Genomic DNA, 55139 nt, shown 5'->3' on the forward strand with positions numbered 1-55139 from the left:
CAAAGACCTTCCTCTCCGCCATAGCCCTCGCCGCAACCGTCATCTTCTGGCTTTGACGATCAATGAGTCTGGAGCCTACGCACGAGCGGAATCCCTTTTGTCAACACGACCTAGTGACATCGCAAAGTCTGATTTTTTTGGGGATTGGTGCAAGCGCGAAGCTAATGACTGCACCCGGAAGGAACTTTCGGAGTATCAGCAAGCCCTGTTTGAGAGAGAGTTTCGACGGAGGAGAGAGGCCGCGATTTCGGAACTACGCAAACCTCAGTGGCACCAACCCGGTCATCAGAAACCGGATTTCAGAGGAGCGCAGTTGACTGACACGTTTTTGGCAGGGGCGAACCTCATCGGTGCACAGATGGAGGGGGCGGACCTCAGCTGGGTCCAGATGGAGGGGGCGGACCTCAGTATGAGTTTCTTGACAGGTGTGCGGTTCGAACCCTTAATAATCCAATCGGCGAACCTGAGAGCGGTCACAAATGGTGGCGGCGCTCTCAGGTTCGCCGATTTGAGGAGCGTCAACTTCAATGAAGAGACTGATTTCAGAAACGCCTTTCTTGACGGAAGTGTGCAGATAACCGACGGCTTCCGAAAGCAAATGGGCGATCCCTGCCAGTGGCACGCGGATGTGTTGAGCGACGAAGAGTTTTTCGGTCGTTGGCGGGGCTGGCTTGAGGCTTCCGGCATGGATTCTCGTAATTGGTCGAACATCTCGCCGGAGGGCTGGTCGGACGTTGCTGCTATCCCGCCTCCGGATGGTTGCACTTGGAAAACAGGCTCCATTTCCGACACATCTCAGTAACGCGTTGACGTTTGAGCTTCGCGCTTTCCGAAAGCCGGGCCCCTCGTCAGCAGGGCAAAAATCTCTGAATTTCATCGCCAGGGCGTCATCGGGGGCATATCCCCGGTGACGCGGATCCGCGCGAGATCGGCGGACCCGAGCGCCGCCTGCAGCTCCAGCAGATAGCCCCACCAGTCGAGATAGGCTCGACGTGCCGCCGCGATCTGGGCGAGGGTCGGCACCCAGACGCAAGGGGTGTAGCGGGCGCGGTCGTGGACGATCACGCCCTTGCGGTTGCGGCGGGGGATGCCCGTTCTTGGTCATCGGCAGCCGTGCGGCTCGCGCCTCAAGGTCGATCCTTGACCATTCCAGCCCGATGATTTCCCCGGCCCGCATTGCAGTCTCGCATCCGAACCGAAACGCGTGAAAGGCCCGGGCCTGTGCCGTTGACAGATCGTCGCCAGCCACATGCGCCAGCCGATCCAGTTCATCCTGCGTCGGGAGCCTGTCACGCGGCGGAGGCGCCTTCGGCTTGCGCACGTCGGCCATGGGGTTTCCGGAGAGCAGCCCCCATTCCTTGCGCGCCTGCGTCAGCACGGACCCGAGAAGGTTCATCTCCCTTCGCACGCTGGCCGGGGCCACCTCGCTCAACCGCCGGTCTGCGAAATCCGCCGCCGAGAGATCGCGCATTTTGACGGCACCGATCTTGTCCTCCGCAAACTTCCGCAGCCGCATCCCCTCCCATCTTTCGCCGCGGTGGGTAGGGCTGACCTCGCGGGCGTGGCGCAGAAGCACCTCTGAAAAGGGGACCGTGCTGACCGCGCGATCGGCCTCCATGATCAGGTATTCCTGCCTGGCCGCCCAGTCTTGCGCCTCGCGTTTGGTCGGGAAAACCTTGGTCTTGCGAGTGCCCCGCCTGACCACGTGCGCCCGCCATCCCGTCTTGTGCTTCGTGAAGCTTGCCATACACCCGCATCCATTTACGCACGTGCGTAATTCGTGCGTAAATGGATGCGCGATTCAGGGGGGCAGAGGCAAGCGCAGGCGCGCATCGAAGTTCCATACGCCCTTATTTTGCGGGGCTTTGCGCTGCCTTGATTCCGTGTGCGTCTGTGTCTGGTGCCCCCGCACGGATTCGAACCGCGGACCTTCGCTTTACAAGAGCGCTGCTCTGGCCAACTGAGCTACGAGGGCAATGCCCGTGCAGGTTTAGACGAACGGCATCTGGCTGGCAATCGGCGATGCGGGGCCTGCTGCTTGCGGCCGGGATCGGTCGCAGCCGCCAGAGTCAGGTCTCACACCCGATAGATGGCGGTCGCGGCCAGAGCGCAGGCCGAGAGGAAAAGGATCGGCCAGCGGTCGCAGCGGGTGGCGATGCGCCGCCAGTCCTTCAGGCGGGCGAACATGGTCTCGATCCCGTGGCGCAGGCGGCAGAGGCTTGCGTCGTGCGGGATCGGAACCTTGCGACCGATGCGGGAGGCGATACACAGCAAAATGCCCATGTCGGTCAGAGCGTTGCGGACCCAGTCGGCATCGTAGCCCGGGTCACCGAGCAGCGCCCCGGCCTGCGGGATGGAAGACGGCAGCGCCCGCGCCCCGATGTCGTCCGAGGTCCGGCCCGCCGAGAGGAACAGGATCGGGCGACCCTTCGCATCGGCCAGGGCGTGCAGTGTGGAGTTCAGCCCGCCCGTTCTCGGGAAAACGATCCCCCGGATCGTTTTCTGACCTTCAACCTCCGCCCGATCAGCCGTCCGCGCCGCCCTTTTGAACCGCGAGGCTCGACGCCGTCCGACGGGCCGTCGCATGCGGCGCATCGATCATCACGATCCCGGTGTCCTGTGCCTGGGCGGCCGGTCCGGTCATGATCGTGGCGAACACGCCCATCCGGCTCCACCGCTTCCAGCGGTTGGAGAGCGTCTTCGGCGGGCCGTAGGCCGCAGGGGCATGCTTTCACATCAACCCATTGCGCTGTATGAAGATTATCCCGCTCAACACCCGTCGGTCATCGATCCGGGGCCTCCCGCGGGAGTTCGGGAGTTTGGAGGATCAGAAAACAGCCCGGGGGACTGTTTTCCCGGCAAACGGACGCAGCCGCGCCATCTGCGCTTTTCGTCAGCCGGAAAAGCTCGCTCATGATCCCTCCCCAGATCGGAAGATGGAATCACGCGGCGAGCCCGCGCTCAAGCGGATTAATGTGTCCTCACTCTAGGACAGGCCGATCCGGGTCAGGCCCCAGACAAGTGCGATCAACAGCGGCTGATGGATCAGATAGATCGCAAGGCTGTTCCGTCCGGGCCAGGCAAGCCAGCGGGTCAGGCGGCCGGGCGACCCCGAGAGCCGGTCCCAGAGCCCGTGGCGGCGGCCCAGCCCGCCCAGCGCCATCCCGGCAAGGAAGGCGGCCGCCCAGGGAAAGAGGGGCTCGAAATCGACGCTCGGGCGCGGGGTCGCGGTCAGCCCGGTCCAGTCGAGCCAGCCCAGGTCGGGGATCGGGGCCGGGCGGGGAGCCAGCAGGACCGCAAGCGCCAGCAGGGCAGGGACGAAAGGCGGCAGGCGCAGCAGCAAAAGGCCCAGAAGGCTGGCGGCCGCAATGGCATGCAGGATGCCGAAATAGACGAAGGCGGCCGGAAACACGGCCCAGGTCCCGAGGCTGACCGCCCCGGCCGCGGCCGCGATCCGCAGCAGGCGGCGCAGGACGGCGCGGGGGCGGACGTGCGCGCCATGGGCCAGCTGCAGGCTGACCCCGGCCAGGGCCAGAAAGGCCGCCGCGACCGTGACCGACAGCACCCGGAAGCCGCCCGAGACGACCGTGCCCGGGGGCAGATGGCCGAACATCTCGAGATCGTAGCTGAAATGAAAGACCACCATCCCGGCCAGAGCCGCGCTGCGGGCGAGGTCGATGGCGGCAATGCGGGGCAGGGGGCGGGCCGGTCCGGTCAATCGGGCTGGAACCCCGCGATCAGCCGGCGCAGCCCGAAGACCGCCCCCGCCGAAATCGCCGCCAGCGTCACCGGCGCCGACCAGGCCAGGGTCGCGAAGGCGGTGATCCCCTGGCCCACCGAACAGCCCAGCGCCACCACGCCGCCGACCCCCATCAGCGCCGCGCCGCCGACCTGACGGCCCAGCTCGCGCGGGTCTTCGCAGGCCTCCCAGCGGAACGAGCGTTTGCGGCGCGACCCGAGCCAGGCGCCCGCCAGAACCCCCAGAACCGAGCCGACGGAAAACGACAGCCCGCCCGCCGAGGAGGTCATCATCCACAAAAGCGTGCGGCCCAGCGGGGCGGTGAAGGTATGGCCCTCGACCGCGACCGCGCCGAGCGTCGCGTGGCTGATCGCCGAGGTCCCCCACAGCGCCGCCGTCACCGCCAGCCCGACCGCGACCGCCCAGCCGATCCGGTGCGGCTCGGCCCGCATCGGGCGGTGCAGGATGCCCCAGCCGAAGGCCGCGGCGGCCAGCGTCAGCGCCACGGCCAGCGCGGGCAGGCCTGTCAGTTCGGCGGCCGAGACCGCCAGGCTTTGCAGCCCGTCCGAGGGCTCTTGCGGGAAGGCCAGATCGCGCAAGGGCGCCAGCGGGCCCGACAGGGTGACGAAGCCGCAGATCGAGATCACCACCACGATCACCAGCGATCTGAGGTCGCCGCCGCCGAACCGCGCCAGCGCGCCAAAGCCGCAATTGCCCGCCAGCGCCATGCCATAGCCGAAGGCCAGCCCGCCCAGCACGCTGGCAGCCGGGTTCCAGCGGATCGCGTGATAGATGGTGGCGCCGGTGTCGATCTGGCCCGCGGCGGCCAGCAGCGAGGTCGCGGCGATGGCGGTGCCGAGGATCACGCCCCACATCCGCAGCCGCCGCTGGTCGCCGCCCCAGATCGCGGTCTCGAGCGCGCCGAGCGTGCAGAAATCGCCCAGCCGGGCGGCAAGCCCCAGCACCGAGCCGGTGACAAGGCCGATCAGCGCGGCCCAGGCGCCCGGCGGTATCGTCTCCATCGCGTCTTCCCCCCTCGGCGGGACCGCCTCCGCGGGCGCCCGCCCCTTCGTCAGTCGCGCGCCTCCGCCGCCCGGGGCGGCGCCTTGGCAGTGCAGAACATGTCATGCATCAGCTCGAGCAGCCGGCGCGCCTTTTCGTCGGCCAGCGAATAGTAGATCGCCTTGCCCTCGCGCCGGTAGGACACGAGCCCTTCCAGCCGCAGCCGCGCCAGTTGCTGGCTGACCGCCGCCTGGCGCGAGGACAACAGCGTTTCCAGCTCGGTCACCGATTTCTCGCCGGTCGACAGGTGGCACAGGATCATCAGCCGGCCCTCATGCGACAGCGCTTTCAGAAAGCTCGACGCGGTTTCGGCATGCTGGACCATATCCTCGGCCTGCACCTCATCCATCGACGGCACGGGGCCGTCGCGGCCATCGTCCTCTGGCGGGGCAGCCTCTGTCGTCATCGCATCACGGGGCATCAGCACCACCCCGTCTTCTCCCCGGTTGCGGCCGCGCCCGCCGCGCGTCGGGGTCCGGCCTGCCTGTTGCACATCCTCACTCACCCTCGTCCGTCTGTGCCCATTCGGGCTGTCCCTGCACCATGGCTCCGATCAGGCCCCAGAAGAAATCCTCGCCCGGATAGCCTTCGAGACGACCGATTTCCACCCCGTCGCGCAACAGCACGAAGGTCGGCGTGAATTGGGGTCTGGAGACAAGCCGCACGTCCTCTGGCAGCTTGGCGTCCAGATCGATCCGGCGCAAGGGGGCGGTGCGGCCTTCGCGGGTCTTCGGCCAGATCGGCGCGATTTCGCGGTTCCACATCACGCAATAGGCGCAGCCCGTGCGCTCGACCATGCCCAGCACCAGATCGGCGCGCGCCGACGCTCCGGCGATCAGCGCCAGCCCCGCCGCGCAGATCCATGCCGCAAGGTCAGGTTTCATTTTGGGCTATCCTATCACATAGACAAATCGTAATATGTTTTCGCGTCATCGGCAAGGGAGGGCTGGGATGCTGGAGATTTCCTACGGGGGTGCGGCGCTGGCGGGGCTTTTGTCCTTTCTGTCGCCCTGCATCCTGCCGATCGTTCCGTTCTACCTGTGTTACATGGCGGGCATCTCGATGACCGAGCTGCGCGGGTCCGACCGGATCCCGCCCGGCGCGGTCCGCCGCCTGGTGGTGTCGGCCATCGCCTTCGCGCTGGGGGTGACCTCGATCTTCGTGCTTCTGGGCATGGGGGCGACGGCGCTGGGGCAGGGCTTCCGCGAATGGAAGGACGAACTCAGCTATGTCGCCGCTGCGATGCTGTTCCTGTTCGGGCTGCATTTCCTGGGTGTGCTGCGCATTCCGCTGCTCTATCGCGAGGCGCGGATCGAAAGCCGGGCCGAGCCGACGACGGTTCTGGGCGCCTATCTGATGGGGCTGGCCTTCGGCTTTGGCTGGACGCCCTGCGTGGGCCCGGCGCTGGCGGCGATCCTGATGGTGGCCAGCGGCATGGGCGACATTGCCCGGGGGGCGCTTCTCTTGCTGGTCTACGGGCTGGCGATGACGCTGCCCTTCGTGCTGGCCGCGGCCTTCGCCCGGCCGTTCCTGGCCTGGATGCAGCGCAACCGCCGGCATCTGGGCCATGTCGAAAAGGCGATGGGGGTGATGCTGGTCGTCTTCGCCGTGCTCATCGCCACCAATTCGGTCGGCTACCTCGCGCAGGTGCTGATCGACACCGTGCCGTGGTTCACCACGCTCGGCTGACCGTTCTGCAGGGAGGACAACCATGAAACTGACGACGCTTCTGGCCGCAGGCTTTGCGGCCCTTGCAGCCCCGGTGCTGGCCTCGCCGATGGGCGATGACGGGCTGCACAAGCCCGACTGGCTGCGCGAGACCTTCCGCGACATGCGCGAGGATCTGGGCGAGGCGCAGGCCGAGAGCCGGCGGATGCTGGTGATCTGGGAACAGCGCGGCTGCATCTACTGCACGAAGATGCACGAAGAGGTGTTTCCCGATCCCGAGATCGAGGCGCTGATCCGGAAGAACTATTTCGTCGTCCAGATGAACCTGTTCGGCGATGTCGAGGTCACCGATTTCGACGGCACCGTGCTGCCCGAGAAAGAGATGGCGGCGCGCTGGGGGGTGATGTTCACGCCCACGCTGATGTTCATGCCCGAGACCGCGCCCGAGGGCGGCACCGCGGCCCAGGCGGCGGTGGCAACCATGCCCGGCGCCTTCGGCAAGGGCACGACGCGGGCGCTGCTGCAATGGGTGCTCGACCGCGGCTATGAGGGCGACGAGCATTTCCAGAAATACGTGGCCCGGACCATGGCCGACCCGTCCAACTGACCGGGGCAGGGGGTGCCGGAAAGTCGTATGCAAAAAACTATATTTGTTGTTGCGTCGCGTCGGGCCGCTCCGTTACAGTCGGGTCAAGGGAGAGAAAAGGGAGGAGTCTCAGCAATGAGAAAGGTGGGTCTGACCGCCTTCTGCCTTGCCGTCTGGGCGGGCGCAGGGCTGGCATCCGAGGTGGCGCCGGGCGACGTCGCGATCGACGGGCAGGGCCATGTGGCCGCGCCCCTGACCGATGCGCCGGGCGATCCGGCGGCCGGGCGCAGCCTGATGACGAACCGGGCTGTGGCCAATTGCATCGCCTGTCACCAGGTCACCGAAATGTCCGACGCGCCGTTCCCCGGCACGGTCGGCCCGTCGCTCGACGGGGTCGCCGCGCGCTATTCCGAGGCGATGATCCGGGGCATCCTGGTCAATTCCAAGAACGTGTTCCCCGATACCGTGATGCCCGCCTATTACCGGGTCGAGGGCTTCAACCGCCCGGGCATCGAGTTCACCTCGAAACCCATAGAGGGCGAGATCCAGCCGCTGATGACGGCCGCGCAGATCGAGGATGTCGTCGCCTATCTGATGACGCTGACGCAATGAGCGCCCCGGCCGCCGGGCGCGCCTGAGCAAGGAGGAAGAGATGGAGTTCACCAGACGAGGCGCGATGGCGCTGGGCGCGGGGCTCGCCGCGGCGCTGATGCTGCCGGCGCAGGCGCTGCGCGCGGCTGCCGATGACAAGATCGCCGAATTCACCGGCGGCGCCGCGATGGGCGAGGGCGGGATCACCCTGACCACGCCCGAGATCGCCGAGAACGGCAACACCGTCCCGATCGAGGTCAACGCTCCCGGCGCGGTCGAGATCCTGGTTCTGGCCTCGGCCAACCCGACGCCCGACGTGGCGCGGGTCAGCTTCGGCCCGCTCGCGGGCGCGCAGCGCCTGTCGACCCGCATCCGGCTGGGCGGCACGCAGGACGTGATCGCCATCGCGAAGATGGCCGATGGCAGCTTCCAGCGCGCGGCGAATACCGTGAAGGTCACCATCGGCGGCTGCGGCGGCTGAGACGAGAGGAGAAAGACACATGGCAGAAGGCGTCAAACCCCGCGTCAAGGCCCCGAAGACGGCCGCTGCGGGCGAAACCGTGGTCATCAAGACCCTGATCAGCCACCAGATGGAATCCGGCCAGCGCAAGGACAGCGACGGCACCCCCATTCCGCGCTCGATCATCAACCGCTTCAGCGTGGCCTTCAACGGCCAGAACGTGATCGATGTGGCGCTGGCCCCGGCGATCTCGACCAATCCCTATTTCGAGTTCGAGGCGGTGATCCCGGAGGCGGGCGACATGGTCTTCACCTGGTACGACGACGACGGGTCGGTCTACGAGGACGTGAAGTCGATCGCCATCGGCTGAGCCGCCCGCGCCTGAGGCGCGCTGTTTCGAGGGAGGGGAGCAGATGAAGACCAACAGACTGACAGGCATGGCTGCGGCACTGGCCTGCGGCGCCCTGCTGGGCGGCGGGGTCGCCTCGGCCGGGCCGGACGATCCGCTGATCATCAACGGCGATCTCGAGATCGTCACCCGGACCGCCGCGCCGCCGCATCTCGAAGGCCATCTCGACGAGATCCGGTCCGGCTGGACCTTCCGCAGCGACGATACCCAGGCGCTGGAGCTGGACGATTTCGACAATCCGGGCATGATCTTCGTCGAGGCCGCGCGCGAGGTCTGGGACACGCCCGAGGGCAGCGCCGGCAAGGCCTGCGCCGACTGCCATGGCGTGGTCGACGAGGGCATGCTGGGGGTCCGCGCGCATTACCCGAAATGGGTCGAAAGCGCGGGCGAGGTCCGCACGATCGAGCAGATGATCAATGCCTGCCGCACCTCGCGCATGGGTGCCGACGAGTGGAAATACATCGGCAGCGACATGACCCAGATGGTCGCGCTGATCGCCTCGGTCTCGCGCGGGATACCGGTCGATGTGGCCATCGACGGCCCGGCCCGGTCGACCTGGGAGAAGGGCAAGGAAATCTACTATACCCGCTACGGCCAGCTCGACCTGTCCTGCGCCAACTGCCACGAGCAGTATTTCGACCATTACATCCGCGCCGACCATCTGAGCCAGGGCCAGATCAACGGCTTTCCCAGCTACCGGCTGAAGAACACCAAGCTCAATGCCGTGCAGGACCGGTTCAAGGGCTGCATCCGCGACACCCGCGGCGTGCCCTTCGCGGTCGGCTCGCCCGAATTCGTGGCGCTGGAGCTTTACGTCGCCTCGCGCGGCAACGGGCTGTCGGTCGAGGGGCCGTCCGTCCGCAACTGATCCCGGGGCCCGCGCCGCTGACCCGGCGCGGGCCCCGTCCGATCTGAAACATTCGGTTTCGTGCATGTGATGCGCAGGCCGCGATCCGGAAAGGATGCCGAAACGATGATTTCGCGAAGGGATTTCCTGCAGGCCGCGCTGGCCGCCTCGGCGGTCTGGGGCGCGTCCGGCGCGGGCAACTGGGCGCGGCTCGCGGCTCAGCAGGCGCTGACCCAGGACCGGCTGCTGGAGTTCGACACCTTCGGCAACGTGACGCTCATCCATGTCACCGACATCCACGGCCAGCTGGTGCCGGTCTGGTTCCGCGAACCCGAGATCAATATCGGCGTCGGCGCCGCGGCCGGACAGCCGCCCCATGTGACGGGCGCCGATTTTCTCAAGCTTTACGGCATCGCCCCCGGCACGCCCGAGGCCTATGCGCTGAGCTATGTCGATTTCGTCTCGCTGGCCAAAGGCTATGGCCGGATGGGCGGGCTCGACCGGGTGGCGACGGTGATCAACGCCATTCGCGCCGACCGGCCCGAGGCGCTGCTGCTCGATGGCGGCGACACCTGGCATGGCTCCTATACCTGCCTGCGCTCGGATGCGCAGGACATGGTCAACGCCATGAACCTGCTGAAACCCGACGCGATGACCAGCCATTGGGAATTCACGCTCGGTCTCGACCGGGTCAACGAGATCGTCGAGGGGCTCGACTTCGCCTTTCTCGGCGCCAACATCTTCGATGCCGAATGGGACGAGCCCGCCTACGAGCCCTACAGGATGTTCGAGCGGGGTGGCGCGCAGATCGCGGTGATCGGCCAGGCCTTCCCCTATCTGCCCATCGCCAACCCGAAATGGATGTTCCCCGGCCTCAGCTTCGGCGTCCGCGAAGAGCGCATGGCCGAGGTGGTGGCCGAGGTCCGCAGCAAGGGCGCCGATCTGGTGGTGGTGCTCAGCCATAACGGCTTCGATGTCGACCGCAAGATGGCCGGCAACGTCCCCGGCATCGACGTGATCCTGACCGGCCACACCCATGACGCGCTGCCCGAGCCGGTGATGGTGGGACAGACCCTGCTGATTGCCTCGGGGTCGAACGGCAAATTCGTCACCCGGCTCGATCTCGATGTGCGCGAGGGCCGGATGATGGGCTTTCGCCACAAGCTGATCCCGGTCTTTTCGGACGCGATCGCCCCCGATCCCGAGATGACCGCCCTGATCGAGCGCGAACGCGCGCCCTACAAGGCCGAGATGGCCGAGGTTCTGGGCACGACCGACAGCCTGCTTTACCGGCGGGGCAATTTCAACGGCACCTGGGACGATCTGATCTGCAACGCGCTGATCGACGAGCGCGAGGCCGATATCGCGCTCAGCCCCGGGTTCCGCTGGGGGCCGAGCCTGCTGCCGGGCGATCCGATCACCCGCGAGGATCTGTATAGCGCCACCGCCATGACCTATCCGAACGCCTACCGGTCCGAGATGACGGGCGAGATGCTGCACACCATCCTCGAGGACGTGGCTGACAACCTCTTCAACCCCGATCCCTATTACCAGCAGGGCGGCGACATGGTCCGGGTCGGCGGCATGGGCTACCGGATCGACGTCACCAAACCCCAGGGCAGCCGCATCACCGACATGACGCTGCTGAAGACCGGCGAAGCGGTCGATCCGGCCCGGTCCTACGTGGTCTCGGGCTGGGCCAGCGTGGGCGAGGGCACCGAGGGACCGCCGATCTGGGAGGTGGTCGAAAGCTACGTCAAGCGTCAGGGCACGGTCCGCGTCGACCCGAACACGTCGGTCGTGGTCAGCGGCGCATGAGCGGCACGAAGGAGGAGACACCGATGACCGACCGGCCGGGCGCCCCCACGCGGCGCGGATTTCTGAAGGCGGGACTGGCGGGCGGCGGCGCGCTGGTCGCGGGCGGCGCCGTGGCGCAGGAACCCGATCCGCTGATCACCGAGAAACAGCCCTGGGCGCAGATGTGGGGCGACGGGGTCGACGTGACCCCCTATGGGATGCCCATCGAATACGAAGCCGACGTGATCCGCCGCAATGTCGGCTGGCTGACCGCCGACACGATTTCCTCGGTCAACTTTTCGCCGATCCATGCGCTTGACGGCACCATCACGCCGCAGGGCTGCGCCTTCGAGCGGCATCATTCCGGCGCCATCGACCTGCCCAAGGAAGATTACCGGCTGATGATCAACGGGCTGGTCGAGACGCCGCTGGTCTTCACCTATGCCGATCTCGAACGCTTCCCGCGGGTGAACCACACCTATTTCCTCGAATGCGCGGCCAATTCCGGGATGGAATGGGCGGGGGCGCAGCTGAATGGCGCGCAGTTCACCCATGGCATGATCCACAACATGGAATATTCCGGCGTGCCGCTGCGCACCCTGCTGGAAGAGGCCGGCGTCAAACCCGAGGGCAAATGGATCTATGTCGAGGGGGCGGATGCCTCCTCGAACGGCCGGTCGATCCCGCTCGACAAGGCACTCGACGATTGCCTGGTGGCCTTCAAGGCCAATGGCGAGGCGCTGCGCAAGGAACATGGCTATCCGGTCCGGCTGTGTGTGCCGGGCTGGGAAGGCAACATGTGGATCAAGTGGCTGCGCCGGGTCGAGGTCACGACCGAGGCCGTCGAAAGCCGCGAGGAGACCTCGAAATACACCGACACGCTGGCCGACGGCACCTCGCGCAAATGGACCTGGGTGATGGATGCGAAATCGGTCATCACCTCGCCCAGCCCGCAATCGCCCATCACCCACGGGCCGGGGCCGCTGGTCATCACCGGGCTCGCCTGGTCGGGGCGGGGCGCGATCTCGCGGGTCGATGTCTCGCTCGATGGCGGCACGTCCTGGCAGACCGCGCGGCTGGCGCAGCCCGGGCAGAAGATGGCGCTCAGCCGCTTCTATCTGGATATCGACTGGGACGGCTCCGAGATGCTGCTGCAATCGCGCGCGATGGACGAGACCGGCTATGTCCAGCCGACCAAGAACGCGCTGCGCGAAATCCGCGGGCTGAACTCGATCTATCACAACAACGGCATCCAGACCTGGTGGGTCAAGGCCAACGGGGAGGCGGAAAATGTCGAAGTCTCGTAACCTGTCCGCGGTCGCCCTGCTGCTGGCCCTGACCGGTCCGGCCCAGGCGGACCGTTTCGGGCTGGGCCGTCCGGCGCTGCCCGAAGAGGTCGCGGCCTGGAACGTCGATGTGGCGCCCGACGGGGTGGGCCTGCCCGAAGGCTCGGGCTCGGTCGAGGATGGCGAAGAGATCTTTTCGGCCAATTGCGCGATCTGCCATGGCGAATTCGCCGAGGGCGTGGGCAATTACCCCAAGCTTGCGGGCGGCGACGGCACGCTTGACCGCGACGACCCGCTCAAGACCGTGGGGTCCTACTGGCCCTATCTTTCGACCGTCTGGGACTATGTCCACCGCTCGATGCCCTTCGGCGCGGCGCAGGTGCTGACGGTCGACGAGGTCTATGCCATCACCGCCTACATCCTTTATTCGAACGATCTGGTCGACGACGATTTCGTGCTGTCGAACGAGAACTTCCTCGAGGTCGCGATGCCCAATGCCGACGGCTTCATCGTCGACGACCGCGAGACGACCGAACTGCCGCGCTTCTCGCAGCCGCCCTGCATGACCGACTGCAAGCCGGAGGTTAAGATCACCATGCGCGCCGCCGTGCTGGACGTGACCCCGGACGAAGGTCACTAGCGACGCGATCTGCGGGCAGGGGATATGGGGCGGCCGTCGGGTCGCCCCTTTTCCGTTTCAGGGTCCGCCCGCGTCATTCCGTCCCTGCCCTTGGGCGAGTCGAGGGGTCGAATCATCTTACTAGACGCATAGCGGAATTGCATTATTTGCATATGAGGGAGGAACTAAGTCTGGTCCTCGCGCTCGCCTTGGGAGGGGCGGGCGCGGGGCGGGCCGAGACGCATGTCGAGGCCATCGGCGACCCGGTGCGCGGCGCCGAGATATGGGTCTATTGCAGCGGTTGCCATGAAATCGGTCCCGAGGCGCAGGCCAGCATCGGGCCGCCGCTGACAGGGCTTTTCGGACGGCGCGCGGCGACGGTCGCGGGCTTTCCCTATTCGAGGTCGATGCAGCGGGCGGGCCAGGACGGGCTGACCTGGACGTTCGAGACGCTCGATGCCTATCTGGAAAATCCGGTGGTGCTGGTCTCGGGCACCAGGATGAGCTTTCCGGGGCTCGAGGATGCGGGCGAGCGGGCCGATCTGCTGGCCTTCCTGCGCCAGTATTCCGACAAGCCCTCGAACATCCCCGAGGCGGCGCCGACCGCGCGCGCGGGCGATCCGGAGCTGAGCGAGGCGACGCTGGCGCTGGCGGGCGACCCGGGCTGGGGCGAATACCTGTCGAGCGAATGCACGACCTGCCATCAGCGCGACGGGTCCGATCAGGGCATCCCCTCGATCACGCTCTGGCCCGAGCGCAAGTTCGTGCTGGCGATGCATGCCTACAAGCAGCATCTGCGCCCGCATCCGGTAATGCAGATGATGGCCGGGCGGCTGTCGGACGAGGAAATCGCGGCGCTGGCGGCCTATTTCGGGGCGCTCGGCCTCTGACGGCCCGCCGTCATTCACGAAAACGACCGGAGACGCGCGAAATCATGTCCAGGGAGGAGACAGAGACATGAGCCTGAACAGACGAAGCTTTCTGGGAACCGGGCTGGCGCTGGGCGCGGCCCTGTCGGCGCCCTCTGCCATCGGCCAGGCCCGGCCGAGGGTGGTGATCGTGGGTGGCGGCGCGGGGGGCGCCACGGCCGCGCGCTACATCGCCAAGGACAGCGGCGGCGCCATCGACGTGGTGCTGATCGAGCCCGGCAAGACCTATTACACCTGCTTCTTCTCGAACCTCTATCTGGGCGGGTTCCGCGACCTCGCCTCGATCGCCCATGACTACGGGCGGCTTGCCAGCCAGTACGGCATCAACGTGATCCACGATCTCGCCGTCGATATCGACCGCGAGGCCCGGTCGGTCGCGCTCGCCTCGGGCCATGCGCTGGGCTATGACCGGCTGATCGTGTCGCCGGGCATCGACTTCGTCGACGGTGCGGTGCCGGGCTGGGATCTGACGGTTCAGAACCGCATGCCCCATGCCTGGAAGGCGGGCAGCCAGACCCAGCTGCTGAAGGCGCAGATCGAGGCGATGCGCGAGGGCGGCGTCTTCTGCATGGTGGCCCCGCCCGACCCCTATCGTTGCCCCCCCGGCCCTTACGAGCGGATCTCGATGGTGGCCCATGTCCTGAAGGAACGGAACCCGACCGCCAAGATCCTGATCGTGGACCCCAAGGAGAAGTTCTCGAAGCAGGCGCTGTTCGAGGAGGGCTGGGGGCGGCACTATCCCGGCATGATCGAGCGGATCGGCCCCGATTTCGGCGCCGCCAATGTCGAGGTGCGGCCGGACAGCATGGAGGTCGTGATCGACGGCACACCCGAGACGGTCGATGTCTGCAACGTGATCCCGGCGCAGAAGGCGGGTCATATCGCGGGTATCGCGGGGCTTGCCAATGACAGCGGCTTCTGCCCCATCGTGCCGGGGACGATGCAAAGCCGGATCGACGAGAATATCTACATTCTGGGCGACGCGACCATCGCGGGCGACATGCCGAAATCGGCCTTCTCGGCCAACAGCCAGGCCAAGGTGGCGGCGATGCAGGTGCGCGCGGCGCTGATCGGGGCACGGGCCTTCCCGGCGAAATACTCGAACACCTGCTGGTCGCTGATCGACACCGGGGACGGCGTCAAGGTCGGCGCCTCCTATCAGGCCGCCGAGGACAAGATCGCCAAGGTCGACGGCTTCGTCAGCCAGACCGGCGAGGATGCGGCGCTGAGAAAGGCGACCTTCGAGGAAAGCCTCGGCTGGTATGCGGGCATCACTGCCGACATCTTCGGCTAGGTTCGGAGGGGCGCCCCCGGACGGTCCGAAGGGCCGCCCGGGGGGCGCCTTGCGGGCCGGGCGTGGCTCCCAAGATGCTGTGGTGCAGCGTAATGCTGCGGCGCGGTGTGGCGAAATCCCGCCGGCGAGTCGCGGAAAGGTTGTCGTCAAGAGGAGAAAATTCCCTGAGGACGTGGTATATCTTTCCGTAGGGTCGCCCGTCGTCCTGCCAGGCGATGAGGACGGCCCGTACGGCCCGTACGGCAGGGACGAATTGGGAGGAGTCGGCCGTGAACATGATTCAGGAACCCAGAAACACCGCCCGCCGGCTGGCGATGCGCCCGCGTGTGCATCCCGTCTTCGGCAAGCTCGGCCCGATGCCGGCGGCCTCGCTGCGCGCGATGGTCGGCTACGGCCTGAACGAGGCCGAGATCGGCCGCTATTTCGGAGTGACGCCGTCTTCGGTGCGGCGGCTCAAGCGCAGCCTCGGGGTCTGTGACGCGGCGGCGGACTGATCGTCCGCCCCGCCGTCAGGGGCGCCTGCCAAGCCATCGCCATTGCCAGCGCCAGCGCAACCCGGTCCGGTCCGGGCCTTGCCTTCGGGGAGGCCCTCCGGCCGGGCGCCCGGAGGGCGGCTCAGCCCAGCGGGCTGAAATCGCCATAGGCCCCGCCCGCGAAAACCAGCGGCGGGCCTTCGCGCCGGGCGCAGTCCTCGACATGACCGACCACGATGGCGTGGTCCCCGGCCTCGTGCAGCGCGACCCGGCGGCAGACAAAGCGCGCGATCCAGCCCTGCTCCAGCAGCGGCGGGTCGTCCCCGCTCTCGGGGCCGAGCCCCTCGAAATCGGCGCCCGACCGGGCAAAGCGCGCGGCCAGATCCTCTTCGCCCGCGCCCAGTACATGGATCGCGAAACGCTCTGCGCCCGACATCGCCGGATAGCGCGTCGAGGCGCGCGCGGGCGACCACAGCACCAGCGGCGGGTCGAGCGAGACCGAGGAAAAGCTGTTCGCGGTCATGCCGACCGGCCCGTGTGACCCGAGCGCCGTGACCACCGTCACGCCGGTCGCAAAGCTGCCCAGCGCGTCGCGATAAAGCCGCTGGGTGTCCGGGCCGGGAATGAATCGTTCCATGCGTCCTGCCGTCTTTTCCGGTCTGTTGCGGGCCGCACAATGCGCCAGATGGCGGGCGGCGGCAACCTCGGCCCGGCGGCTGTTACCGGTCGGCCCCGGTCGTTCCCGGTTCGGGCCGTGTCACCAAAGCTTCACCCCGTCGCAACATTTCCGTTTCCCTCCGCCTCTACCCACCCCGGCAAGGACCAGCACCCGGGGGGCAGATGCTGCTTAGCGTTGACAATCTGACACGGCATTTCGGCCGGATCGCCGCCGTCGACCGCGTCAGCTTTTCGGTCGAGCGTCCGGCCTTCATCGGAATCATCGGCCGGTCCGGCGCGGGCAAGTCGACCTTGCTGCGCATGCTCAACCGCCTGACCGACGCCACCGCGGGCGAGATCCGCTTCGAGGGCCGCAACGTACTGGCGCTGAAGGGCGCGGCCAAGCGCGCCTGGCAATCGGACTGCGCGATGATCTTCCAGCAGTTCAACCTGGTGCCGCGGCTCGATGTGGTCTCGAACGTGCTGCACGGCACGCTGAACCGCCGCTCGGCGCTGGCCACGGTCTTCAACCTCTATCCGCGCGCCGACATTTACCGCGCCATCGACATTCTCGACCGGCTGGGCATCGCCGAACAGGCGGCGAAGCGCGCCGAGGCGCTGTCGGGCGGCCAGCAGCAGCGCGTGGCCATCGCCCGCGCCCTGATGCAGGACCCGAGGATCATCCTCGCCGACGAGCCCATCGCCAGCCTCGACCCGATGAATGCCCAGGTGGTGATGGATGCGCTGCGCCGCATCCACGAGGAGGACGGCCGCATGGTGATCGCCAACCTGCACACGCTGGACACCGCGCGGCGCTATTGCGACCGGGTGATCGGCATGCGCGCGGGCCGCATGGTGTTCGACGGCCGCCCAGAACAGCTGACCACCGGCGTCGCCCGCGACATCTACGGCGCCGATGCCTCGTTCTCGGAACAGGCGACTTCGACCTCGATCGAGGTGCTGGACCGGGTCGCGCGCGCGGCGATGGCCGAGACCGAACTGATCTGACAGCTTTCCCGCCCCCCGGGCCTGACCGACGGGGCATTTCAACCGAAAGAAAGAGTAAGACCATGACCCGACTGCTTGCCGCTCTCGTCGCGACCTCCGCGCTGGCCGCGCCCGCCTTGGCGCAGGACAAGATCGACGAATTCCGCATCGGCATCCTCGGCGGCGAGAACGCCCAGGACCGGCTGAATTCCTACGAATGCCTGCGCGTCAAGTCCGAGGACCTGCTGGGCGTTCCGACCAAGCTGTTCGCGCCCGCCGATTATGACGGCGTGATCCAGGGCCTTCTGGGCGGCACCATCGACATGGCGTGGCTGGGCGCCTCGGGCTATGCCAAGATCTATCTGGAAGACCCGACCGCGGTCGAGCCGGTGCTGGTCAAGGTCAACACCGACGGGTCCTACGGCTATTACGCCATCGGCTTTGCCCGCAAGGACAGCGGCATCGCCTCGCTCGACGACATGCAGGGCAAGAAATTCGGCTTCGGCGATCCGAACTCGACCAGCGGCTATCTGATCCCCTCGATCGAGATCCCGGCCCAGACCGGCCATTCGATGCAGTCGGGCGACTTCTTCGGCGAGGTCGTCTTCACCGGCGGCCACGAACAGACCATCGTCGCGGTCAGCAACGGCGATGTCGATGCGGGCGTGACCTGGGCCGACGGCCAGGGCAACTGGGAAGACGGCTACAATTCCGGCGCGCTTCGCAAGGCCGTCGATGCGGGCATCGTCGACATGAATGACATGGTCGAGATCTGGCGGTCCAAGCAGATCCCGGAAGGCCCGATCGTGCTGCGCACCGCGCTGCCGGAAGATGCCAAGGTGAAGATGACCGCCCTGGTGGCGTCGCTGGCCTCGATGGACCCCGACTGTTCCTATGGCGTGCTGGCGGGCGAGGCGAAGGGCGTGATGCCGATCACCCATGACGCCTATCTGTCGATCGTCGAGGCCCGCAAGGCGCAATCGAACTGAGCCGGATCACCGGCGGCGGCGGACCCCTGTCCGGGTCCGCCGCCTTCACGTGAAAGCACCCCCGTCATGGCCGACAGCTTCCCCGCCTCCCGGACCGATCCGATCCGCAGCCGCTATCTCGATCTGGTGCGGCGCCGGCAGCTTTACTCGGGCCTGACGCTGACCATCTTCGCGGTGCTGATGGCGTCGGGCTTCGGGCTTGCGAATGACCGCAATGCGGGCGGGTTCCTGGACGGGATCGGCAACATCTTCGCCTTTCCGTCCAATGTGATCGAAGAGGCCGCCGCCAAGATCGCCGACATGCCCGCCAACCTGCTGCGGTTCTTCCCGGCACTGGTCGAGACGGTCAATATCGCCGCGGTCTCGACCCTTGTGGGCGGGACGGCAGGCTTTGCGCTGGCGCTTTTGTCGACCCGGGGGCTGGCGCCCTGGGCGCTGGCGATCCCGCTCTTTCGCCGGGCGATGGACGTGATGCGGGCGGTGCCCGAGATCGTCATCGCGCTGGTGCTGATCTACGTGCTGGGCGGCGGGCCGGTGCCCGCGATGATCGCCATCGCCTTTCATACCGCGGGCGCGCTGGGCAAGCTGTTCTCGGAGGTCAACGAGAATGCCGACCTGAAGCCGGTCGAGGGGCTCGCCTCGGTCGGCGCGGGCTGGGCGCAGCGGATGTGGCTGGGGGTCGTGCCGCAGGTCGCGCCGAATTACCTCAGCTATGCGCTGTTGCGCTTCGAGATCAATATCCGCGCCTCGGCGATCCTGGGCTTCGTCGGCGCGGGGGGGCTCGGCTACGAGCTGAAGAACGCCATGTCCTGGGGGCAGGGGCGGTTCGACCAGGCGGCGGCGATCTTCCTGCTGCTCTTCGCGGCCATCGTCGTCTTCGACCAGTTGTCGAGCCATGTCCGCGACCGCCTGACAAAGGGAGCCGCCGCATGAGCGATACCGCCCTGCTGAAACGGGGCGCGGTCGGCCTGATCGGGCGCAAGCGCCTGACAGCCTTCGCGTTTCCGGGGCTGGTGCTGGCCTATCTGGCCTATGTCGCCATCGCCTTCGACGTGGCCGGGCTGGCCGAGAGGGCGCGGCTTGACAATGGCCGGACGCTGCTGGCCGACAGCTACAGCTACAAGACCCATGTCACCCGCGACAACCGCTCGGGCGAGGTCACCGTCGCGATCGAAGGCGAACGCAAGGGCACCTATGCCCCCGATGCGCCGCCCGACTGGGTCGAGCGCAAGGGCGCGCGCACCGAAATCGACCTGGGCGATGGCCATCTGGTCAGTTTCGGGCCGGAGATGGTGAGCTATAGCGTCCCGGGCTACGGGCTGATCGAGGCGCGGCCGAGCCCGTCCGCCGGGGTCGAGACCAACCTGACCGGGCCGCTGCCGGACTGGATCAGCCTGTCGCGCAACCGGCTTGCGGTGACGACCGAGGCCGGGCGGCTGACCGTGACCCGCAACCGCACCGAGGTGTTCCGGTATTTCGTCGGATGGGAGCTGTTCTTCTTCACCCTCGACAGCCCCTATCACGGGCACTCGGCAGCAAGCCTTCTGTTCGGGCCGCAGATCGATCCTGATCGCAGCAATCTCGCGGGCGCCTGGCACGATTTCTGGCGCAACCCGATGTGGCGCCATGCGGACGTCGCCTGGGCGCTGTTCGAAACCGTCTTGATGGCCTTTCTCGGCACCATGGGGGCCGCGCTGGTGGCGCTGCCGCTGGCCTTTCTGGCGGCGCGGAACTTCACGCCGGTGATGGCGATCCGTTTCGGCATAAGGCGGGTCTTCGACTTCGTGCGCGGGGTCGACGGGCTGATCTGGACCATCGTTCTGGCGCGCGCCTTCGGGCCGGGGCCGATGACCGGGGCGCTGGCGATCCTGTTCACCGACAGCGGCACCTTCGGCAAGATGTTCTCGGAGGCGCTGGAAAATGTCGACCGGCGGCAGATCGAAGGCGTGCAGTCGACCGGGGCGCCGCTCTTGGCGCGCTACCGCTTCGGGGTGATCCCGCAGATCACGCCGGTGCTGCTGTCGCAGGCGCTGTACTATCTGGAATCGAATACCCGCAGCGCCACCGTCATCGGCGCCATCACCGGCGGCGGCATCGGGCTTTTGCTGACCCAGGCGATCATCACCCAGAAGGACTGGGAAGAGGTCAGCTATTACATCGTTCTGATCGTGCTGATGGTGTCGGCGATGGACTGGATCTCGGGAATCCTCCGCCGCCGCCTGATCCGCGGCGCCTGATCCCGCACCTTCCCCGCGGGGACGATGCGTCCCGCTTTCCGAGGAGCCCGCCGATGCCCCGCCTGTCCGCCGAGACGCCGGTCGTCCATCCCGAGTGTTCGGTCACGGGCTGTACCCTTGGCCGCTATGTCGAGATCGGGCAGGGCGCGCGGCTGCTCAACGTCGCCATGGGCGATTATTCCTATTGCGACCGCTATGCCGACATCGCCAATGCCGATCTGGGCAAGTTCGCCAATATCGCCGCCTTCACCCGGATCGGGCCCACCGATCACCCGATGCAGCGCGCGAGCCTGCACCATTTCCTGTATCGCTCGGCCGATTACTGGGAGGATGCCGGGGACGACCCGGCCTTCTTCGCCCATCGTGCCAGCCGCCGCGCCCGGATCGGACATGACACCTGGATCGGTCATGGCGCCATCGTCCGCCCCGAGGTGACGGTGGGCGACGGAGCGGTGGTGGGGGCGGGCGCCGTGGTGACCCGCGATGTGGCGCCCTATACCATCGTGGCCGGGGTCCCGGCGGTGCCGATCCGCGACCGCTTTGCCCCCGCCATCGCCCGGCGGCTGCAGGCGCTGGCCTGGTGGGACTGGGACCATGCGGCGCTGCGGCGCGCGCTGGAAGACTTCCGCACCCTCTCTGTCGAGGCCTTCCTCGAGGCCCATGGCGGCTGAGCCCGCCGCGCGGGCCGCCGGACAGCAAAAGGGGGACGGGCCGAAGCCGCGTCCCCCTGAGCCTGCTGAAATCGAAACTGAAATCCCCGGTCGCCTGACGGCGGAACAACCTCTACCGAAAACCCCGATCACACCGTTTAACGGTTTTTAGTATAGCTCGTCTTTGTGGCGAAAGCCCATGGAATTGGTTGCCGGTAGGTGAATTTTCTGCGACGCGGCTATAAATTTTGCTGCGTTGCGGCTATTCCGCCGCCATATCCAGCGCATGGATGCGATGGGCGAAGCGATGCGCCGCCTCGCCGGCCAGATAGGTCAGCCGCCCGCCCGCAATGGTCATCTCGACCGCGCGAGTCTCTTCGTTGATCACGCACAGATCCGCCCGGCGTCCGAAATCGAGCCGGCCGCGGTCGGGCAGGCGCAGGATCTCGGCCGGGTGCTGCGAGATCATCGCCCAGGCCTGCGGCAGCGTCCTGAGACCCAGATCGACGAGCCGCCAGACCGCATGGGGCAGCGCCGGATAATAGAAGTCGGACACCAGCGCGTCGCAAAGCCCCTGGGCGATCAGATCGGTCGCCGACGCATTGCCCGCCTGCGAGCCGCCCCGCGCCACATTGGGCGCACCCAGCAGCACCGGATCGTTCATCGCCTTGGCGGCGGCGGCGGCGCGGCGGGTGGTCGGGAACTCGGCGATCCGGGCCCCGATCATCGAAAACCGCTCGCGGGTCTCGCCGTCGGGGTCGTCATGCGACCCGTAAAGCACACCCATCGCGTCGAACGCCTCGGCCAGCCGGCACAGATAGCGCGGCACGTCGGGCGCCATTGCCTGCGCGGCGGCGACCGCGGCCATGTGATCCCGCACGGACCGGCCGTTTTCGGTCGCCCAGTGGTGCAGCCGCTCGGGCCGCGCGCGCGCCAGCTCTTCGGCCTCTTCGAGGTGGTTGTTGAAGACGACATAGTCGATGCCGTGCCGTTCGACCGCCTCGAGCAGGCGTTGGGCGGTGCCCACGGTATGGGTTTCGCAGCGCAGCTGGATGCGCAGGTCGGTCAGCATCCGCGGCCGGTAGGCGTCGAGCGCGGCCATCAAGGCCTCGGCCTGATCGGGGGCACGGCGTCCGCCCTCCCAGGACCAGCCCTGGGCGAGCCAGCCGGTGGTGATGCCGTTCGCGGCCGCCTCGCGGTCGGTCGCGGCCAGCCCGACCTCCAGCGCGAAGGGCGCGGCGGGGCGGGGCGCGATATGCCGTTCGAAGGCGTCGCCATGCAGATCGACGATGCCCGGCAGGATCAGATAGCCCGACAGATCGACCTCGGGCAGCGGGCCCTTGGTGACCCGGCCATCGGCAATGGCAAGCGAGCGCCGCTGCAGCTCGCCGTCGCGCAGGATGGTGGCGCCGGTAAAGCGCAGGGGCTGAAGGTACTGGGGCATGTCGCTGCTCGGGCGGTTATGAGGTGACGTAGCGAGCGAAATACCCCGTCACTGTATCGCCGGTATGACAAGGGTTGCAGCTCTGCCCTCAATTCGATCAAATGCTATACTCAATCGGGCGCGACGATCAGGCTGACGCGGTCGCCCGCGAACCAGGTGCGGCCGTATTCGACCGGCCGCCCCCCGGCATCGACATTGACCGACACGCTGCGCAGGATCGGGTCGCCCGGGCGCAGGTCCAGATGCAGGGCCTGGGTCGGCGTCGCGCGCTTGGCGGTCAGCCGGGTCGAGGCGCGGGTGTAGTCCGCGACGCCCGCGCGCGCCAGCGCCCGGGTCACCGACGGGTCCTCGGCCAGCGCGTCGAGCAGCCCGGGCAGCCGGTCGGCCGGGAACACGCTGCGGAAAAGCGCGAGCGGCTGGCCATCGGCCAGCGAGATGCCCTCGTAGACATGAACGGCCGCGCCTTCGGGCAGGGCCAGCGCCTCGGCCTCGCGCCGGTCGGCCTTGCCGGTCGCGCGCAGCAGCACCTTGCGGTCGGCGCTGCGCCCGGCCGCGGCGAGGTTCTGGTGAAACCGCACCCGGCGGCCCAGCGGATAGTCGGTCGGCCGGGCCGCGACATAGACGCCCGAGCCGCGCCGGGCATGCACCAGCCGCGCCTCGGCCAGATCGGCCAGCGCCCGCCGGACGGTGTGGCGGTTGACCCCGAACCGGCGCGCCAGGTCGGCCTCGGTCGGCAGCTTGTCGCCCGGCCGGTAGCGGCCCGCGGCGATTTCGTCGCGAAGCGTCGCGGCGATCGAGATCCAGAGCGCGGTCGGGGTCATGTCATCGAAACTTCATCCAGGTGCCGCTTGCGCGACTCGGGAAGCGCGCGTAGGTATTTGTCTAGTTGTATAGGGTCTGTGTAGAGATCGGACAAGCCTGTGGACAAATCGGCAAGCAGTCGGATGACCGAACCGGGAACGCGTCGCGAATGGATGGGTCTGTTGGCCCGCGCGCCTGCGGCGACGCTGGAGCGCCTGTGGATAAGTCTGGGGCCAGATCCCGAATTCGCATGGCTTCGACCCCCCGAAACCGGAGGGGTGATGGTGCGCGGCCGGATGGGGGGCACGGGCGCGCCCTTCAACCTCGGGGAGGTGACGGTTACCCGCTGTGCGTTGCGGCTGCAAGAGGGGCGCGCGGTCGGCCATGCCTGGGTGCAGGGGCGCGACAAGGCCAAGGCGCGCCGGGCCGCGCTGGCCGATGCGCTGATGCAGACCGGGCGGGCGGACGATGTGCGCGCCCGGCTGCTGGACCCGCTGGCCGAAGAGATGGCGGCGGCCGAAACGGCGCGGGCGGCGCGGGCCGCCGCGACCCGGGTCGAGTTCTTCACCATGGTGCGCGGAGAGGATTGAGGCGATGGACGTTCAGGCCCTGTCAGGCGGCTTTGCCGACACCCCGCGCGAGGCGGCGCTGGCCTTTCGCGCCGCGCTGACCGCGATGGCCCGGCCCGGGCGCATCGAGGACGTCGCAGGCGCGCGGCCGCCCGCGCCGCTGTCGGTTGCGGCCGGAACGCTTTTGCTGGTGCTGGCCGATCCGACGACCCCGGTGCACCTGGCCGGGTCGCTCGACCGGCCCGAAATCCGCGACTGGCTGCGGTTTCACACCGGGGCGCCGCTTTCCGACCGCGCGGGCGCCGTCTTTGCCGTCGGGCGCTGGGCCGATCTGCTGCCGCTCGATGCCTACAGCCTCGGGACGCCCGATTATCCCGACCGCTCGGCCACGCTGATCGTCGAGATGGACGCGCTTGACGCCACGGGGGCGCGGCTGACCGGCCCCGGCATCGAGACCAGCCATGGGCTGTCGCTGCCCGAGATCTCGGCCTTCCGGGCCAATCGGGCGCGGTTTCCGCTGGGGCTCGACTTCTTCTTTACCGCGGGCGTCCGGCTGGCCGCGCTGCCCCGCAGCACGCATGTGGAGGCCGTCTGATGTATGTTGCCGTCAAGGGGGGCGAGCGGGCGATCGACAATGCCCATGCCTGGCTGGCCGAGGAACGCCGGGGCGATGCGGCGGTCCCGGAGGTGAGCGTCGCCCAGATCCGCGAACAGATGACGCTGGCGGTCAACCGGGTGATGGCCGAGGGGTCGCTGTACGATCCCGATCTGGCGGCGCTCGCGATCAAGCAGGCGCGGGGCGATCTGATCGAGGCGATCTTCCTGATCCGCGCCTATCGCACCACCCTGCCGCGTCTGGGCGCGTCCGAACCGGTCGAGACCGGCGCGATGCGCTGCGACCGCCGGATCTCGGCCACCTTCAAGGACGTCCCCGGCGGGCAGGTGCTGGGGCCGACCTTCGATTATACCCACCGGCTGCTGGATTTCGCGCTGGCCGCCGAGGGCGAGGTGCCGGAGGCCGCGACCGCCGCCCCGGACCCGGCGCCGAAGCCCCGGATCACCGGGCTTCTGGACCGCGACGGGTTGATCGAGACGGAACCGGCCTCGGACGAGACCCCGCCCGACCTGACCCGCGAACCGCTGGGCTTTCCCGCGGGCCGCGCGCTGCGGCTGCAGGCGCTGACCCGCAGCGACGAGGGCTTTGCGCTGGGCATGGCCTATTCGACCCAGCGGGGTTACGGGCGGAACCACCCCTTCGTGGGCGAGCTGCGTCTTGGCCGGGTCGGCGTCGAGGTCGAGATCCCCGAACTGGGCTTTGCCGTCGAGATTGCCGAGATCGAGCTGACCGAATGCGAGACCGTGAACCAGTTCGCGGGCTCGAAGACCGAGCCGCCGCAATTCACCCGGGGCTATGGCCTGGTCTTCGGCCAGTCCGAGCGCAAGGCGATTTCGATGGCGCTGGTCGACCGGGCGCTGCGCTGGGAGGACCTGGGCGAGGATTTCACGGGCGCCCCGGCGCAGGATGCCGAATTCGTCATCTCGCATGGCGACAACATCCAGGCCTCGGGGTTTCTGGAACATATCAAGCTGCCGCATTACGTGGATTTCCAGTCCGAGCTGGAGCTGGTGCGGCGGATCCGGGCCGAAGCCGCAGCCAGCGCGGCCGAGCGGGAGGCGGCGGAATGACCCAGGCGGAAATCCGGGGCGAGGCCCCCGGGGCGGACTACACCTTCGCCTATCTCGACGAACAGACCAAGCGGATGATCCGGCGGGCGCTTTTGAAGGCGCTGGCAGTGCCGGGCTATCAGGTGCCCTTCGCCAGCCGCGAGATGCCGATGCCCTATGGCTGGGGCACCGGGGGCGTGCAGGTCTCGGCCGCGGTGCTGACGCCCGAGGATACGCTGAAGGTGATCGACCAGGGCGCCGACGACACCACCAACGCCGTCTCGATCCGCAAGTTCTTCCAGAAGACGGCGGGTATTGCCGTGACCGAGCATACCGGCGAGGCGACGGTGATCCAGACCCGTCACCGCATCCCCGAAGCGCCGCTGAACGAGGGGCAGATCCTTGTCTATCAGGTGCCGATCCCGGAACCCTTGCGGTTTCTGGAACCGCGCGAGACCGAGACCCGCAGGATGCATGCGCTGGAAGAGTACGGGCTGATGCATGTGAAGCTTTACGAGGACATCGCCCGCCATGGCGAGATCGCGACCGCCTATGCCTATCCGGTGAAAATCGAGGGGCGCTATGTGATGGACCCCTCGCCGATCCCGAAATTCGACAACCCCAAGCTGAGGATGGCGGCGATCCAGCTGTTCGGCGCCGGGCGCGAGCAGCGGATCTATGCGCTGCCGCCCTACACGGAGGTGGTGAGCCTCGATTTCGAGGATCATCCCTTCGTGCCCGGCAAGGCCGAAGGGGCCTGCGCGCTGTGCGGGTCGGAGACAAGCTATCTGGACGAGGTGATCGTCGATGACCGGGGCGGGCGGATGTTCGTCTGTTCCGACACCGATTACTGCGCCGGGCGGCGGGCCGCAGGGTATCGCGGTGAGATGGCCGCAGAGGAGGGCGGGGCATGAGGGCGGGTGCTTTCCGGGCCGAGGCGCCGGTGGCGCCGATCCTGTCGGTCAGGGGGCTGACGAAACGCTATGGCGGGCGGGTCGGCTGCGAGGATGTGGGCTTCGATCTTTATCCCGGCGAGGTGATGGGGATCGTCGGCGAAAGCGGATCGGGCAAGTCGACGCTTCTGAACTGTCTGGCCGGCCATCTGCGGCCCGATGCGGGCGAGGTGCTGTTCGATCTGGGCGAGGAGGGCCTGCGCGACACGCTGGCCCTGTCCGAGCCCGAGCGGCGGCGGCTTGCGCGCACTGACTGGGCCTTCGTGCATCAGAACCCGCGCGACGGGCTGAGGATGACGGTCTCGGCGGGCGGCAATGTCGGCGAGCGGCTGATGGCGGTCGGTGCGCGGAACTACGGGGCGATCCGGGCCTCGGCGCTGGACTGGCTGGGCCGGGTCGAGATCGCGGCCGACCGGATCGACGACCGGCCCGCGGCCTTTTCGGGCGGCATGCAGCAGCGGCTGCAGATCGCGCGCAATCTGGTGACGGGGCCGCGGCTGGTGTTCATGGACGAACCGACCGGCGGGCTCGATGTCAGCGTGCAGGCGCGGCTTCTGGATCTGCTGCGCGGGCTTGTGCGGGACATGGGGCTGTCGGCGGTGATCGTGACCCATGATCTGGCCGTCGTGCGGCTGCTGGCGCATCGGCTGATGGTGATGAAGGGCGGGCGGGTGGTCGAGACCGGGCTGACCGATCAGGTGCTGGACGATCCGCAGCATGGCTATACCCAGCTTCTGGTGAGTTCGGTGCTTCAGGTCTGAGGGTGCGCCCATGGCGGGCGGCGCGGCAATGGGTATTTGGGCCAAGAAGAAGGACCAGGGGATGATCGAGCTTTCGGGCGTGGCCAAGAGTTTCACGCTGTATAATCAGGGGGGCGCGGCCATCCCGGTGATGGCGGGGGCGGCGCTGTCGGTGGCGCCCGGCGAGTGCGTGGCGCTGACCGGGGCCTCGGGCGCGGGCAAGTCGACCCTGATGCGGATGATCCATGGCAATTACCTGGCCGCCTCGGGGCGGATCGTCGTCGGCGGGCTCGATGTGGCGGCGGCCGAGCCGCGCGAGATCCTGGCGCTGCGGCGCCATGTGCTGGGCTATGTCAGCCAGTTCCTGCGGGTGGTGCCGCGGGTGCCGACGCTCGATGTCGTCGCCGAGCCCTTGCTGGCGGTGGGCGTGCCGGTCGAGGCCGCGCGCGACCGGGCGGCGGCCCTGCTGGCGCGGCTGAACATCCCGCGCCCTCTTTGGGATCTGAGCCCGACCACGTTTTCGGGCGGCGAACAGCAGCGGGTCAATATCGCGCGCGGCTTTGCCCATGACTATCCGGCGCTTTTGCTGGACGAGCCGACGGCGAGCCTCGATCCCGGCAACCGCGAGGTGGTGCTGGAGCTGATCGAGGCGGCCAAGGCGCGGGGCGCCGCGATCCTCGGGATCTTTCATGACGCGGGCGCGCGCGCGCGGGTCTGCGACCGCGAGGTCGATGTCTCGGCCTTTGCGGTGGCGCCATGAGCGGGGTTGGGCCGGGGCGGCTGTTCGCGGTGGTCGGCCCCTCGGGCGCCGGCAAGGACACGCTGATGGCGGCGGCCTGGCTGCGCCGGCCCGATCTGCATCTGGTCCGCCGGGTGGTGACCCGGGCGCCCGGGGCCGGGGGCGAGGACTGCGATTGCGTCAGCGCGGCCGCGTTCGAGCGGATGCGCGACGAGGGTGCCTTTGCGCTGTGGTGGCGCGCGCACGGGCTGAGCTATGGCATCCCGCGCAGCGTCGACGAGGCGCTTTGGGAGGGGGAGGACGTGATCTTCAACGGGTCGCGCGCGATGCTGGCCGAGGCGCAGGCGCGGTTTCCCGATCTGACCGTGCTGCATGTCACCGCCCGGCCCGAGACGCTGGCGGCGCGGCTTGCCGGGCGCGGGCGCGAAAGCGCCGAGGAAATCGCGGCGCGGCTGGGGCGCGCGGGCTATGCGCTGCCCGAGGGGATCGTGGCGGTCCGCATCGACAATGACGGCGCGCTTGACGACGCCGTCGCCGCGTTTCTGGCCGCGCTTCAGCCCGACAGGCGATAGCGGTGCAGGTTGTGAAACTTCCCGTCCTCGGCCTCGCCGAAGAGGCACAGGCTTCTGATGCGGATCGGCCGGTCGATCAGCGGGTCGAGCACCGGACCCAGCACCATCCGCGTCGCCTCGGCTTCGGGCGGCTTCAGCGGGCCGGTCAGGGTCAGATGGAAGCGGTATTCCTCCATCACGTAGGGATAGCCCCATTTTTCAAGGAGCTTGCGCTGGCGGGCGCTCAGCCGGTCGGGATTGCGGCGGGCGAGGTCTGCGGCGGTGGGCGGCGCCCGGAAGCCGTCGAGCGCCTCGACCACGCTGCCCGCCAGCGCCGCCAGAGCGCGGGTGTCGCCGCGCGGGGTCAGGGCCAGGAAGCCGCTCAGAAGCGAGAGCCGCAGCCCTTCGATCAGCACCGGCCGCAGCTGGCCCGAGAGCGCCACGGCCGAGGCATGCAAGAGCCCGATATCGCTGCCCGTGGCCAGCCGGAACGGCGCCTTGACGGTGGCGTGGAACCCGTATTTGCGTGGCACCTCGGTCAGATCCTCGACCGGCCGCGGCAGCCCGCGCAGCCGGGGATGCGCCCGCGGCGCCCCGGCCTCGGCATCCCAGCCGAGCCAGGCCTTGCCGAAATCGCCAAGCGCGCCCTCGTCGGGCGCATAGTAGATCGCGTAGCGCCGGTAGCCTTCCATTGCCCCCTCCGCACTGGGATGCCGCGCCGTTTCCCCCCTTGTCCTGCCCCAATCCTCCCCGCGCATCAAGAAGGAGGCGCCCATGTCCCCGGTTTCCGAGACCGTTCTTGCCAATGCCACGCTGGTTCTGCCCGATGAGACGCTGACCGGATCGGTCCGCGTCGCGGACGGGCGCATCGCCGGGATCGACCCCGGCGGGGCCGTGCCCGCGGGGGCCATCGATTGCGGCGGCGATCTGGTGATGCCGGGGCTGATCGAGCTGCATACCGACAATCTGGAGCGGCATATCCAGCCGCGCCCCTCGGTCGACTGGCCCCATGCCAGCGCCATCGTCGCCCATGATGCCGAACTGGCCGGGGTCGGCATCACCACCGTCTTCGATGCGATGCGGGTGGGCTCGATCCCGTCCGGCAAGGCGCGCTACCGGGCCTATGCGCGCGGACTGGCCAGCGAGATGCTGGATCTGAGGGCGCGGGGCGCGCTGAGGATCAGCCATTTCCTGCATCTGCGCGCCGAGGTCTGTTCCGAGACCCTGGCCGAGGAGATGGCCGAATTCGGTCCCGAGGACCGGGTCGGCATCGTCAGCCTGATGGACCACACCCCCGGCCAGCGGCAGTTCCGCGATCTGGACAAGCTGAAGGCCTATGTGATGGGCAAGAACAACTTTTCCGAGGCCGATTTCGAGGCCCATGTCGCGACGCTGAAGGCGTTGCGCGACCGTCATGGCGAGCGCCACGAAGAGGTCGCCGTGGCCGAGGCCCGGCGCTGCGGGGCGATCCTTGCCAGCCATGACGACACCACCGAGGCCCATGTCGCGGTTTCGGCCGGGCATGGTATCCGGCTGGCCGAGTTTCCGACCACGCTCGAGGCGGCCCGGGCCTGCCGGGAACAGGGGATCGCGGTGATGATGGGCGCGCCCAACCTGATCCGGGGCGGGTCGCATTCGGGCAATGTGGCGGCGGCCGAGCTGGCCGGTCTGGGGCTTCTCGACATCCTGTCGTCGGATTACGTGCCCTCGGCCTTGCTGATGGCCGGGGTGATGCTGGGCGATCTCTGGGACGACATGGCGCGGGGCATCGCGACGGTGACCCGGGCGCCCGCCGATGCGGTAGGGCTGAGGGATCGCGGCCGGATCGCGCCCGGCGCGCGGGCCGATCTGATCCGGGTGGCGCGGATCGACGGCGTGCCGGTGGTGCGCGGCGCCTGGGTGCAGGGGACCCGTGTCGCCTGACGTCGGGACTGCGGGTCGGGGACGACGGCGCGGTTGCGCCGCAGTCCGGGCCTTTGACCCGGCCCCCGGTTGTTCCTATTTTCAGATCCGTACCACCCGGTTTGCGTGTGAGGAGATCCGCCATGCCCAAGACCCCCGAGACGCCGTCTGCCGCCGCCGCGCTTGAGGCGGCCTTGCGTGCCCAGGCCGAGGGCTGGGGGCTGATGGCCTGGGTGAGTGCCACCATGGTCGATCACGTCCGCCGCACCAGCAGCGAGATGGCGGCCTTTGCCCGCGACGAGGCCCGGCGCAATGCCGATGCGATGCAGCGCCTGGCCGCCTGCCGCACGCCCGAAAGCCTGACCGACTGGCAGGGCGACTATCTGGGCGAGACGGTCGCGGTCTGCCGCGACGAGGCCGAGCGGCTGGCGCGGATGACTGCCGAGGTCTGCGACCGGACCCTGACCCGGATGACCGGTTGGCGCGACTGACGCAGGCGCGTCCCGACGAAAGCCGGGCGCGCGACCGGCGGGGCCGCGCCCGGCCGGACGCGATGCGGCAAGGCCGATTCCGCTGGCCACGAAGATCCCGCCCGTCGTCTTGTGGATCCGCGTCACCGCGCGGTGCGACAGCTCCAGCCGCCGCAGCCAGGCGCCGAGACCGCCGTGGACGGTGGCAACGGCAAAGGCGCTGAGGCAGACCACCGCGACCATGCCCGCCAGTTGCCCGACGCCCGTGCTCTCCGGCGACAGGAGATGCGGGAAGAGTGCCGTGAAGAAGGCGATGGCCTTGGGGTTGCTCGCGGCCACGGTGAAGCCCCCGGCGAACAGTTTGCGCGCGGGCTCCGGTTGGTTATGCCTTCCATCGGAGAGGGCGACGCGCCGGGCGGCGCTGCGTCAGAGCTGGATGCCGACACAGACCAGATAGGCCGCCCCGGCATAGTTCAGCGTCAGGAACAGCGTTGCCGACCCGGTGAGGACCTGCCCCGGTCCGGCCGAGGCCGCGATGGCCTGACAGGCAGAGGCCACGGCATTTCCGCTGGCCGTGATCGTGCTGCGCAGCCAGCCATGGCTTGCCCCATGCGAAAAGGCGATCAGGGTACTCGGCCCCGGAATCATCGAGACGGCGATGACGGTCCCGGCAAAGACGGCCCAATAGGTCAGGTCCATTTCCTGCGCTCCGCTGCGATGGGGGCACAGGACCCTGGGCCGAGGCCCCCGTTGCGGCAAAGGGGGGCTGCGCGGACCATTTGCCGTTCCGGCGCCGGTCTTTCGACAGGAAGGGCCTGCGGACTGTCCCGGCGGATGTCAGGCCCCGTTGCGTCAAGCCGTTGCCCGACCGCTCCTTTTCCCGTGTCGTAAAGGTTTTGTTTACCTTTGACGCTGCGTTGACGGCGGTCCGCGATCCTCGAGTCGTTGAGGGAGAACGGTCAGGGAGTCGAGGGAAGATGTTGCCGCTTCAAAGCCAAGAATGCCCCGCGACCCGTGCGCGACCCGCCCCCGATGAGGCGGGAACCGCCTGCCCCCGGAGCGCCACCATCGATGCGTTTTCCTATCCGGTCTGGCCCGAGGCCCCGCATGGCCCGTTCGGCTATCTCTTTCCCGACGCGGCCGAGGCGCGGGGCGGGGTGGCGGCGGCCGCCGCGCTGCGCGATCTGGCCTCGGCGATGGCGGGCCGGGGGACGGGCGGCGGGGACGATTCCGGCATGCCCGCGATCTATACCTATCTGGGTCAGGTCATCGCCCGGGAACTGGCCGCCGGGACCGACCCCGAGGGCGGGCTGTCGGGGCTCGACCTCGACCGTGTCGATCCGCTGCCGCGCCGCCGGGCGATGGCCGATCTCCGCAATGACAGAAGCGGCCGGTTGAACCTCGAGAGCCTCTATGGCGCCGAGGCGGGCGGATGGCGGTGCGATCCGGCGGCCCCGGCCCGGCTCTGGTCGGGCGTGACCGGTCCGTCCGGGAGCGTGGGGGGCAAGGCCTGGCCCTATCCGGCGCGGCGGAACCGCTTGCCGAAACCGGCCCTGGCCGAGCAGGACAAGGCCTATATCGGCGCTCCGCAGACCGATGCGGGCCTGGCGACGGCCGAGGTCCATCTGGTTCTGGCGCGGTTTCACAATGCGGTTGTCGCCCGGGCGCCGGGGATCGGCGGCCCCCCGGCCGAGGCGGGCGATGCCGCCTTCGACTTCGCCCGGGACGAGGTGCGCAAGCACTTCCAGTGGCTTGTGGTCAACGACTACCTGCGCCGGATCTGTTTGCCCGAGGTTCTGGACGCGGTCATGGCCGAAGAGGCGCCGGTCTATTGCGATCTGCTGCAGCGCTGTCCCGGGCTGCCCGAGGGGCGGCTGCCGCTGCCCTTCGAGTTCCAGGCCGCCGCCATCCGTCTGGGCGAGACCATGGCCCGGCCGAGCTATGACTGGTCGGCGCGCCATGGCTTTGGCTGCGGCGCGGCATCCGTCGCCGGGCCGCCGGGATGGCGGCGGGCGCCGGGGCGGATGGATTTCTCGCGCCTGACCGATGAAAGCGGCACCCGTCCCGACCGCCATGCGCGCGGCATCAACACCCGGATCACGCCGGATCTGCTGTGCCTGCATGACGAGCCGCCGGGGCTGCACGGGCGGATGCGCCAGCTGGCCGAGCGCACGTTGCGCCGGGGGCTGCGGCTGAACCTGGCCTCGGGGCAGGACTGCCTGCGCGGGATGGCGCGGCTTGGGGTGCGGATCGCGCCGCTGAGCGCGGCCGAGCTGGCCGAGGGCCCCGGCGGCGGGGTGCTGGCGCGGGCCGGGATGATCGAGGCGACGCCGCTTTGGTATTACATCCTGCGCGAGGCCGAAGCGCGGACCGGCGGGCGCCGTCTGGGCCCGCTGGGCAGCCGGATCGTGGCCGAGACCCTGGTGGGGCTGTGTGTCTGCGATCCCGACAGTTACTGGCACCATCTGGGGTCGGATCACGGCCGCTGGCATCCCCGCGACGGGGTCCGGCCGGCGGGCGAACCGGTCACGACGGTGGCAGCCCTGATCCGGGCGGCGGGCATGCGCGCCTGACGCCGGATACCTGTGTCGAGATCCTCCCTCGCACCCTCGGCACAGGCCAGCCTTTCGGACGCTCCAAAGGGGGGAGCGGGCGAAAGGTGGCTCGCGTGCTCCGGCGGCGTCCTGCCGCCGGAGACCGGAGGCGGGGGCGGATGCGCAGTGCCTGGGGGTTGGTGACGAGGTCCAATGTCAGGTTTTTCGTCCGACGGCACGACTTGCGCATCCCGCCTCCGGCCACCGGCGCGCCTTGCGGCCCCGGCGGCTCCGCATTGCCAGACCGGCACCGGCCGGGCGGGGGGAGCGGGGACCGTCAGGCGCCGCGGCCGGGTTTGGTCGCCCGTTGCGGCGCGGCCGGAGCACGCCTTTTCACGCCGGTCCCGCCGGTCCCGCCGGGGGCGGGGCAGGAAAACGGATCTGGGGGCAGGGGGTACCGCCCGCGGACGGTCTTGTGCGATGCCGGTTCGCCATGGGCGGCGGTCGCGCAGGGTGGGGACCGTCCGCAGGCGGCGGGGCGCCCGGCAACGGGCGCCCCTTTTTGCGGTCAGGCCCTGGTATAGCGGTAGGGTCGGCCCGCCTTCTGCATGTCTTCGTTGTATTTCTTGAAGATGCCGACGATCCTGGCCTTGGTCTCGGATTCCTCGGCAATCTCGTCCCAGAAGGTCCGGGCGGCGGTCTCGACCTTGTCCCAGTCCTCGTCGGGGATCGAGGTCAGTTCCATCTTGGTGCCCTCGACGCGCAGCCGCGCCTCGCCGCCCCAGTACCACCACTGACGGTAGTAATGCGACTGGTCCATGCAGACCCGCAGCAGCTCCTGCAGCCGTTCCGGCACCTCGTTCCAGCGGTCCATGTTGGCGAAGAAATGGCCGATCCAGGCGCCCGAGATATTGTTGGTCAGGAAGTACTTGGCAGGCCCGGCCCAGCCCACGGTGTAATCCTCGGTGATGCCCGACCAGGCGACGCCGTCCAGCTCGCCGGTCTGCATCGCGACCTCGACATCCTCATAGGGCAGGGTCACCGGCACCACGCCGAACTGCGCGAGGAACCGGCCTGCGGTCGGGAAGGTGAAGACGCGCTTGCCCTTCAGATCGTCAAGCGACCGGATCGGGCTGATCGTGGCGAAGTTGCAGGGGTCCCAGGACCCGGCCGAGATATGCTTGACGCCGACCTTTTCATATTCGGCGCCCCAGATCTCGTTCAGGCCGTACTGGTTGAACAGCACCGGCACATCCAGCGAATAGCGCGAGGCGAAGGGGAAATAGCCGCCGAAGACGGTGACCTCGGTCGGCGAGGCCATGGAATCGTCGTCGGACTGCACCGCGTCGATGGTGCCCTGCTGCATGGCGCGGAACAGCTCGCCTGTGGGGACAAGCTGGTCGGCGGTGAACAGCTCGATCTCCATCTCGTCGCCGGCGATCTTGTTGAAGCTCTCGATGGCGGGCCGGATCACGTGATCGGCCAGGGCGACGCCCGCATAGGTCTGCATCCGCCAGCGGATCTTGGACTGGGCGAGCGCCGGGGCGGCCAGACCGGCGGCGGCGGCTCCGACCCCGGCAGAGGCCAGGAACTTGCGTCTTGTGGTCATCGTCTTCTCTCCTTGTTGGCAGAGGGCTTTTGCCCCCGGTTTTCCGGGCCCCGCGACCCGGGGCTCCGTTTTTTTAAGGGCCGTCTTCAGAGGCCGTAGACCTGATGCGGCAGCCAGAGCGCGATCTGCGGAAAGGCCATGACGATGGCCAGCGCCGCGATCATCACCATGACGAAGGGCACGATCGAGGCGTAGATGTCCTTCAGCCCGATCTCTTTCGGGGCCATCGCCTTCATCAGGAAGAGGTTATAGCCGAAGGGCGGTGTCATGTAGGCGATCTGGGTGGTGATGGTGTAAAGCACCCCGTACCAGATCAGGTCGAACCCCAGCGCCTTGACCAGCGGGATGTAAAGCGGCGCCACGATCACCAGCATCGCGGTATCGTCGAGGAAGGTCCCCATCAGGATGAAGCTCAGCTGCATCAGGATCAGGATCATCCAGGGGTCGAGGCCCAGCTTTTCGGTAAACAGGCTCTCGATCGCCTTGACCGCGCCCAGCCCGTCGAAGACCGCGCCGAAGGCCATGGCGGCGACGATGATCCACATGAACATGCAGGACACCGCCAGCGTCTGGCGCACCGAGGTTTCGAACACCGCGCGGGTCATCCGCCCCTTCAGCACCGCCGCGGCGAAGGCCGCCAGCGCGCCGATGGCCGAGCTTTCCACAAGCGAGGTCCAGCCGTTGACGAAGGGCACCATCATCGTGGCAAAGATCACCAGCGGCAGCACGCCCGCGCCCAACAGCCGGACTTTCTCGGCGAAGGCGATCCCGGCGCGTTCCCCGGGCGGCAGGACCGGCCCCAGCGCGGGCGAGATCCGGCAGCGCAGGTAGATATAGAGGATGAAGAGCCCGGCCATCAGCAGCCCCGGCAGGATGCCCGCCAGCCAGAGCTGACCGACCGGCTGGCGCGCGATCATGGCATACAGCACCAGCACCACCGAGGGCGGCACCAGAATGCCCAGCGAGGATCCGGCCTGGATCACCCCCGTGACCATCCGCTTGTCATAGCCGCGCCTCAGCAGTTCCGGCAGCGCGATGGTCGCGCCGATGGCCATGCCCGCGACCGACAGCCCGTTCATCGCCGAGATCAGCACCATCAGCCCGATGGTGCCGATGGCCAGCCCGCCCGGCACCGGCCCCATCCAGACATGGAACATCTTGTAAAGATCGTCGGCGATGCGGCTTTCGGACAGCACATAGCCCATGAAGATGAACATCGGCAGGGTCAGCAGCGGATACCATTTCATCAGCTTCATGCTGGCCGAGAACGGGATCACCGACCCGCCCGTCCCCCACAGCGCCAGCGCCGCCACCGCCGCCACCGCCCCGATGGCGCCGAAGACCCGTTGTCCGGTCATCAGCATCAGCATCATCGAGGCGAACATCAGGATCGCGATCATCTCGTAGGACATGGCCTAAAGCTCCTCGCCGCGGATATGGGCGATGTCCTTGAACAGCTCGGAGACGGCCTGCAGGATCATCAGGAAGAGGCCGAGGCACATGACCGACTTGATCGGCCAGAGCACCGGGCGCCAGGCGGTCGGGCTGCGCTCGTTGTACTGGATCGCGTAGATCAGGCTGTCGATGCCGCCATAAAGCAGCACGCCCAGGAAGAAGATCAGGAAGAGCACGGTAAAGCTGTCGACCCAGGCCCGCGTCTGCACCGACCAGCGGCCGTAGAACAGGTCCATCCGCACGTTCGATCCAAGCTGGATCGAATAGGGCCCGCCCATGATGTAATAGGCGACCATCGCGAACTGGGCCATTTCCAGCGTCCAGAGCGAGGGCAGGAAGAAGGTCTTCGAGATCGAGGACCACAGCAGGATCCCCATCATCACGAAGATCCCGTACATCATCACCCGGCCGATATGATAGTTCACCCCGTCGACCGTGCGCACATAGCCGCGCATGAACCCGGTCATGGCGCCGCCTTTCGCGCGGGCGCGCCGATCCTTGTGGCTGTCATGCCGTCACCATTTCCCTGTTGCCCCGTCATCCTGCCGCGAGTGTTGTCCCGCGTGCGCTTTGGGGTCCATTCCTGGTCTCCGGCGGCCGGGTTTGCGCCGCCCGCCGGTGTCTTTCAGGGCGCGTCTGCCCGTTTCAGAGGCAGTCCTCCAACAGACGGCGCGTGTTCTCTTCCGTCATCTCGACCGGATTGCCGCCGGTCGAGGGGTCCTTCAGTGCCGAGGCGGTCAGCGCATCGAGATCGGGGTCGGTCACCCCCAGCGCGGTCAGGTTGGCGGGGATGCCAAGTTCGGCATTCAGACGGCCGACCAGCGCATAGAAGGCGTCGAAATCGCTGCCGATGCCCAGATAGGCGGCGGCGCGGGCCAGACGGTCCTCGATGGCGGGGCGGTTCATCCGCAGGACGGGCTGCATTACGGTCGCGTTGGTGGTGCCGTGATGGGTGTTGTGCACCGCGCCGATGGGATGCGAGATCGCATGGATCGCGCCCAGCCCCTTCTGGAAGGCGACCGCGCCCATCATCGCGGCCGACATCATCTGCGCGCGGGCCTCCAGATCGGTGCCGTCGGCATAGGCGCGGGGCAGGTACTCGGTCACGAGGCGCAGCCCCTCCAGCGCGATGCCCTGCGACATCGGGTGGTAATGCGGCGAGCAATAGGCCTCGAGGCAATGGGCGAAGGCATCCATGCCGGTGCCCGCGGTGATCGCTTTCGGCATGCCGACGGTCAGCTCGGGGTCGCAGATCACGACGCTGGGCAGCACCTTCGGGTGGAAGATGATCTTCTTCTCGTGGGTTTCGGAATTGGTCAGCACGCTGGCGCGGCCGACCTCGGACCCGGTGCCCGCCGTGGTCGGCACCGCCACGATGGGGGCGATGGCATCGGCATCGGCGCGGGTCCACCAGTCGCCGATATCCTCGAAATCCCAGACCGGGCGGGTCTGGCCTGCCATGAAGGCGACCATCTTGCCCAGATCGAGCCCCGAGCCGCCGCCGAAGGCGATCACCCCGTCATGGCCCCCGGCCCTGTAGGCCTCGAGCCCGAGCGCGAGGTTCAGCTCGGTCGGGTTCGCGTCGACCTCGGCAAAGACCGCGCGGCCCAGCCCCGCGGCGTCGAGGATGTCCAGCGCGCGGGCGGTGATCGGCAGCCCCGCAAGCCCCTTGTCGGTCACCAAGAGCGGCCGGGTCAGCCCCGCCGCGGCGCAGGCCGCGGGCAGTTCGGCGATGCGGCCTGCGCCGAAGCGGATGGCGGTGGGATAGGACCAGTTGGCGTTCGGCGTCATTCAGAGTTTCCTCAGGTGATAGGATTTCGGACGGGTCAGGTTGTGGAAGCCGATCACCGACAGCCCGCCGCCGCGCCCGGTATCCTTGCAGCCGGTCCAGCACAGCGCGGGGTCGAGATAGTCGGCGCGGTTCAGGAAGACGGTGCCGGTCTCGATCTGCCGGCCGATCCGCTCGGCCCGCGCCACATCCGCCGTCCAGAGCGAACAGGTCAGCCCGTAATCGCTGTCATTCATCAGCCGGATCGCCTCGTCGTCGTCCTTCACCGGCATGATGCCGACCACGGGGCCGAAGCTTTCCTCGCGCATCACCCGCATTTCGTGGGTCACGCCGGTCAGGATCTGCGGCATCAGGTAGGTGCCGCCATCCTGCGGGAACAGCGCGGGGTCGATCATCGCCGTCGCGCCTGCGGCCACGGCTTCGGAGGTCTGGGCGCGGACCAGATCGGCAAAGCGCGCCTGCGCCATCGGGCCGATGGTAGTCTCGGGGTCGAGCGGGTCGCCCAGCCGGTAGCCCTCGACCAGTTTCACCGCCTTCTCGACGAAGCTGTCGTAAAGGCTTTCGGCCACGTAGATCCGCTCGATCCCGCAGCAGCACTGGCCCGAATTGTACATCGCCCCGTCGATCAGCACCTCGACCGCCATGTCGAGATTGCAGTCCTCCATCACATAGCCCGGGTCCTTGCCGCCCAGTTCCAGCCCCAGCGGCGTGAAGGTGCCGGCCGCCGCGCGCTCGATGGCGCGCCCGCCGCCGACCGAGCCGGTGAAGTTGACGAAGCCGAAGGCGCGTTCGGCGATCAGCGCCGAGGTGGTGTCGTGATCGAGGAAGACGTTCATGAAGACGTCCTCGGGCACGCCCGCCTCGTGGAAGGCGCGCGCCATCCGTTCGCCGACCAGAAGCGTCTGGGTCGCGTGTTTCAGCATCACCGTGTTGCCCGCGATCAGCGCAGGCGCGACGGTGTTGATCGCGGTCATGTAGGGATAGTTCCAGGGCGCGATCACCAGTACCACGCCATGCGGATCGCGGGCGACATAGCGCCTGAAGCTGCCGCTGTCCTCGGCCTCGATCGGCGCAAGCGCGGTCTCGGCGATCCGGGCCATGTATTTCGCGCGCTCTTCGAAGCCGCGGAATTCGCCGCCATAGCGGACGGGCCGGCCCATCTGGCGCGCGAGTTCGGGCACGATGGCGTCGTTCATCGCGCCGACATTGGCGACGCCTTTCAGAACCAGGTCGATGCGTTCGGCCAGCGGCCGCGCGGCCCAGGCGGCCTGGGCTGCGCGGGCGCGCGCCACAGCGGCGCGGGCGGCTTCGGGCGCGAGCGCCTGGCGTTCGGCCAGAACCGATCCGTCGATGGGAGAGATGCAGGTCAATGTGGTCATCGGAGGGTCTTCCGTTGTGAAAGGTCCGGGCCCGTGCGGCGCCTGTCCGCGCCAAGGGCCGATCTTCGTTGGAGGCGGTCCGGGCGCATCAGGCGCGCTCGAAGCCGCGGGCGAGTTCCCAGTCGGTCACCGCCATGTCGAAGGCTTCCTGTTCGACCTCGGCGGCGCGGGTGTAGTGGTCGACGACGAAATCGCCCATCGCCGCGCGCAGCATGGCCGAGGCGCGGAGCGTTTCCGTCGCCTCGCGCAGGGTGCGCGGAATTTCCGGCACGTCGGCGCTTTCGTAGATGTCGCCCCGGGTGGGCGGGGCCAGGTCCAGCTTTTCCTCGATGCCCCTGAGCCCGGCGGCCAGCAGGGCTGCCAGCGCCAGATAGGGGTTGATGTCGGACCCGGCGATCCGGCATTCGATCCGCACGCCGGGGGTGTTCTCGCCGCACAGCCGGAACCCGGCGGTGCGATTGTCGACCGACCAGACCGTCTTCGTCGGCGCGAAGGTGCCCTTGACGAAGCGCTTGTAGCTGTTGACGTAGGGCGCGAGGAACACGGTCAGATCGGCGGCATATCTGATCTGGCCCGCCACGTACTGGCGCATCAGCCCGGACATGCCGTGATCGGCGCCCTTCTCGAAAAACGCGTTCCGGCCGTCCTTCCACAGCGACTGGTGCACATGGGCGGCGCTGCCGACCCGGTCCTTGTGCCATTTCGGCAGGAAGGTCACGGCATGCCCCTGGGCCCAGGCGATCTCCTTGGTCGCGTGCTTGGCGATGGTGTGGTAATCGGCCGCCAGCAGGGCCGGGCCGTACTTGATGTTCAGCTCTTCCTGCCCGGCCTCGGCCTCGCCCTTCGAGTTCTCGACCGGGATGCCCGCGGCCCACAGATGGTTGCGCAGGGGCCGCATCACCGCCTCTTCCTTGGTGGTCTGGAAGATGTTGTAGTCCTCGTTATAGGCGCTGATCGGCGTCAGGTCGCGAAAGCCCGAGGCCGCGATCTCGCGCAGGCTCTTCTCGAAGAGGAAGAATTCAAGCTCGGTCGCCATGACCGGGGTCAGGCCCATCGCCTCGGCCCGCGCGACCTGCGTTTTCAGCACCTGGCGGGGCGCATGGGGCACGGGGTCGTGGCTGTGATGATCGAGCAGGTCGCACAGCACCAGCGCCGTCCCGTCCAGCCAGGGCACCGGGCGGATCGTGTCGAGGTCGGGCTTCATCACGTAGTCGCCATAGCCCGCGCGCCAGGAGGTCGAGGCATAGCCGTCGGGCGTTGCCATTTCCAGATCGGTGGCCAGCAGGTAGTTGCAGCAATGGGTCTCTTCCCAGGCGCTGTCGACGAAATGCTGCGCGACGAAGCGCTTGCCCATCAGCCGACCCTGCATGTCGATCAGGCAAACCAGAACCGTGTCGATCCCGCCCTCGGCCACGGCCCTCTTCAACGCGTCGAAACTCATCTGGCCGGGCATCGGGTGGTCTCCTGTTGTTGGGTGTCGGACCGGTGTCCGTTATCGGGCGGCTTTGCCATCCCGTTCTTTTCTCTGCCTTCCGGTGAAGATCAGAATGCGCCGGATTTCAAGCTCGTCTTTGGGACAGGGGTCCCGGCGCGGCGGGTCACAGCGCCGCTGTCAGGGCCGATTTCAACTTATCCGCGATCTCCGATACATGGGTGTCGTCCAGGATGAAGGGCGGGGCCAGCAGCACATGATCGCCCCGCCGCCCGTCGACCGTGCCGCCCATCGGATAGCAGAGCAGCCCGGCCTCGAAGGCGGCGGCCTTCAGCCGCGCATGGACCCGAAGGTCTGGCGCAAAGGGGCGGCGGCTGGCGCGGTCCGCGACCAGTTCGAGCCCGAGGAGAAGCCCGCGCCCGCGAATGTCGCCGATATGGGGATGCTCGGCGAAGGCCGCGCGCAGGGCCGCGTCGAGCCTGTCGCCCATGATCCGCGCCCGGTCGACCAGTCCGTCCCGGGTCAACCGGGTCAGCACCGCCAGCGCCGCGGCGGCGACGGTCGGATGGCCCATATAGGTATGGCCGTGCTGGAAGAAGCCGCTGCCCGCCTCGATGGCGTCATGGATGCGACCGGTACACAGCATCGCGCCCACCGGCTGATAGCCCGCCCCCAGCCCCTTGGCGATGGCGGCGATGTCGGGGGCGATGCCGTCCTGTTCGCAGGCGAAAAGCGTCCCTGTCCGGCCCATGCCGCACATCACCTCGTCGAGGATCAGCAGCACCCCGTGGCGGTCGCAGATCTCGCGGATGCGGCGGAAATAGCCCGGAACCGCCGGAACCGCGCCCAGCGTCGCGCCCACGACCGGCTCGGCGACGAAGGCCATCACCGTCTCGGGGCCGAGCCGCTCGATCTCGGTGTCCAGCTCGTCCGCCACGCGCAGCCCATAGGCCTCGTCGCTTTCTCCCTCGGCCCGGCCGCGATAGGCATAACAGGGTGCGATATGGGTGGTCTCGACCAGCAGGGGCGCGAAGGCCGCGCGCCGTCCAGCGTTGCCGCCCGTCGCCAGCGCCCCCAGCGTGGTGCCGTGATAGCTCTGGCGCCGGGCAATCACCCGGTGGCGCCCGGGCTGGCCGGTTTCCAGCATGTATTGCCGCGCGAGCTTCAGCGCCGCCTCCATCGCCTCGGACCCGCCCGAGACCAGACAGACCCGGTCGATCCCCGCAGGCGCATGGGCGATCAGCAGATCGGCCAGCCGCTCGGCGGGCTCCGAGGTGAAAAAGCCGGTATGGGCGAAAGCGACCCGGTCGAGCTGGGCCTTGATCGCGGCGATGACCGCCGGGTCGGAATGGCCAAGGCACGAGACCGCAGCCCCGCCCGAGGCATCGAGATAGCGCTTGCCGCTCCGGTCGATGAGATAGACGCCCTCGCCGCGGTCGACCATGGGCCGGACCGCGCCCGGAGCACGGGGGATGAGACGAGACATGGGCCCCTCCGGACAGACGAGTCGCCTGGTGCGGCGCCTCTGTCCGAACTGAACCAGAGCCTGCCCGTCCTGAAAACGCTCAAGTGGGCCGAACCGTCCCGATAGGGGAAAGGGACCCGACGGTCCCTTCTTCTTGGCTCAAATACCCATCTTCAGACGCTGGCCCAGGGGCGGGCCGCCGGGGTCAGCCGCGCTGGCCGGCAAAGCGCGCCTGCCAGTCCTCGCGCTCTTCGTCCGAGATCTTGCGGAACAGCATCTCGGGGGTGGTGAAGGCCTGACCGGGGGCGAGCCGCTCCATCGCATGGGTCATCTGGGCGGGCCAGGTGTCGTCCTCGCAGCCCATCGCGTCCATCATCGCCTTCGCGGCATCGGGGATGAAGGGTGCGGACAGCACCGCGTAAAGCCGGATCAGGTTCAGCGAAAAGCGGATGATCGCCGCCGCCTGATCGGGATCTTCCTTGTAGACCGACCAGGGCGCGGCCGATTGCAGGTATTCGTTGCCCGCGACCCAGATCGCGCGCAGCTCGGCCGCGGCCTTGCGGATCTCCATCGCCTCCATATGCGCGTCATAGGCGCGGATGCGGATATAGAGATCGTCGTTCAGTTCCTGCTCGCGGTCGCCATAGCTGCCGCCCTCGGGCACCACCTCGCCGAATTTCGACCGGCAGAACTTGGTCACGCGGCTGACAAAATTGCCCAGAACGTCGGCCAGGTCCTTGTTCACGGAGGCCTGGAAATTCTCCCAGGTGAATTCGCTGTCCGAGCTTTCGGGGGCGTGCGACAGCAGCCACCAGCGCCAGTAATCGGCAGGCAGGATCGACAGCGCCTGATCCATGAACACGCCACGCCCCTGGCTGGTCGAGAACTGGCCGCCATCGTAGTTCAGGTAGTTGAAGGACTTGATGTAGTCGACCAGCTTCCAGGGATCGCGCGAGCCCATGATCGTCGCCGGGAAGCTCAGCGTATGGAAGGGCACGTTGTCCTTGCCCATGAACTGGACATAGCGCACGTCCCCGGCGCCCTCGTCGAGCCGCCACCAGCGCCGCCAGTCGGCCTCGGGGCGGCCGTTCTTCTCGGCCCATTCGGCCGAGGCCGCGATATATTCGATGGGGGCATCGAACCAGACATAGAAGACCTTGCCCTCCATGCCGGGCCAGTCTGCCTCGCCCTTCTTCACCGGGATGCCCCAGTTCAGATCGCGGGTGATGCCGCGGTCCTGCAGCCCGTCGCCGTCATTCAGCCATTTCTTCGCGATCGAGGTGGTCAGCACCGGCCAGTCGGTCTTGCTGTCGATCCAGGCCTCGAGATCGCCCCTCAGCGAGCGCTGCTTGAGATACAGGTGCTTGGTCTCGCGCACCTCCAGATCGGTGGACCCCGAGATCGCCGAGCGCGGGTTGATCAGGTCGGTCGGGTCAAGCTGCTTGGTGCAGTTCTCGCACTGGTCGCCGCGCGCCTTCTCGTAGCCGCAATTGGGGCAGGTGCCCTCGATATAGCGGTCGGGCAGGAAGCGACCGTCGGCATTGGAATAGACCTGACGTTCGCTGACTTCCTCGATCAGCCCGTTCTCGGCCAGACGGCCTGCGAAATACTGGGTCAGCCTGTGGTTCTGCGGGCTCGACGAGCGGCCGAAATGGTCGAAGGACAGCCGGAAGCCGCGCGCCAGATCCGCCTGCACCTCGTGCATCTCGGCGCAGTAGTCCGCCACCGGCTTGCCGGCCTTGGCCGCGGCCAGTTCGGCGGGGGTGCCATGTTCGTCGGTGGCGCAGAGGAACAGGACCTCATGGCCGCGGGCGCGGCAGTAGCGGGCGTAAAGATCGGCCGGAAGCTGGCTGCCGACGAGGTTGCCCAGGTGCTTGATCCCGTTGATATAGGGGATCGCCGAGGTGATCAGGATGCGTGCCATCTGCCGTTGCCTTCTTGCCGGATCTTGAGGCCCGTTTATCGCGCCATGCGCCCGAGGGCCAGAGCCTCGTGGGGCTCTGGCGCGGCCTTTGGGGCCCTATTGCGCGGTATATCCGCCATCGGCCAGGTGATAGCTGCCGGTGACAAAGCTCGCGCGGTCCGACAGAAGGAAGGCCACCAGCCCCGAAATCTCGTCCGACCGGCCCATCCGCCCGACCGGATGCAGTGCCGTCACCCGGGCCTGGGTCTCGGCGTCGAGCCCGTCATCGATCATCGGCGTCCGGACGAAGGCGGGGCCGACCGCGTTGATGCGGATGCCGCGCGTTGCATAGGCCAGAGCCGCCGATTTCGTCAGGCCCAGCAGCGCGTGCTTGGCCGCGACATAGGCGGGGGCCGTGGCCATGCCGACGCTGCCAAGGATCGAGCTCATGTTGACCACGGCGCCGCCGCCCGAGGACTCGATCGCGGGCAGGCCGAAGCGCAGGCCGTAGAAGACCCCGTTGAGGTTGGTGTCGATGACCTCGCGCCAGCCGTCCAGCGGATAGGCCCCGATATCGGCCGAGGGCCCCGAGATGCCGGCATTGTTGACCAGCAGGTGCAGCCCGCCGGTGGTCTCGACGGTACGCGCGACCAGCGCCTCGACGGCGCCCGGATCGGACACGTCGCAGGGCATGGCATAGGCCTTGCCGCCCGCCGCGGCGATCCGGTCGACCACCGGCGTCAGCTTCGAGGCCGTGCGCGCGGCCAGGCAGACCGTGGCCCCCGAGGCGGCCAGCTCGCAGGCGATGGCGGCGCCGATCCCGGTGCTGCCGCCGGTGACCAGAGCGATTTTCCCGTCGAAGCGGATTTCCATTTTCTTTCCTCCGGTTGCGCGCGATCCCCGGTCGAGATCGGGACCGGGGCAGGGCGGCGCAAGCCGGGGTGCGCTCGGGTCGCAGGGGGACACGCGCGCACAGGCATCCGCAGACACAGGCATCAGCAGACACAGGCATCCGCAGAGTCGGGCATCCGTAGAGTCAGGCGCCAGCCGTTTCGGGCTCCAGCAGGGCGGGGTCCAGCGACAGGCGGCCGTCCGCGTCCCGGCTCAGCCGCCAGGCGCGGGGCGGGTCCAGCCGGGCGCGGCGGCGTTCCAGATGCCAGGCGGTGACGCCGGGGCCGTGGCGCGAGGCCATGTGCCAGCGGGTCTCGACCCCGGCGGCGCCACCCGACCCGGTCGAGAGGATCAGCCCCAGCGGCGCGCAGCGGCCGAGGCTTGCGCCGGTCTCGGCCGCCAGATGCAGCCGCCGGACCGGGGTCAGCGGCGGCGGCGCGGGCAGTTCGGCCACCACCACCGGCACGACGCCCGCGCGCAGCGCCTCTTCCATGCACCACAGCAGGTCTTCGGCCCGCTTGGGCGTGGCCTGGATCAGCCGCCCCGGCTCGATCCATTCGGCCACGCTGTCGGGATAAAGCCGTCCGGGCGCCCAGGCGGGCACGATCCAGAGCACCGGCCCCTCGGTCGCGGCGGCCAGCAGCAAGGCCAGCGCATGGCGGGACGATCCCGTCAGTTCATGGGCGCGCGCCAGCGGCAGCGACAGCGCGCCAAGCGCGGTCAGCGCCGGGCGGGGGCGGCCCGTGCGGAACGCCTCGGAGGCAAGCGAAAGCGGGGAACCGGACATGGCGAAACTCTATGATGTTCTTTATATGTTCTCAACACGTTTTCTCCAGCATGCCAGCGGACCGATCTGCTAGAGTAACGGCGCGAACAGGGAGGACCGGGCCTGCGGCATGCCATCGGAAAGTCCGTTCGGCCGGGACGGGACAGGGGGTGTCGTGTCGGCCATGCCCTTGCGGCCGAGGCCGCGCCCGTGCCGGGGGTCGGTCCGGCGGCCGGGGCGTTGCCGCTTTCGCTCCGGACTACCGATCACGGCCAAATCCGCCTTGCACCCGGCGGGCGGCAGGATACCCTCCCTTCCAGATCGAAACGAGGAACAGAAGACCATGAGAAAAGTGAAGCTGGGCCGGACCGGCCTGGATGTGTCCTGCCTGTGCCTGGGAACGATGACCTGGGGCAGCCAGAACGACCAGGACGAGGCCCATGCCCAGATCGACCTCGCCTATGAGACGGGCGTGCATTTCATGGACACCGCCGAGATGTATCCGGTGGCGCCGGTCCTGGCCGAAACCGTCGGGCGCACCGAAAGGATCATCGGCAACTGGTTCCGGGATACCGGCCGCCGCAAGGACTGGATCGTCGCCACCAAGATGACCGGCGAGGGCCTGAAGGCGGTGCGCGAGGGCGAGCCGATCTGCCGCAAGTCCCTGATCACCGCGGTCGAGGGGTCGCTTCGGCGGCTGCGCACCGACTATATCGACCTTTACCAGCTGCACTGGCCGAACCGCGGGTCCTACCATTTCCGCAAGAACTGGCGCTACGACCCCTCGCATCAGGACCGTGCCGCGACCCTTGCGCATATGCACGAGGTGCTCGAGACGCTGGACGGGCTGGTCAAGGCGGGCAAGATCCGCCATTTCGGCCTGTCGAACGAAAGCGCCTGGGGCATGGCGCAATGGCTGCGTCTGGCTGAGGACAAGGGCCTGCCGCGGGCCGAGACGCTTCAGAACGAATATTCGCTGCTCTGCCGACTGTACGACACCGATCTGGCCGAACTCGGTGTCAACGAGGACGTCACGCTGCTGGCCTACAGCCCGCTGGCCGCGGGCCTTCTCAGCGGCAAATATGCGGGCGATGTCACGCCCGAGGGGTCGCGCCGGTCGCGCAGCCCCGATCTTGGCGGCCGGATCACGCCCCGGGTCTGGGAGGCGGTGTCGGGCTATCTGGCGATTGCCAAGGCGCATGGGCTCGATCCGGTGCAGATGGCCATCGCCTTCGTGGCCAGCCGTCCCTTCCCGGTGATCCCGATTATAGGCGCCACCTCGACCGCGCAGCTGGAAACCGCGCTGGGCGCGGCCGACCTCACCCTGTCGCCCGAGGTCGAGGCCGAGATCGCGGCGATGCACAAGGCCTATCCGTTGCCCTTCTGACGCGATCGCCTCTCGCCGGTCCGTTGCATCTCTGGCACGGCCGGCATCCATCGCGCGCGTCCTTCCCTTCGGCCCTTGCCCCCGCGGGCGGGGGGGACATTATGGGCGCTGCGGATGGGGGAAATGCATGAACGTTCAGACGGATCGCGGGCCGGGGCGGGGCCTTGCCAGGACGGGCGGAAGACCGTGACCGGTGCCGTGGCCATACTGGGCGCCGGGGTCGTGGGTGCGGGCTGGGCCGCGCGCTTTGCCCTGATGGGCTGGACCGTGCGCGTCTTCGACCCCGACCCCGAGGCGGCCGGGCGTGTGGCTGCGGTGCTGGACAATGCCCGCCGCGCACTGCCGGGCCTGTCGGACCGCCCCTTGCCCGCCGAGGGCGCGGTGATCCAGGCTGCCACCATCTCGCAGGCGGTGTCGGGCGCGGACTGGATCCAGGAAAGCGTGCCCGAGCGGCTCGATCTCAAGCGCACGCTTTATCAGAAGGTGCAGGAGCACGCGGCCGACGAGGCGATCATCGCCTCCTCGACCGCAGGTTTCACGCCCACCGCGCTTTACGGGCAAAGCGCCCGGCGCTGTCAGATCCTGGTCGCGCATCCGTTCAACCCGGTCTATCTGCTGCCGCTGGTCGAGCTGGTCGTGGCCGAAGACACGCCCGGCTGGGCGCTCGACCGCGCGCATGAGGTGCTGCGCGGCATCGGCATGATGCCCCTTCCGGTCCGGCGCGAGATCGACGGCCATATCGCCGACCGGCTGATGGAGGCGGTCTGGCGCGAGGCGCTGTGGCTCGTGCATGACGGGGTCGCGACCACGGCCGAGATCGACGACGCGGTGCGGATGGGCTTCGGGTTGAACTGGGCGCAGATGGGGCCGTTCGAATCCGCGCTGCTTGCGGGCGGCGCGGCCGGGGTCGACGAGGTGGTGTCGCGGATCGGGCCGGGGCTCGATCTGCCGCGCACCCATCTGACCGAGATGCCCGAGGCGACCGAGGCGCTGGCCCGCACCGTGGCCGAACAGACCGGCGCGCAGGCGGGCGACCGGCCGCTGGAAGAGCTGGAACAGGTGCGCGACAAGAACCTGGTCGCGGTGCTGCGCGCGTTGAAATGGGCGGGCTGGGGCGCGGGCGCGCATCTGCGCGGCTTCGATGCGCGCCTCGACGGCGGCGAGATCGACCTGGCCGGGCCGATCCGCACCGTGGCGCGGACCGTGCCGCTGGACTGGACCGACTATAACGGCCACATGACCGAGCCGCGCTACATGCAGGTCTTTTCCGACGCGACCGACCGGATGATGGAACTGGTCGGCTGCGACGCGGCCTATGTCGCGGGCGGGGCAAGCTTTTTCACAGCCGAATCCCATATCCGCCATCTGGCCGAGGCCAGGGTCGGCGACGCGCTTCGGGTCGAAAGCCTGTGCCTGGGGGCGGGCGGGCGCAAGATGCATCTGTTCCACCGGCTGTTCTCGGACGGCCGCGAGATCGCCACCGGCGAGGCGCTGCTGGTGCATGTCAGCCTCGAGACCCGGCAGGCCTCGGAGCCCGGGCCGGATGTCGCCCGCCGGATGTCCGAGATCGCCAGCGCCCATGCAACCCTGCCCCGCCCCGAGGGCATCGGCCGCGCGGTCGGGCAGAAACCGGGCTGACGCAAGGGCTGGCTCAGGCCAGCCGCTGGAACCGCGAGACACTGTCGCGATTGTCGAAGAACGGCACGCTGGCCGGGGGCAGGCCGCCCCGGATCAGCTGGCTGACCTCGGCCAGCACCACCTCGGTGATGAAGGGCAGGTTGAACCGGCGCACCTCGGCCAGCGGGATCCATTGCAACTGGCTGAGCTCGTCCTCGGCGCGCGAGAAATCGTCGGGGTCGCTGGCCAGCGCCTCGGCCTCGACCAGGAAGAACCGCGCGTCGAACCGGCGCGGCCGCCCCGGCGGGGTGATCGCGCGGAAGATGAAGTGAAAGCCTTCGGGCGAGGGCAGGTGGCCCGAGGCGGCGAAGCCGCGCCAGCCCTTCGGCGCCGGGCCCGGCCAGGCCCCCGGGCGCCCGAGGATCAACCCGGTCTCTTCCCAGAGCTCGCGGATCGCGGCCGCCGCCAGCGCCCCGGCCAGCGCCGGATCGGCCTCGGCCGTCAGCCGCCGGGCACAGGCGGGCGACAGCGGGCAGGCCAGCGGCACGTCCCGGTCGGCCGCGTCGACCGCGCCACCCGGAAACACCACCTTGTTGGGCATGAAGGCAGCACTTTCGCCGCGCTGGCCCATCAGCACGCGCGGGCCGGTCGCGGCATCGCGCACCACGATCACCGTGGCCGCGTCGCGGATCGGTTGGTCGTCTATTCCGCCGGATGGCCGAAGCCGTGCATCCGTTTCGCCCATTGCAGCGCCACCATTACTCCTGTCAGTCGGGGCAGAAGGTATAGGGCAAGCGCGACGCAGCCAACGGAAAAGACCGAGGTCAGCACCAGCGGGTCGGGCCGGAATGCCGTCACCGCCCCCGCCACCAGAGGGGCGGTCAGCAAGCCCACGATCAGCACCGTCAGATAGGCCGGGCCGTCGTCGGAGTGATGGTGGTGCAATTCCTCCATGCAGACCGGGCAGTGTTCGCGCACCGTGAGATAGTCCGACAGCATCGGGCCTGCGCCGCAATTCGGGCAGCGCTTGCACCAGCCGCGCAGAACGGCCGCACCAAGGGGCCTGGCATGAGATCCCATCATGTCCTGTTTCCGTGTGTCCCAACCGCACGCCGTCCCCGGGCGCGCTGGTCTGAACCTAGTCAAGCATGGAACGGTTAAAAAGATGGCCGTCTGTCCTTGCGGCGGGATGTCGCAAAACGCCGCCGGGCGGCGCGACTCGGGGCGCTGCGACGGAAACCGGCGCGGGCCCCGTAAGAGACGAGGAAGGCGGGCGGCACGGGGTCGTCCGGAAGCAACGACCGAAGGAGACCGAGATGGCATGGACTGTGACGAAGATGTCGACCGCGGCGCTGGCGATCGGGACGGCGGCGATCCTGGGGCTGGCCGGGCCGGCGATGGCGCAACAGGGGCCGGGGACCGACGCCGGGGCCGAAGCGAGTGCAGGGGCAGGGGCAGGGGCTGGCGCGGGCCGTCAGGGCAGGATGTTCGACCGCATGGATGCCAATGACGACGGCACGATCTCGCTTGAGGAATTCACCGCCCGCGCGCGGACCCGCTTTGCCGATCTCGATACCGACGGCGACGGCAAGATTTCCGCAGAGGAAGCGCAAAAGCTCGGTCCGGCCGGGCGTCATGCGCGGGCGGCCGGCCAGGGCGTCGGTCAGGGCGGCGGTCAGGGTGGCGGTCAGGGCGGGGCGGGCTGTGGCATGCAGCCCGGTGGCGGCGGCCAGGGAATGCAGGGCATGCCCGGCGGCCACGGCATGCATCGCGGCGCCGGGATGCAGGGCGGCTGCGGCATGAACCACGGAATGGGCCCTGGAATGGGCCCTGGAATGGGAATGGGCCAGGCTATGGGGCCGGGTATGGGCCAGGGCATGGGCATGCCCGGGGCCTGTGGCGGGCGCGGTGCCGGGACGCAGGGGCCGGGGCCGATGGGCGGCGGCTACGGCATGTTCGGCGGGCTCGAGGGCACCGGGCCGATGGGCTATGGCGGCTTCGGCGATCCGACGCTCAGCCCCGAGGACCGCGCCGAGCGGGCCCAGCGGCTGGTCGACATGATGGATGCCGATGGCGACGGCCTGCTCAGCCCCGAGGAACTGGCCCAGCGGCCGGGGCCGGCGATGATGTTCAACCGGATCGACGCCGATGGCGACGGCGTGCTGACGCAGGAGGAATTCGAGACCGCTCTGGAAAAGTTCCGCAGCTTCATGCGCGACCAGCGTCAGGCCCCCGCGCAGTAAGGCGTTGATGCGGCGCGGGCGGGGCGAACCCGCCCGCTTGCCGCGCGCCGTGCCACGGAGTAGGCCAGAGGCAGGATGCAGATGCCCTTCGATGCCGCAGATCAGGACACGGACGAGGCGTTGCTTCTGGCCTACGGCCGGGGCGATGCGCGGGCCGCGCGTGTGCTGACGCTGCGATTGGCGCCCTGGGTTTTGGCCTATGCGCGCAGGCTTCTGCGCGACGCGGCCGAGGCCGAGGACGTGGCGCAGGAGGCGATGCTGCGGCTCTGGCGGATCGCGCCCGACTGGCGGACGGGCGAAGCCAAGGTGACGACCTGGCTCTATCGCGTCGTCACCAACCTGTGCACCGACCGGCTGCGGCGGCGGCGGGGGGCGGCGCTCGACGAGGTGCCGGAACCGGCCGATGACAGCCCGGGGGCCGAGACCCGGCTGCAGCAGGCTGCGCGGGTGGCGGCGCTGGACGCGGCGCTGGCCAGGCTGCCGGACCGTCAGCGGCAGGCGGTGATCCTGAGGCATATCGAGGGGCTTTCCAATCCCGAGATCGCCGCCATTCTCGAGATCGGCACCGAGGCGGTCGAAAGCCTGACCGCGCGGGGCAAGCGGGCGCTGGCCCAGGCTCTGGCCGGGCGGCGCGAGGAATTGGGGTTCGACGATGACTGACCCGAGGATGAACGACCATGAGATCGAGGCGCTGTTCGCGGCCGCCCGCGCCGAGCGGGCCGAGCCCTCGGCGGCGCTGATGGCGCGGATCATGGACGACGCGATGATCGCGGCGGCGGAGGCTGCCGCGCCGCGTCCGGTCGCGGCACGTCCGGTCGCGGCGCAGACGGGACGGCGCGGGCTGGTGGCGGTTCTGGTCGCCGCGATCGGCGGCTGGCCGGCGCTGGCCGGGGTCGCGACCGCCGGGGTTTTCGGGCTCTGGATCGGCTATGCCGGGCCGGGCGATGTCGGCACGCTGACCGCCACGATCCTGGGTTCGGCCTATGGGCCGAACGACCTGGTCCCAAGTCTCGACACCTATCTGACGGAGGGATGAGCATGTCCGATCCTGCCGCATCCGCAGCGCCGCGGCGCCGAAGCTGGCTGCGCCCGGCGCTGGGCCTGAGCCTCGCGCTGAACGTGCTGCTTCTGGGGCTGATCTGCGGCGCCGTGCTCGGTCACCGGCCGGGCGGCGGTCCCGACGATGCCGGGGCGATGATGGCGCTTGGTCCCTACGGGCGGGCGTTGGACGAGGCCGACCGCGCGGCGATCCGCGAGGCGCTGCGCACCGAGGCGCCGCGCTTCCGGCAGGAACGGCGCGAGGTCCGCCAAAGCTTTCGCGATCTGCTGGCGGCGCTGCGGGCCGAGCCGTTCGATGCGGCGCAGGTGTCGAGCCTGCTCGACCGGCAGGAGCGGCGGGTGCAGTCCCATGTCGATCTGGTGCGGCAATTGATGCTCGACCGCGTCTCAACGATGAGCCAGGCCGAGCGCGCGGCCTTCGCCGACCGGCTGGAGGCGGTGCTGCGGCGCGGTCCCCCGCGCCATGACCACAGGGACAGAGACCGGGGCGGTCCGCCCTCCGATCCCTGAGACGTCGGCGTTTCGGAGCCTTCCGGTCGTGAGCCGGGTCGCGCGGAGCCAACACGGGACCCCGGGCTCGGCCTCGGCCCGGCGCGCCTTTCGGCATGCATCCCCGCGCGCGCGGCCTCAGGCGGCGCTTCGCGACATCTCGACCGTGTTGCGCCCGGCGGCCTTGGCGCCGTAAAGCGCCCGGTCGGCCTGATCCATCAGCCCGCGCACCTGCGCCTCGATATCGGGCGCGCCGGACATCAGGCTGCGGCCATCGCCCAGCGCGACGCCCACGCTGATCGTCACCCGGATCTCGCCCGCCCCGCCCGGCAGCGCCACGGGACGGCATTCGATCGCCTGACGCAGCCGCTCGGCGGCGGTGCAGGCGCGGTCGGCGTCGGTCTCGGGCAGGGCCACCAGAAATTCCTCGCCGCCGATCCGGGCCACCAGATCGACCGCGCGCAGGTTCTCTTTCAGCCGCCGCGCCACCTCGACCAGCACCGCGTCGCCCGAGCCGTGGCCGTAGCGGTCGTTGACCAGCTTGAAGCGGTCGATGTCGAGGATCATCAGCGCAAAGCTGCGCCCGGTCTCGGCCGCGCGTTCGGCGATCCGCGCCAGATGGGGCAGCGCGTAGCGGCGGTTGAAAAGCCCGGTCAGCGGGTCGGTCACGGCCAGCCGGAGGCCATCTTCCAGCGTCGCCCTCAGCCGGTCCGACTGGGTCTTGCGGCGGATCTGCATCTTGATCCGAAGCGCCAGTTCCTGCGCGTCCATCGGGTCGGCGATCAGGTCGTTGGCCCCAAGATCGAGCGCCATCGCCGCAGTCTCGCGCGCCGATTCCGGCACCACGATCAGGATTGCGGCATCGCGCGACACGGGATGGGCGCGCAATTCGCTGACCAGCCGCAGCCCGGCGCCCTCGGGCGACAGATCGGCATCGACGACATAGACATCGGGTTTGGGCGCCCCGGGCAGCGGGTTCAGCGCCTCGGCCCGGCTGAGCACCGTCAGGCTGTCCGAGATCTGCGGCACCAGCGCCGCGCGCCAGGCCCGCGCCCGGCGCGGGTCGCTGGCGATCAGCGCCACCAGCCCGGGCGGGATAAAGCCGGGGGCTGCCTCGCCGAAGCCCAGAACCTGTTCGGTTCCGTTCCGGAGTGCCAGTTCCTCGGCGGTTTCCCGCGCCCGGAGCAGGCTGCGCACCCGCGCCAGCAGGATCATTTCGTCCAGCGGTTTCGACAGGAACTCGTCGGCCCCGGCCTCCAGCGCGCGCATCTTGGTTTCGGGTGCCCGGCCCGCGGTCACCACGATCAGCGGGATCGAGGCGGTCTCGCGGCCGGATTTCAGCATCCGGCAAAGGTCGGTTCCGTCGATGTCGGGCAGCCCCATGTCCAGCAGGATCAGGTCCGGCCGTTCGGCGCGCGCCACCTCAAGGGCCGTCCGGCCGTCGCTGGCCTGGAGGACCTGGTAATGGGCGTTGCGAAGCCGGACCTTCATCACGATCCGGTTTGTCGCTACGTCATCCACGATCAGTATTCGGCGGGACATTGGCTCTCCACAGCAAAGGCTCTCCGCGGGACTGGCGTTTGGGAACCATTTACTCTGTTTTCGGGGTTCATCTTTGAGACGTATTCGTTAACAAACCCTTTAACCTTCTGCAGAGTGTGATCCCATGCAAGTTTTTGCCGAGACTGTGGCCCTTGAGGCGCTGGCCTGGCTGGTCGGCGACGACGATCTGTTGCCGGTTTTCCTTGGGGCAACCGGAGCGAGCGCTGAAGATCTGCGCAGCCGGGCGTCGGAAACCGACTTTCTGGCGTCGGTTCTGGACTTTATCTTGCTGGACGATGCCTGGGTCCTGCGATTCTGTCAGGCCGCGGGCCTGCCGGGCGAGGCGGTGCTGAAGGCGCGTGCCGGGCTCCCGGGCGGTGCCGATCCGCACTGGACCTGACGGCAGGGTTTTTTCATTGCTTTTGCGTCCGGAAATGCTTGCGGCCGGGCTTTTGGACCCGCAGA

Annotated in this window: 57 protein-coding genes, 1 tRNA gene and 3 pseudogenes; 35 read left to right on the plus strand and 26 right to left on the minus strand. The window is 68.5% G+C overall.

Annotation, left to right across the window (positions count from 1 at the left end; all coding sequences use genetic code 11):
• Window positions 1–802 (plus strand): pentapeptide repeat-containing protein (locus tag DSD19_RS22115; protein WP_207802485.1); only part of this gene is annotated, 802 nt, incomplete at its 5' end.
• Window positions 803–873: 71 nt separating this feature from the next.
• Here the strand turns inward: DSD19_RS22115 and DSD19_RS21885 are convergent.
• The 8 genes and pseudogenes from DSD19_RS21885 to DSD19_RS17040 form a co-directional block, all read right to left on the minus strand.
• Complete coding sequence (locus DSD19_RS21885; protein WP_113670466.1) at window positions 874–1065, minus strand: hypothetical protein; 192 nt, start codon at window positions 1063–1065, stop codon at window positions 874–876.
• A 34-nt stretch (window positions 1066–1099) separates the two neighbouring features.
• Window positions 1100–1747 (minus strand): annotated as a pseudogene (locus tag DSD19_RS22780) (tyrosine-type recombinase/integrase); the annotation flags it as partial.
• Window positions 1748–1898: 151 nt separating this feature from the next.
• Window positions 1899–1975: transfer RNA gene (locus DSD19_RS17015), tRNA-Thr, on the minus strand.
• Window positions 1976–2076: 101 nt separating this feature from the next.
• Window positions 2077–2815: pseudogene (locus DSD19_RS17020) on the minus strand (IS5 family transposase); the annotation flags it as partial.
• Window positions 2816–2986: 171 nt separating this feature from the next.
• Window positions 2987–3718, minus strand: a complete 732-nt coding sequence (locus tag DSD19_RS17025) for a heparan-alpha-glucosaminide N-acetyltransferase (RefSeq protein WP_243628088.1) — start codon at window positions 3716–3718, stop codon at window positions 2987–2989.
• Window positions 3715–4761, minus strand: a complete 1047-nt coding sequence (locus DSD19_RS17030) for a YeeE/YedE family protein (protein ID WP_113670467.1) — start codon at window positions 4759–4761, stop codon at window positions 3715–3717. Before DSD19_RS17030 ends, DSD19_RS17025 begins: the two co-directional genes overlap by 4 nt.
• 50 nt (window positions 4762–4811) lie before the next feature.
• A complete protein-coding gene (locus tag DSD19_RS17035; protein WP_075787539.1) occupies window positions 4812–5150 on the minus strand; it encodes a helix-turn-helix transcriptional regulator in 339 nt (112 codons plus the stop codon).
• Between the two features lie 148 nt (window positions 5151–5298).
• A complete protein-coding gene (locus DSD19_RS17040) occupies window positions 5299–5685 on the minus strand; it encodes a hypothetical protein (protein ID WP_113670468.1) in 387 nt (128 codons plus the stop codon).
• A 67-nt stretch (window positions 5686–5752) separates the two neighbouring features.
• Between DSD19_RS17040 and DSD19_RS17045 the strand changes: the two genes are divergently transcribed.
• From DSD19_RS17045 to DSD19_RS17100, 12 genes are all read left to right on the plus strand, one after another.
• On the plus strand, window positions 5753–6490 hold the full coding sequence (locus tag DSD19_RS17045; RefSeq protein ID WP_113670469.1) for a cytochrome c biogenesis CcdA family protein: 738 nt from the start codon (window positions 5753–5755) through the stop codon (window positions 6488–6490).
• 22 nt (window positions 6491–6512) lie between these two features.
• Window positions 6513–7076 carry a thioredoxin family protein gene (locus DSD19_RS17050; protein WP_113670470.1) on the plus strand — a complete coding sequence of 188 codons (564 nt, stop codon included), beginning with the start codon at window positions 6513–6515 and terminating at the stop codon, window positions 7074–7076.
• Window positions 7077–7190: 114 nt separating this feature from the next.
• Window positions 7191–7667: a sulfur oxidation c-type cytochrome SoxX gene (gene soxX, locus DSD19_RS17055; protein WP_113670471.1), complete on the plus strand. Its 477-nt coding sequence runs from the start codon at window positions 7191–7193 to the stop codon at window positions 7665–7667.
• A 40-nt stretch (window positions 7668–7707) separates the two neighbouring features.
• On the plus strand, window positions 7708–8127 hold the full coding sequence (soxY, locus tag DSD19_RS17060; protein ID WP_075785479.1) for a thiosulfate oxidation carrier protein SoxY: 420 nt from the start codon (window positions 7708–7710) through the stop codon (window positions 8125–8127).
• A 19-nt stretch (window positions 8128–8146) separates the two neighbouring features.
• Window positions 8147–8476, plus strand: coding sequence for a thiosulfate oxidation carrier complex protein SoxZ (soxZ, locus tag DSD19_RS17065; RefSeq protein WP_113670472.1), 330 nt, complete (start codon window positions 8147–8149; stop codon window positions 8474–8476).
• Window positions 8477–8519: 43 nt separating this feature from the next.
• On the plus strand, window positions 8520–9383 hold the full coding sequence (soxA, locus tag DSD19_RS17070; RefSeq protein ID WP_113670473.1) for a sulfur oxidation c-type cytochrome SoxA: 864 nt from the start codon (window positions 8520–8522) through the stop codon (window positions 9381–9383).
• Between the two features lie 105 nt (window positions 9384–9488).
• Entirely contained in the window at window positions 9489–11180 is a 1692-nt protein-coding gene (soxB, locus tag DSD19_RS17075; RefSeq protein WP_113670474.1) for a thiosulfohydrolase SoxB, read from the plus strand.
• 23 nt (window positions 11181–11203) lie between these two features.
• Window positions 11204–12466: a sulfite dehydrogenase gene (gene soxC / locus DSD19_RS17080; RefSeq protein ID WP_075785483.1), complete on the plus strand. Its 1263-nt coding sequence runs from the start codon at window positions 11204–11206 to the stop codon at window positions 12464–12466.
• Window positions 12450–13085 (plus strand): c-type cytochrome, encoded by a 636-nt coding sequence (locus DSD19_RS17085; protein ID WP_075785484.1) that lies wholly within the window; start codon window positions 12450–12452, stop codon window positions 13083–13085. The genes soxC and DSD19_RS17085 overlap by 17 nt, the downstream gene beginning before the upstream one ends.
• 152 nt (window positions 13086–13237) lie before the next feature.
• The gene (locus DSD19_RS17090; RefSeq protein ID WP_113670475.1) at window positions 13238–13954 is read left to right on the plus strand and encodes a c-type cytochrome; all 717 of its coding nucleotides are present in this window, start codon (window positions 13238–13240) and stop codon (window positions 13952–13954) included.
• 67 nt (window positions 13955–14021) lie between these two features.
• Window positions 14022–15287: an NAD(P)/FAD-dependent oxidoreductase gene (locus DSD19_RS17095; protein ID WP_113670476.1), complete on the plus strand. Its 1266-nt coding sequence runs from the start codon at window positions 14022–14024 to the stop codon at window positions 15285–15287.
• Between the two features lie 269 nt (window positions 15288–15556).
• Window positions 15557–15781 carry a hypothetical protein gene (locus DSD19_RS17100; RefSeq protein WP_075785487.1) on the plus strand — a complete coding sequence of 75 codons (225 nt, stop codon included), beginning with the start codon at window positions 15557–15559 and terminating at the stop codon, window positions 15779–15781.
• A 121-nt stretch (window positions 15782–15902) separates the two neighbouring features.
• Here DSD19_RS17100 and DSD19_RS17105 read toward each other — a convergent pair whose 3' ends face one another.
• Window positions 15903–16397, minus strand: a complete 495-nt coding sequence (locus tag DSD19_RS17105) for a flavin reductase family protein (RefSeq protein ID WP_113670477.1) — start codon at window positions 16395–16397, stop codon at window positions 15903–15905.
• A gap of 206 nt (window positions 16398–16603) precedes the next feature.
• Here DSD19_RS17105 and phnC point away from each other — a divergent pair, with 206 nt between their 5' ends.
• The 5 genes from phnC to DSD19_RS17130 all read left to right on the plus strand — a co-directional run bounded on the left by phnC (window position 16604) and on the right by DSD19_RS17130 (window position 21301).
• Window positions 16604–17425, plus strand: coding sequence for a phosphonate ABC transporter ATP-binding protein (gene phnC / locus DSD19_RS17110; RefSeq protein WP_113670572.1), 822 nt, complete (start codon window positions 16604–16606; stop codon window positions 17423–17425).
• A 62-nt stretch (window positions 17426–17487) separates the two neighbouring features.
• A complete protein-coding gene (gene phnD, locus DSD19_RS17115) occupies window positions 17488–18393 on the plus strand; it encodes a phosphonate ABC transporter substrate-binding protein (RefSeq protein ID WP_113670478.1) in 906 nt (301 codons plus the stop codon).
• A 66-nt stretch (window positions 18394–18459) separates the two neighbouring features.
• Window positions 18460–19326 carry a phosphonate ABC transporter, permease protein PhnE gene (gene phnE, locus DSD19_RS17120; RefSeq protein WP_113670479.1) on the plus strand — a complete coding sequence of 289 codons (867 nt, stop codon included), beginning with the start codon at window positions 18460–18462 and terminating at the stop codon, window positions 19324–19326.
• Complete coding sequence (phnE, locus tag DSD19_RS17125) at window positions 19323–20630, plus strand: phosphonate ABC transporter, permease protein PhnE (RefSeq protein WP_075785491.1); 1308 nt, start codon at window positions 19323–19325, stop codon at window positions 20628–20630. Before phnE (DSD19_RS17120) ends, phnE (DSD19_RS17125) begins: the two co-directional genes overlap by 4 nt.
• A 53-nt stretch (window positions 20631–20683) precedes the next feature.
• Window positions 20684–21301 carry a DapH/DapD/GlmU-related protein gene (locus DSD19_RS17130; RefSeq protein WP_113670480.1) on the plus strand — a complete coding sequence of 206 codons (618 nt, stop codon included), beginning with the start codon at window positions 20684–20686 and terminating at the stop codon, window positions 21299–21301.
• A gap of 241 nt (window positions 21302–21542) precedes the next feature.
• On the opposite strand, the gene DSD19_RS17135 is transcribed toward DSD19_RS17130, so the two are convergent.
• Together DSD19_RS17135 and phnF are read right to left on the minus strand one after the other, a co-directional pair.
• Window positions 21543–22724, minus strand: coding sequence for an alpha-D-ribose 1-methylphosphonate 5-triphosphate diphosphatase (locus tag DSD19_RS17135; protein ID WP_113670481.1), 1182 nt, complete (start codon window positions 22722–22724; stop codon window positions 21543–21545).
• A 110-nt stretch (window positions 22725–22834) separates the two neighbouring features.
• Window positions 22835–23545: a phosphonate metabolism transcriptional regulator PhnF gene (gene phnF / locus DSD19_RS17140; RefSeq protein ID WP_113670482.1), complete on the minus strand. Its 711-nt coding sequence runs from the start codon at window positions 23543–23545 to the stop codon at window positions 22835–22837.
• 123 nt (window positions 23546–23668) lie between these two features.
• Between phnF and phnG the strand changes: the two genes are divergently transcribed.
• The 7 genes from phnG to phnN all read left to right on the plus strand — a co-directional run bounded on the left by phnG (window position 23669) and on the right by phnN (window position 28763).
• Window positions 23669–24115: a phosphonate C-P lyase system protein PhnG gene (gene phnG, locus DSD19_RS17145; protein ID WP_075785495.1), complete on the plus strand. Its 447-nt coding sequence runs from the start codon at window positions 23669–23671 to the stop codon at window positions 24113–24115.
• A 4-nt stretch (window positions 24116–24119) separates the two neighbouring features.
• Window positions 24120–24689 carry a phosphonate C-P lyase system protein PhnH gene (gene phnH, locus DSD19_RS17150; protein WP_113670483.1) on the plus strand — a complete coding sequence of 190 codons (570 nt, stop codon included), beginning with the start codon at window positions 24120–24122 and terminating at the stop codon, window positions 24687–24689.
• Entirely contained in the window at window positions 24689–25780 is a 1092-nt protein-coding gene (locus DSD19_RS17155) for a carbon-phosphorus lyase complex subunit PhnI (protein ID WP_075785497.1), read from the plus strand. The genes phnH and DSD19_RS17155 overlap by 1 nt, the downstream gene beginning before the upstream one ends.
• Window positions 25777–26673, plus strand: coding sequence for an alpha-D-ribose 1-methylphosphonate 5-phosphate C-P-lyase PhnJ (locus DSD19_RS17160; protein WP_113670484.1), 897 nt, complete (start codon window positions 25777–25779; stop codon window positions 26671–26673). Before DSD19_RS17155 ends, DSD19_RS17160 begins: the two co-directional genes overlap by 4 nt.
• Before the next feature lie 29 nt (window positions 26674–26702).
• Window positions 26703–27473, plus strand: a complete 771-nt coding sequence (gene phnK / locus DSD19_RS17165) for a phosphonate C-P lyase system protein PhnK (protein ID WP_075787541.1) — start codon at window positions 26703–26705, stop codon at window positions 27471–27473.
• A 61-nt stretch (window positions 27474–27534) separates the two neighbouring features.
• On the plus strand, window positions 27535–28212 hold the full coding sequence (gene phnL, locus DSD19_RS17170; protein ID WP_075785499.1) for a phosphonate C-P lyase system protein PhnL: 678 nt from the start codon (window positions 27535–27537) through the stop codon (window positions 28210–28212).
• The gene (gene phnN, locus DSD19_RS17175) at window positions 28209–28763 is read left to right on the plus strand and encodes a phosphonate metabolism protein/1,5-bisphosphokinase (PRPP-forming) PhnN (protein ID WP_113670485.1); all 555 of its coding nucleotides are present in this window, start codon (window positions 28209–28211) and stop codon (window positions 28761–28763) included. The genes phnL and phnN overlap by 4 nt, the downstream gene beginning before the upstream one ends.
• On the opposite strand, the gene DSD19_RS17180 is transcribed toward phnN, so the two are convergent.
• Entirely contained in the window at window positions 28745–29434 is a 690-nt protein-coding gene (locus DSD19_RS17180) for a DUF1045 domain-containing protein (protein WP_075785501.1), read from the minus strand. The two genes, phnN and DSD19_RS17180, sit on opposite strands and share 19 nt — an antisense overlap.
• Window positions 29435–29516: 82 nt before the next feature.
• Here DSD19_RS17180 and DSD19_RS17185 point away from each other — a divergent pair, with 82 nt between their 5' ends.
• On the plus strand, window positions 29517–30665 hold the full coding sequence (locus DSD19_RS17185; RefSeq protein WP_113670486.1) for an alpha-D-ribose 1-methylphosphonate 5-triphosphate diphosphatase: 1149 nt from the start codon (window positions 29517–29519) through the stop codon (window positions 30663–30665).
• 122 nt (window positions 30666–30787) lie between these two features.
• Window positions 30788–31135 (plus strand): phasin family protein, encoded by a 348-nt coding sequence (locus tag DSD19_RS21890; protein WP_165828165.1) that lies wholly within the window; start codon window positions 30788–30790, stop codon window positions 31133–31135.
• Window positions 31136–31213: 78 nt separating this feature from the next.
• Here DSD19_RS21890 and DSD19_RS17190 read toward each other — a convergent pair.
• Window positions 31214–31813, minus strand: a pseudogene (locus DSD19_RS17190) (LysE family translocator); the annotation flags it as partial.
• A 278-nt stretch (window positions 31814–32091) separates the two neighbouring features.
• On the opposite strand from DSD19_RS17190, the gene DSD19_RS17195 reads away from it, so the two are divergent.
• Complete coding sequence (locus DSD19_RS17195) at window positions 32092–33687, plus strand: hypothetical protein (RefSeq protein WP_113670487.1); 1596 nt, start codon at window positions 32092–32094, stop codon at window positions 33685–33687.
• 529 nt (window positions 33688–34216) lie between these two features.
• Here the strand turns inward: DSD19_RS17195 and DSD19_RS17200 are convergent.
• The 10 genes from DSD19_RS17200 to DSD19_RS17245 form a co-directional block, all read right to left on the minus strand.
• Window positions 34217–35257, minus strand: a complete 1041-nt coding sequence (locus DSD19_RS17200) for a TRAP transporter substrate-binding protein (RefSeq protein ID WP_113670488.1) — start codon at window positions 35255–35257, stop codon at window positions 34217–34219.
• An 86-nt stretch (window positions 35258–35343) separates the two neighbouring features.
• The gene (locus DSD19_RS17205; RefSeq protein WP_113670489.1) at window positions 35344–36669 is read right to left on the minus strand and encodes a TRAP transporter large permease subunit; all 1326 of its coding nucleotides are present in this window, start codon (window positions 36667–36669) and stop codon (window positions 35344–35346) included.
• A gap of 3 nt (window positions 36670–36672) precedes the next feature.
• Window positions 36673–37179 carry a TRAP transporter small permease subunit gene (locus DSD19_RS17210; RefSeq protein ID WP_075785508.1) on the minus strand — a complete coding sequence of 169 codons (507 nt, stop codon included), beginning with the start codon at window positions 37177–37179 and terminating at the stop codon, window positions 36673–36675.
• Between the two features lie 178 nt (window positions 37180–37357).
• Entirely contained in the window at window positions 37358–38503 is a 1146-nt protein-coding gene (locus DSD19_RS17215) for an iron-containing alcohol dehydrogenase (RefSeq protein ID WP_113670490.1), read from the minus strand.
• Window positions 38504–39880: an aldehyde dehydrogenase family protein gene (locus DSD19_RS17220; RefSeq protein ID WP_113670491.1), complete on the minus strand. Its 1377-nt coding sequence runs from the start codon at window positions 39878–39880 to the stop codon at window positions 38504–38506.
• An 88-nt stretch (window positions 39881–39968) separates the two neighbouring features.
• Window positions 39969–41333 (minus strand): glutamine synthetase family protein, encoded by a 1365-nt coding sequence (locus DSD19_RS17225; RefSeq protein ID WP_113670492.1) that lies wholly within the window; start codon window positions 41331–41333, stop codon window positions 39969–39971.
• A gap of 145 nt (window positions 41334–41478) precedes the next feature.
• A complete protein-coding gene (locus DSD19_RS17230; protein WP_113670493.1) occupies window positions 41479–42798 on the minus strand; it encodes an aspartate aminotransferase family protein in 1320 nt (439 codons plus the stop codon).
• A gap of 184 nt (window positions 42799–42982) precedes the next feature.
• The gene (gene metG / locus DSD19_RS17235) at window positions 42983–44701 is read right to left on the minus strand and encodes a methionine--tRNA ligase (RefSeq protein ID WP_113670494.1); all 1719 of its coding nucleotides are present in this window, start codon (window positions 44699–44701) and stop codon (window positions 42983–42985) included.
• Between the two features lie 96 nt (window positions 44702–44797).
• Window positions 44798–45553: an SDR family NAD(P)-dependent oxidoreductase gene (locus DSD19_RS17240; RefSeq protein WP_113670495.1), complete on the minus strand. Its 756-nt coding sequence runs from the start codon at window positions 45551–45553 to the stop codon at window positions 44798–44800.
• A 163-nt stretch (window positions 45554–45716) separates the two neighbouring features.
• The gene (locus DSD19_RS17245) at window positions 45717–46358 is read right to left on the minus strand and encodes an ImuA family protein (RefSeq protein ID WP_243628090.1); all 642 of its coding nucleotides are present in this window, start codon (window positions 46356–46358) and stop codon (window positions 45717–45719) included.
• A gap of 322 nt (window positions 46359–46680) precedes the next feature.
• Between DSD19_RS17245 and DSD19_RS17250 the strand changes: the two genes are divergently transcribed.
• Both DSD19_RS17250 and DSD19_RS17255 read left to right on the plus strand, forming a co-directional pair.
• Entirely contained in the window at window positions 46681–47724 is a 1044-nt protein-coding gene (locus tag DSD19_RS17250) for an aldo/keto reductase (RefSeq protein WP_113670496.1), read from the plus strand.
• Between the two features lie 186 nt (window positions 47725–47910).
• Window positions 47911–49362 (plus strand): carnitine 3-dehydrogenase, encoded by a 1452-nt coding sequence (locus DSD19_RS17255; protein WP_075785517.1) that lies wholly within the window; start codon window positions 47911–47913, stop codon window positions 49360–49362.
• A gap of 13 nt (window positions 49363–49375) precedes the next feature.
• Here DSD19_RS17255 and DSD19_RS17260 read toward each other — a convergent pair whose 3' ends face one another.
• Window positions 49376–50086, minus strand: coding sequence for an NUDIX hydrolase (locus tag DSD19_RS17260; protein ID WP_113670497.1), 711 nt, complete (start codon window positions 50084–50086; stop codon window positions 49376–49378).
• Complete coding sequence (locus DSD19_RS17265; RefSeq protein ID WP_113670498.1) at window positions 50044–50424, minus strand: DUF983 domain-containing protein; 381 nt, start codon at window positions 50422–50424, stop codon at window positions 50044–50046. Before DSD19_RS17265 ends, DSD19_RS17260 begins: the two co-directional genes overlap by 43 nt.
• Before the next feature lie 233 nt (window positions 50425–50657).
• Between DSD19_RS17265 and DSD19_RS17270 the strand changes: the two genes are divergently transcribed.
• The 4 genes from DSD19_RS17270 (at window position 50658) to DSD19_RS17285 (ending at window position 53153) form a co-directional block, all read left to right on the plus strand.
• Complete coding sequence (locus tag DSD19_RS17270) at window positions 50658–51584, plus strand: EF-hand domain-containing protein (RefSeq protein ID WP_113670499.1); 927 nt, start codon at window positions 50658–50660, stop codon at window positions 51582–51584.
• 75 nt (window positions 51585–51659) lie between these two features.
• A complete protein-coding gene (locus DSD19_RS17275; protein WP_113670500.1) occupies window positions 51660–52244 on the plus strand; it encodes an RNA polymerase sigma factor in 585 nt (194 codons plus the stop codon).
• Window positions 52237–52620 carry a dihydroorotate dehydrogenase gene (locus DSD19_RS17280; RefSeq protein ID WP_133260460.1) on the plus strand — a complete coding sequence of 128 codons (384 nt, stop codon included), beginning with the start codon at window positions 52237–52239 and terminating at the stop codon, window positions 52618–52620. Before DSD19_RS17275 ends, DSD19_RS17280 begins: the two co-directional genes overlap by 8 nt.
• A 2-nt stretch (window positions 52621–52622) precedes the next feature.
• Window positions 52623–53153 (plus strand): periplasmic heavy metal sensor, encoded by a 531-nt coding sequence (locus DSD19_RS17285; RefSeq protein ID WP_165828167.1) that lies wholly within the window; start codon window positions 52623–52625, stop codon window positions 53151–53153.
• Window positions 53154–53270: 117 nt separating this feature from the next.
• On the opposite strand, the gene DSD19_RS17290 is transcribed toward DSD19_RS17285, so the two are convergent.
• Window positions 53271–54674 (minus strand): diguanylate cyclase, encoded by a 1404-nt coding sequence (locus DSD19_RS17290; RefSeq protein ID WP_113670502.1) that lies wholly within the window; start codon window positions 54672–54674, stop codon window positions 53271–53273.
• A 124-nt stretch (window positions 54675–54798) separates the two neighbouring features.
• On the opposite strand from DSD19_RS17290, the gene DSD19_RS17295 reads away from it, so the two are divergent.
• Window positions 54799–55074 (plus strand): DUF3572 domain-containing protein, encoded by a 276-nt coding sequence (locus tag DSD19_RS17295; protein ID WP_075785525.1) that lies wholly within the window; start codon window positions 54799–54801, stop codon window positions 55072–55074.
• Window positions 55075–55139 lie beyond the last annotated feature (65 nt).

The organism is Rhodovulum sp. BSW8 (genome assembly GCF_003314725.1).
GTDB classification, from domain to species: Bacteria; Pseudomonadota; Alphaproteobacteria; order Rhodobacterales; family Rhodobacteraceae; genus Rhodovulum; species Rhodovulum visakhapatnamense.

Coding starts and splice junctions, on each gene's coding strand:
- DSD19_RS17030 (WP_113670467.1), bottom strand. CDS start 4,761: ATGGAGACGATACCGCCGGGCGCCTGGGCCGCGCTGATCGGCCTTGTC.
- DSD19_RS17035 (WP_075787539.1), bottom strand. CDS start 5,150: ATGGATGAGGTGCAGGCCGAGGATATGGTCCAGCATGCCGAAACCGCG.
- DSD19_RS17040 (WP_113670468.1), bottom strand. CDS start 5,685: ATGAAACCTGACCTTGCGGCATGGATCTGCGCGGCGGGGCTGGCGCTG.
- DSD19_RS17045 (WP_113670469.1), top strand. CDS start 5,753: ATGCTGGAGATTTCCTACGGGGGTGCGGCGCTGGCGGGGCTTTTGTCC.
- DSD19_RS17050 (WP_113670470.1), top strand. CDS start 6,513: ATGAAACTGACGACGCTTCTGGCCGCAGGCTTTGCGGCCCTTGCAGCC.
- soxX (WP_113670471.1), top strand. CDS start 7,191: ATGAGAAAGGTGGGTCTGACCGCCTTCTGCCTTGCCGTCTGGGCGGGC.
- soxY (WP_075785479.1), top strand. CDS start 7,708: ATGGAGTTCACCAGACGAGGCGCGATGGCGCTGGGCGCGGGGCTCGCC.
- soxZ (WP_113670472.1), top strand. CDS start 8,147: ATGGCAGAAGGCGTCAAACCCCGCGTCAAGGCCCCGAAGACGGCCGCT.
- soxA (WP_113670473.1), top strand. CDS start 8,520: ATGAAGACCAACAGACTGACAGGCATGGCTGCGGCACTGGCCTGCGGC.
- soxB (WP_113670474.1), top strand. CDS start 9,489: ATGATTTCGCGAAGGGATTTCCTGCAGGCCGCGCTGGCCGCCTCGGCG.
- soxC (WP_075785483.1), top strand. CDS start 11,204: ATGACCGACCGGCCGGGCGCCCCCACGCGGCGCGGATTTCTGAAGGCG.
- DSD19_RS17085 (WP_075785484.1), top strand. CDS start 12,450: ATGTCGAAGTCTCGTAACCTGTCCGCGGTCGCCCTGCTGCTGGCCCTG.
- DSD19_RS17090 (WP_113670475.1), top strand. CDS start 13,238: ATGAGGGAGGAACTAAGTCTGGTCCTCGCGCTCGCCTTGGGAGGGGCG.
- DSD19_RS17095 (WP_113670476.1), top strand. CDS start 14,022: ATGAGCCTGAACAGACGAAGCTTTCTGGGAACCGGGCTGGCGCTGGGC.
- DSD19_RS17105 (WP_113670477.1), bottom strand. CDS start 16,397: ATGGAACGATTCATTCCCGGCCCGGACACCCAGCGGCTTTATCGCGAC.
- phnD (WP_113670478.1), top strand. CDS start 17,488: ATGACCCGACTGCTTGCCGCTCTCGTCGCGACCTCCGCGCTGGCCGCG.
- phnE (WP_113670479.1), top strand. CDS start 18,460: ATGGCCGACAGCTTCCCCGCCTCCCGGACCGATCCGATCCGCAGCCGC.
- phnE (WP_075785491.1), top strand. CDS start 19,323: ATGAGCGATACCGCCCTGCTGAAACGGGGCGCGGTCGGCCTGATCGGG.
- DSD19_RS17130 (WP_113670480.1), top strand. CDS start 20,684: ATGCCCCGCCTGTCCGCCGAGACGCCGGTCGTCCATCCCGAGTGTTCG.
- DSD19_RS17135 (WP_113670481.1), bottom strand. CDS start 22,724: ATGCCCCAGTACCTTCAGCCCCTGCGCTTTACCGGCGCCACCATCCTG.
- phnF (WP_113670482.1), bottom strand. CDS start 23,545: ATGACCCCGACCGCGCTCTGGATCTCGATCGCCGCGACGCTTCGCGAC.
- phnG (WP_075785495.1), top strand. CDS start 23,669: ATGACCGAACCGGGAACGCGTCGCGAATGGATGGGTCTGTTGGCCCGC.
- phnH (WP_113670483.1), top strand. CDS start 24,120: ATGGACGTTCAGGCCCTGTCAGGCGGCTTTGCCGACACCCCGCGCGAG.
- DSD19_RS17155 (WP_075785497.1), top strand. CDS start 24,689: ATGTATGTTGCCGTCAAGGGGGGCGAGCGGGCGATCGACAATGCCCAT.
- DSD19_RS17160 (WP_113670484.1), top strand. CDS start 25,777: ATGACCCAGGCGGAAATCCGGGGCGAGGCCCCCGGGGCGGACTACACC.
- phnL (WP_075785499.1), top strand. CDS start 27,535: ATGATCGAGCTTTCGGGCGTGGCCAAGAGTTTCACGCTGTATAATCAG.
- phnN (WP_113670485.1), top strand. CDS start 28,209: ATGAGCGGGGTTGGGCCGGGGCGGCTGTTCGCGGTGGTCGGCCCCTCG.
- DSD19_RS17180 (WP_075785501.1), bottom strand. CDS start 29,434: ATGGAAGGCTACCGGCGCTACGCGATCTACTATGCGCCCGACGAGGGC.
- DSD19_RS17185 (WP_113670486.1), top strand. CDS start 29,517: ATGTCCCCGGTTTCCGAGACCGTTCTTGCCAATGCCACGCTGGTTCTG.
- DSD19_RS21890 (WP_165828165.1), top strand. CDS start 30,788: ATGCCCAAGACCCCCGAGACGCCGTCTGCCGCCGCCGCGCTTGAGGCG.
- DSD19_RS17195 (WP_113670487.1), top strand. CDS start 32,092: ATGTTGCCGCTTCAAAGCCAAGAATGCCCCGCGACCCGTGCGCGACCC.
- DSD19_RS17200 (WP_113670488.1), bottom strand. CDS start 35,257: ATGACCACAAGACGCAAGTTCCTGGCCTCTGCCGGGGTCGGAGCCGCC.
- DSD19_RS17205 (WP_113670489.1), bottom strand. CDS start 36,669: ATGTCCTACGAGATGATCGCGATCCTGATGTTCGCCTCGATGATGCTG.
- DSD19_RS17210 (WP_075785508.1), bottom strand. CDS start 37,179: ATGACCGGGTTCATGCGCGGCTATGTGCGCACGGTCGACGGGGTGAAC.
- DSD19_RS17215 (WP_113670490.1), bottom strand. CDS start 38,503: ATGACGCCGAACGCCAACTGGTCCTATCCCACCGCCATCCGCTTCGGC.
- DSD19_RS17220 (WP_113670491.1), bottom strand. CDS start 39,880: ATGACCACATTGACCTGCATCTCTCCCATCGACGGATCGGTTCTGGCC.
- DSD19_RS17225 (WP_113670492.1), bottom strand. CDS start 41,333: ATGCCCGGCCAGATGAGTTTCGACGCGTTGAAGAGGGCCGTGGCCGAG.
- DSD19_RS17230 (WP_113670493.1), bottom strand. CDS start 42,798: ATGTCTCGTCTCATCCCCCGTGCTCCGGGCGCGGTCCGGCCCATGGTC.
- metG (WP_113670494.1), bottom strand. CDS start 44,701: ATGGCACGCATCCTGATCACCTCGGCGATCCCCTATATCAACGGGATC.
- DSD19_RS17240 (WP_113670495.1), bottom strand. CDS start 45,553: ATGGAAATCCGCTTCGACGGGAAAATCGCTCTGGTCACCGGCGGCAGC.
- DSD19_RS17245 (WP_243628090.1), bottom strand. CDS start 46,358: ATGTCCGGTTCCCCGCTTTCGCTTGCCTCCGAGGCGTTCCGCACGGGC.
- DSD19_RS17250 (WP_113670496.1), top strand. CDS start 46,681: ATGAGAAAAGTGAAGCTGGGCCGGACCGGCCTGGATGTGTCCTGCCTG.
- DSD19_RS17260 (WP_113670497.1), bottom strand. CDS start 50,086: ATGGGCGAAACGGATGCACGGCTTCGGCCATCCGGCGGAATAGACGAC.
- DSD19_RS17265 (WP_113670498.1), bottom strand. CDS start 50,424: ATGATGGGATCTCATGCCAGGCCCCTTGGTGCGGCCGTTCTGCGCGGC.
- DSD19_RS17270 (WP_113670499.1), top strand. CDS start 50,658: ATGGCATGGACTGTGACGAAGATGTCGACCGCGGCGCTGGCGATCGGG.
- DSD19_RS17275 (WP_113670500.1), top strand. CDS start 51,660: ATGCAGATGCCCTTCGATGCCGCAGATCAGGACACGGACGAGGCGTTG.
- DSD19_RS17280 (WP_133260460.1), top strand. CDS start 52,237: ATGACTGACCCGAGGATGAACGACCATGAGATCGAGGCGCTGTTCGCG.
- DSD19_RS17285 (WP_165828167.1), top strand. CDS start 52,623: ATGTCCGATCCTGCCGCATCCGCAGCGCCGCGGCGCCGAAGCTGGCTG.
- DSD19_RS17290 (WP_113670502.1), bottom strand. CDS start 54,674: ATGTCCCGCCGAATACTGATCGTGGATGACGTAGCGACAAACCGGATC.
- DSD19_RS17295 (WP_075785525.1), top strand. CDS start 54,799: ATGCAAGTTTTTGCCGAGACTGTGGCCCTTGAGGCGCTGGCCTGGCTG.